Origin of the sequence: Kitasatospora sp. NPDC088783 (assembly GCF_044750705.1) — a bacterium.
GTDB lineage: Bacteria > Actinomycetota > Actinomycetes > Streptomycetales > Streptomycetaceae > Kitasatospora > Kitasatospora fiedleri.
In genome coordinates this window covers 1-57,671 of record NZ_JBIVKJ010000003.1, presented here as the reverse complement: position 1 = coordinate 57,671, position 57,671 = coordinate 1, and the positions used below count along the sequence as shown (strand labels likewise).

Genomic DNA, 57,671 nt, shown 5'->3' with positions numbered 1-57,671 from the left:
GCAGGGGATCTGGACCAGGCCGCCGACCGGGTCGCAGGTGAGGCCGAGGTTGTGCTCGATGCCGATCTCGGCGGCGTTCTCGACCTGCTCGGGGGTGCCGCCGAGGACCTCGGCGAGGCCGCCCGCGGCCATCGAGCAGGCGGAGCCGACCTCGCCCTGGCAGCCGACCTCGGCGCCGGAGATGGAGGCGTTCTCCTTGAAGAGCATGCCGATCGCGCCCGCGGCGAGCAGGAAGCGGACGATGCCGTCCTGCTCCTCTCCTTCGGAGTACGCGCCCGGGACGATGAAGTTCAGGTAGTAGTGCAGGACGGCCGGGATGATCCCGGCGGCGCCGTTGGTGGGGGCGGTGACCACCCGGCGGCCGGAGGCGTTCTCCTCGTTGACGGCCATCGCGTAGAGGGTGACCCACTCCATCGCGTTGCCCGGGTTGACGCCCTCGGCGCGCAGCGCGCGGGCGGCGGAGGCGGCCCGGCGGCGGACCTTGAGGCCGCCGGGGAGGATGCCCTCGCGGGACATGCCGGCCGCGACGCACTCCTTCATGACGGCCCAGATCTCCAGCAGCCCGGCCCGGATCTCGGCCTCGGTGCGCCACGCCTTCTCGTTCTCCAGCATCAGGCCGGAGATGGACAGGCCGGTCTCCCTGGTCAGCCGCAGCAGCTCCTCGCCGGTGCGGAAGGGGTACCGCAGGGCGGTGTCGTCGGGCTTGATCCGGGCCTCGCCGAGGGCGTCCTCGTCGACCACGAAGCCGCCGCCGACCGAGTAGTAGGTCTTCTCCAGCAGCGTCTCGCCGGAGGCGTCGTACGCCCACAGGGCCATGCCGTTGGCGTGGTACGGGAGTGCCTTGCGGCGGTGCAGGACCAGGTCGTGGTCCGGGTCGAACGGGATCTCGTGCCGGCCGAGCAGGCTGAGCCGCTTCTCGGCGCGGATCCGCTCGACGTCCAGGTCGGCGCGGTCGACGTCGACCGTGCGGGGCGAGTGGTTCTCCAGCCCGAGCAGGACGGCCTTGGGGGTGCCGTGGCCGTGCCCGGTGGCGCCGAGCGAGCCGTACAGCTCGGCGCGGACGGTGGCGACCCGCTCCAGCAGGCCCTCGGAGCCGAGCCGGCGGGCGAACATCCGGGCCGCGCGCATCGGGCCCACGGTGTGCGAGGAGGAGGGGCCGATGCCGATGGAGAAGAGGTCGAAGACGCTGATGGCCACGGGGTGACGTCCTTGTCCGGTCTCGTGGTGGTGTGCCGGTTCCCGCCCGGTGGGGCGGGGCGCGGCATGGAACGGGGCACCGCGCGCACCTCTCCAGTGTGCGTGGTGCCCCGGGAAGCCCGGGCGGGCCGCCGGTCGGGCGGCCCGCCGAGCGGGGTCCTACAGCTCCGGGTAGAGCGGGTGGGCGGCCGCGAGCGCGGTCACCCGGGCCTTGAGCGCCTCGGCCTTGGCCTCGTCGAAGCCCGGCTTGAGCGCCTCGGCGATGACGTCGGCGACCTCGCGGAAGTCCTCGGCGCCGAAGCCGCGGGTGGCCAGCGCCGGGGTGCCGATCCGCAGGCCGGAGGTGACCATCGGCGGGCGCGGGTCGTTCGGGACGGCGTTGCGGTTGACCGTGATGCCGACCTCGTGCAGGCGGTCCTCGGCGTCCTGGCCGTTGAGCTCGCTGTTGCGCAGGTCGACCAGGACCAGGTGCACGTCGGTGCCGCCGGAGAGGACGGAGACGCCGGAGGCGGTCACGTCGTCCTGGAGCAGGCGCTCGGCGAGGATCTTCGCGCCCTCCAGGGTGCGGCGCTGGCGCTCCTTGAACTCCTCGGAGGCCGCGACCTTGAACGCGACGGCCTTGGCGGCGATCACGTGCTCCAGCGGGCCGCCCTGCTGGCCGGGGAAGACCGCGGAGTTGATCTTCTTGGCCCACTCGGCCTTGGAGAGGATGACGCCGCCGCGCGGGCCGCCCAGGGTCTTGTGGGTGGTGGTGGTGACCACGTCCGCGTACGGCACCGGCGAGGGGTGCAGCCCGGCGGCGACCAGGCCGGCGAAGTGCGCCATGTCGACCATCAGCAGGGCGCCGACCTCGTCCGCCACCCGGCGGAACTCGGCGAAGTCCAGCTGGCGGGGGTAGGCGGACCAGCCGGCGATGATCAGCTTGGGCCGGTGCTCCTTGGCGAGGCGCTCGACCTCGGCCATGTCGACCTGGCCGGACTTCTCGTCCACGTGGTAGGCCACCACGTTGTACAGCTTGCCGGAGAAGTTGATCTTCATGCCGTGGGTCAGGTGGCCGCCGTGGGCCAGGTTCAGGCCCAGGATGGTGTCGCCCGGCTGGATCAGCGCGAACATCGCCGCGGCGTTCGCCTGCGCGCCGGAGTGCGGCTGCACGTTGGCGTGCTCGGCGCCGAACAGCTCCTTGATCCGGTCGATGGCGATCTGCTCGACCACGTCGACGTGCTCGCAGCCGCCGTAGTAGCGGCGGCCGGGGTAGCCCTCGGCGTACTTGTTGGTGAGCACCGAGCCCTGGGCCTCCATGACCGCCACCGGGGCGAAGTTCTCGGAGGCGATCATTTCCAGGGTGGTCTGCTGGCGGTGCAGCTCGGCGTCGACCGCGGCGGCGATCTCCGGGTCGAGCGCGTGCAGGGACTGGTTGAGAACCGTCATCAGGGGGGTCTCCCGGTCAGGCGCCGGTGAAGGCGGTGTAGCCGTCGGCGTCGAGCAGCTCGTCGGTCGCCTCGACCCGGACCTTGAACAGCCAACCGCCCTCGAAGGGCTCCGAGTTGACCAGGGCCGGCTCGTCGATGACGGCCTGGTTGACCTCGGTGACCTCGCCGGTGGCGGGGGAGTAGAGGTCGCTGACCGACTTGGTGGATTCGAGCTCGCCACAGGTCTCACCCGCGGTGACGGTGTCACCCACTGCGGGGAGCTGGACGTACACGATGTCGCCGAGGGCGTCGGCCGCGTGCGCGGTGATGCCGACCGTCGACACCCCGTCCACGGCGGCGGTCAGCCACTCGTGCTCCTTGGTGTACTGCAGGTGCGTGGGGTTGCTCATGGCGTCATTCTCCAGGATCGCGGGAGGGGCGGGCGCGGCCGTCCGCTGGGCGGACGAACCGGAAAAGGACTGGCTCGGGAGGGGAACGGGGAGAGGCCGGGGTCAGCGGGCGCGCTGGTAGAACGGCAGCGCGACCACCCGGACCGGCTCGGCCTTGCCGCGGACGTCCACCGCGACGGTGCCGCCCGGCTCGGCGTGCGCGGCGTCCACGTACGCGATGGCGATCGGCTTGCCCAGGGTCGGGGACGGCGCGCCGGAGGTGATCCGGCCGATCACGGCGCCCTCGGCGTCCACCACCGCGTACTCGGCGCGCGGGACGCGCCGGCCCTCGGAGACCAGGCCGACCAGCTTGCGCGGCGGGTTGGACCCGGCCGCGGCGGCGGCCTCCTCCAGCGCCTTGCGGCCGACGAACTGCCCGTCGTTGGTGGTCTTGTCGAAGCGCACCACCCGGCCCAGGCCGGCGTCGAACGGGGTCAGCCCGGTGGACAGCTCGTGCCCGTACAGCGGCATGCCGGCCTCCAGGCGCAGCGTGTCGCGGCAGGACAGGCCGCACGGGACCAGGCCCTCGGCGGTGCCCGCCTCGGTCAGCGCGGTCCACAGGTGCGCGGCGTCGGCCGGGGCGCAGAACACCTCGAAGCCGTCCTCGCCGGTGTAGCCGGTGCGGGCCAGCCAGACCTGGCGGCCGGCCACGGTGGCGGGCAGCAGGGCGTAGTACTTCAGGCCGGGCAGGTCGGCGTCGGTCAGCTTGGCCAGGATGCCGTTCGCCTCCGGACCCTGGACGGCGAGCAGCGCGTAGGCGTCCCGGTCGTCGCGGACGACGGCGTCGAAGCCGGCCGCGCGCTCGGTCAGCGCGTCCAGCACCACCTGGGCGTTGGAGGCGTTGGCCACCACCAGGTACTCGTGCTCGGCGGTGCGGTAGACGATCAGGTCGTCCAGGATGCCGCCGTCCTCGCGGCAGATCATGGTGTAGCGGGCGCGCAGCACGCCGAGCGCGGAGATGAAGCCGACCAGGGCGTGGTCGAGCAGCTCGCCGGCCTGCGGGCCGGAGACGGTGATCTCGCCCATGTGCGAGAGGTCGAACAGGCCCGCCTTCGTGCGGACCGCGAGGTGCTCCTCGCGCTCGCTGCCGTAGCGCAGCGGCATGTCCCAGCCCGCGAAGTCGGTCATGGTGGCGCCGAGCGAGCGGTGCAGCGCGTCGAGCGCGGTCAGGCGGAGGGACACGACAGGACTCCCGGGATCTGGAAACGGGCAGGCTGGGGCGAATCTCCCCCATCTGTCGTCGAACCTGAGAGCTTCGCCGCCTCCTGAACAGGATGGCGGCTTGCACCGTGGGTGGGCGCACGGCGCGGCCGTGTCCACTTTCCAGATCTGCCTCGCCCGGGCGGTAGGGGTGCCTGAGAGATTCCGGGGAGGACTTGCTCCTTCGGCGCCGGTCGCGGCCTGTTGCCAGGCCGTTCCGGCTCTCCCGCGCGGGTTCGAGCGGCCGGTGTGAAGTTGTGGGCGGGCCCATCATGGCATGCCGGGGGCGGGTCGCGGGAGAGGGGGCCGCACCGGGCCGGAGCGGGCCGCCGCGGACGGGGCCGCACCGGGCCGCGGCGGACGGGGCCGCACCGGGCCGCCGCACCGGGGCCGCGCGCCGCTAACCTGATCGCAACCGCGGATGTGGAGGGCGAGATGGGGTTCCCGCTGGACGGGGTGCTGGAGGGCGGGCCCTGGCCGGCCAACGAGCTGGAGCAGGTGCTGACGGCCGCGCTCGGCGACCCCGGGGCGACGCCCCGGGTGATCGAGGTGCTGGCCCGCAGCCAGATGTGGATCCCGCTGCCGTCCGGCACCTCCCCGGACGCCGAGGCGCTGGACCTGCCGACGCTGGAGCTGGCCGGGGCGCCGTACGTCCCGGTGTACTCCTCGCAGGAGCAGTACCTCCAGCACTGCCCGGGCATCCCGTTCGCGATCGCCCCGATGTGGGAGTTCGCCCGCGGGCTGCCGCTGGGCATCGGCATCGCGGTCAACCCGGAGGCGCCGGTGGGCATCCCGGTGCCGCCGGAGGGCGTCGGCGAGCTGCGGCGCGGGCCGCGCGGCGAGCAGTGGGAGGCGCAGGGGGTGACCGAGGGTGCCCGGGTGGCGCTCAAGGAGCCCGAGCCGCACCAGGAGCCGTTCGCCTTCCTGGCCGCCGCGACCGGCGAACTCGTCGCGCTGCCCGGCGTCCTGACGGCGCGTCGGGCGCTGGCCCGGGTGGAGGGCGAGCCGACCCTGCTGTACGTCGGCGTGCAGCTGGACCCGGCGGCCCCCGCCGACCCGGCCGAGGTGAACACCGCGCTGGGCCGGGCGCTCGGAACCGCCCCGCCCGGCTGGGGCGTCCACCTGGTGCTGCTCGACCTGGTCGCCGATCCGGTGGTGGACTGGATGCTGGGGCGGGTACAGCCCTTCTACGTGCGGCCGTGACGGCGGCCCCGGTCCGCCGCGCGGGGCACGGCGGCATGACGGCTGTCGGGTGCGCCCCATAGGGTTGCCCGGAACACCGGAGCACGGCGGAACGGACGAAGAGAGTAGGCGGCGACGTGACGGGAGCAGCCGGCGACCCGGGGGCGGTCGAACGCGCCCTCGCAGCAGTCGCGCCGGAGCGCTGGGAGGCGTACGAGGGGCTGCTGCGGGCCCTGGCCGGCGGGCAGGTCTGGATGCTGCTCTGGCACGGCAGCCCCGGCAGTCCGGACGCCCAGTACGGGAACATGGACGTCGGCGGCCACGGCTACGCGCCCTGCGTGACCTCCCCCGGGCAGCTCGCGGCCAGCGGCTGGACGCGCGCCCACGAGGTGGTCTCCGGGCTGGAGATCGCCGCCGCGCTGTACCGCTCGCGCTGGGGCCTGTGGCTCGACCCGCACCGCCCCGGCGGCGGCGTCGGCGTGCCCTGGGCCGACCTGCGGCGGATCGCGCTCGGCCTGGACCGGCTGCCGGCCGGGCCGCTGCGGATCTCCGAACCCCCGGTGCAGGGCTCGCCGTTCTTCACCGTGCTGGAGCGGCAGGCGGGCGAGGTGCGGCCGCTGCGCTCGCTGCGCCGGGCCTGGGTGCAGCCGGTGCTGGGCGAGGGCTACCTGGCGATCGGGCTGGACCTGTACGACACCTCGCCGCCGTCCGTGGAGGCGGCCCGGGCGCTGGTGCAGCGGGCGGCCGCGCAGGCGCCGGAGGGGCCCGGGGTGTCCACCGTGATGATGGCCGACGAGTTCGACCCGGTGGCGATGTGGATGTGGGCCAACTCCCGCCCGTTCTTCGACCGGCAGGGCGCCCCGCAGGCCGGGCCGACCGGCTTCGGTTACGCAGCGCAACCGCCGGCCGGGCCGGCCCAGGGCTGGCCGCAGGCTCCCTGGCCGGGCCATCCGGGCCGTTGAACCTACCCTGACGCCCCGTCGGAAAACCCTCGCCTCGACCTTTTGCCCGGTCGGCGGGGGTTTTTTACCGCCCCATGATCTACGCGCGCCACCCCGCGTGCCACCTGGCGTTTTCCCGCCACTGGCGGGGTGTCGTCAGTGTGCCCCTTGACGGACGCGTAACAGCTGTGTGAAGAGCGATATGCGTCGACAACGGAATTGCATGCCAACAGATCACAGTTAGGCATCCTTCGGCATGGGGGTCTTCCGCCGGGCACTTCCCATGACAGAGAGTGCTGCGCAATGCGGAGCGCGATCCGAGCCTCACGAGGGCGAACGCGTCCCGCCAGCGCATGAACCGCACGAGGCACCTCTCCGTGCGGCGGCACCGTGCACACCGAGAGCGCCCCACCGAGGAGCGCTCCAGTCCGGGAGGCCCCGTTCGAAGGGCGGCCCGAAGCAATCCGGCACCACCCGCAACGCCCTTCTCGCTCAACGCACTTCTGCACCGCCGCATCGGTGCCCGGCACCACCGAACCGCTCTGCACTTCCGCACCGCACGAGACTCCGTGGGCCGGCCACCGTCGGCGAGGGGAACGAACTGACTCATGACCACACCCACCGAGGCCCCCGGGCCGGCGGCCGACACGCGGCCTGACGGCGCGTCAACTGGCGACCCGGCCAAGAAGATCGAGGGGCGCTCGCCCGGCCGCATCGCCTGGAGCCGCCTCAAGCGCGACCGGATCGCCCTCGCCGGCGGCGCCGTCGTGGTCCTGCTGATCCTGGCGGCCGTCCTCGCCCCGGTGCTCACCGCGCTGTTCGGGCACCCGGTCGACGAACCGCACCCGGACCAGATCGATCCGGACCTGCAGCTCCCCAAGGGCGCGTTCGGCGGCATCAGCGGCGACTTCCTGCTGGGCGTCGACACCCCGTTCGGCCGCGACCTGTTCTCCCGCGTCCTGTACGGCGCGCAGATCTCGCTGCTGGTGGCGCTCGGCGCGGCCGTGCTGTCGGTCTGCATCGGCGTGGTCATGGGCGTCATGGCCGGCTACTTCGGCGGCTGGGTCGACTCCCTGATCAGCCGGATCATGGACATCCTGCTGGCCTTCCCGCAGCTGCTGTTCAGCATCGCGCTGGTGTCGGTGATGCCCACCTCGGCCTTCGGCATCCCGGACAAGTGGCTGCGCGTGGTCATCCTGGCGGTGGTGATCGGCTTCTTCGGCTGGCCCTACATCGGGCGCATCGTCCGCGGCCAGGCCATGTCCCTGCGCGAACGCGAGTTCGTGGACGCCGCCCGCAGCCTCGGCGCCGGCCGCACGCACATCCTGTTCCGGGAACTGCTGCCCAACCTGGTGGCGCCGATCCTGGTCTACGCGACCCTGATCATCCCCACCAACATCCTCAACGAGGCGGCGCTCAGCTTCCTCGGGGCCGGCGTCCGCCCGCCCACCCCGTCCTGGGGGCAGATGCTCTCGGACGCGGTCAAGGTCTACCAGGCGGATCCCATGTACATGGTGATCCCCGGCCTCGCCATCTTCATCACCGTCCTCGCCTTCAACCTGTTCGGCGACGGCCTGCGCGACGCGCTCGACCCCAAGGGCAACTGAGCCCGCAACTCTGGAGGTTCCCCAACCCATGAAGCGAAACAGGACCCTCGCGGCCGCCGCCCTGGTGGCCGCCCTGGCCCTCACCACCGCGGCCTGCGGCGGCAGCAAGGGCGGCTCGGGCGGCGACAACGCGAGCAAGGGCGGTTCGGCGGGGTTCAACGCGGCGGCCGAGAAGGTGGTGAACCCGTCCGACAAGAAGGGCGGCACCCTCAACCTGTGGACCACCACCGACGTGGACTCGCTCGACCCCGGTCGCGCGTACTACGCCTCGGTGTGGAACTACGAGCGCTTCTACACCCGCACCCTGCTGGCCTTCGACGGCAAGCCGGGCAAGGACGGCCTGAACCTCGTCCCCGACCTGGCCACCGCCAAGCCGGAGATCTCCGCCGACGGCAAGACCTACACCTTCAAGCTGAAGTCCGGCCTGAAGTTCGAGGACGGCTCGGTCATCACCTCGAAGGACGTCAAGTACGGCATCGAGCGCATCTTCGCGCAGGACGTCGTCTCCGGCGGCCCGACCTACCTGATCAACGAGCTGGACCAGGGCCAGGACTACAAGGGCCCCTACACCGACGCCGACCCGAACAAGCTCGGCCTCAAGACGGTGGAGACCCCGGACGACACCACCATCGTCTTCCACCTGGCCAAGCCGAACTCGGACTTCCCGTACCTGCTGGCCATGGGCTCCGCCGCCCCGGTCCCGCAGAAGCTGGACACCGGCTCCAAGTACGGCGACAAGCCGGTCTCCTCCGGCCCGTACAAGTTCAAGTCGGTCGAGCCGGGCAAGGGCTACGAGCTGGTCCGCAACGAGAACTGGGACGCCTCCACCGACCCGTTCCGCAAGGCGCTGCCGGACGTCGTCAAGCTGACCGTCACCACCAACGCCGACGACATGGACGCCCGCCTGCTGGCGAACACCGCCGACCTCGACTGGGCCCAGACCGGCCTGTCGCAGGCCGCCCAGGTCAAGGTGCTCCAGGACTCGGCCCTCAAGGCCAACACCGACGACCCGTACAACGGCTTCATCCGGTACGTCACGATGGCCCCGTCGGTCGCCCCGTTCGACAACATCCACTGCCGCAACGCGGTGCTGTACGCGGCCGACACCACCGCCCTGCAGACCGCCCGCGGCGGCTCGGTGGCCGGTTCGCTGTTCGGCTCGATGCTGCCCCCGAACATCCTCGGCTCCGACGACTACGACCCGTTCGGCCTGACCAAGGGCAAGCCGAACCTGGACAAGGCCAAGGAGGAGCTGGCGGCCTGCGGCCAGCCCAACGGCTTCAAGACCACCATCGCGGTGCGCGGCAATAAGCCGAAGGAGGTCAACTCCGCGGTGGCGCTGCAGACCGCCCTCAAGGCCGCCAACATCGACGTCACCGTCGACCAGTACGACGGCAAGCTGATCTCCTCGGTGATCGGCGCGCCCGACGTGGTCAAGTCCAAGGGCTACGGCCTGATCGTGATGGGCTGGGGCGCCGACTACCCGACCGGCTCCGGCTACCTGCAGCCGCTGGTCGACGGCCGCTTCATCGCCAGCAACGGCAACAACAACTACGCCGAGATCAACGACCCGGAGATCAACGGCTGGTTCGACCAGGCCGCGCAGGAGACCGACCCGGCCAAGGCCGCCGACCTGTACAAGAAGATCAACCACAAGGTGGTCGACGGCGCCTACTACCTGCCGATCGTGGCGGACAAGGCCCTGAACTGGCGCAACCCGCGCCTGACCAACGTCTACATCACCGACGCCTACGGCGAGGTCGACTTCCAGGCGCTCGGCGTCTCCGACGGCAAGTGACCTGACCCTTCCCCTCACAGTTCGAACCGCTAGCCCGAAGGGCAGGTGAAGGCCCTGCCCGGGCCGGCCGGGACTCCCCCCACCGGGGGACCCGGCCGGCCCGTGGCAGGGCCGACCGCAGTGCTCGTGTATCTCGTCAGGCGACTGATCAACGTCGCCCTCATGCTGCTGGTGGTCGCCGCGGTGACCTTCGGCATCTTCTTCATGGTGCCCAAGCTCACCGGGACCGACCCCGCGATGCTCTACGTGGGCAAGATCGCGGACAAGGTGGCCGTCGAGGGTATCCGCCACAAGATGGGCCTCGACAAGTCGATCGTCGAACAGTTCTGGCTCTTCCTCAAGGGCGTGTTCGTCGGCCGCGACTACAACGCCGGCACCGACATCACCCACTGCGCAGCCCCCTGCCTGGGCTACTCGTTCAAGACCGAACGGGAGGTCTGGCCGCTCCTGCTCAGCCGGGTCGGCGTCGACTTCTCGCTGGCCGTCGGCGCCTCCGTGATCTGGCTGGTCTTCGGCACCGCCACCGGCATCATCTCCGCGCTGCGCCGCGGCACCGCGCTGGACCGCATCACCATGACCGTCGCGCTGGCCGGCGTCTCGCTGCCGATGTACTTCACCGGCCTGGTCGCGCTGGCGGTGTTCGTCAACCAGCTCGGCTGGTTCCCGAACAACTACGTGGACTTCACGGACGACCCGGTGTCCTGGTTCCAGGGGCTGGTGCTGCCCTGGGTGACCCTGGCGTTCCTGTTCGCCGCCACCTACGCCCGGCTCAGCCGGGCCACCCTGCTGGACGTGCTCGGCGAGGACTACATCCGCACCGCGCGCGCCAAGGGCCTCCGGGAGCCGGTGGTCATCGGCAAGCACGCCATGCGCTCCACGATGACCCCGATCCTGACCATCTTCGGCATGGACCTCGGCGGCCTGCTCGGCGGTGCCGTCCTCACCGAGTACACCTTCAACCTGCGCGGGCTCGGCTACGAGGCGGTCACCTCGATCCAGTCCAGCGACCTCCCGGTGATCATGGGTGCGACCCTGTTCGCCGCGTTCTTCATCGTCATGGCCAACCTCGTGGTTGACCTGCTGTACGCCGTCGTCGATCCCCGGGTGAGGCTGACATGAGCGACACCGACAAGCCTTTCCTGTCCGTCCGCGACCTGAAGGTGCACTTCCCCACCGACGACGGACTGGTCAAGTCCGTCAACGGGCTCAGCTTCGACCTGGAGCGCGGCAGGACGCTCGGCATCGTCGGCGAGTCCGGCTCCGGGAAGTCCGTCACCTCGCTGTCGATCATGGGCCTGCACCGCACCGGCACCAAGCGCGGCGCCCCGCAGATCAGCGGCGAGATCTGGCTCGACGGCGAGGAGCTGATCGCGGCCGGCCCCGAGCGGGTGCGCAGGCTCCGCGGCCAGAAGATGGCGATGATCTTCCAGGACCCGCTGACCGCGATGCACCCCTACTTCACGGTCGGCGCCCAGATCGTCGAGGGCTACCGGGCCCACCACCCCGGCACCTCCAAGAAGCAGGCCCGCACCCGGGCGGTCGAGATGCTCGACCGGGTCGGCATCCCGCAGCCCGACAAGCGGGTCGACAACTACCCGCACGAGTTCTCCGGCGGCATGCGCCAGCGCGCCATGATCGCGATGGCGCTGGTCAACGACCCCTCGCTGCTGATCGCCGACGAGCCGACCACCGCCCTCGACGTCACCGTCCAGGCGCAGATCCTCGACCTGATCCGCGACCTGCAGAAGGAGTTCGGCTCGGCGGTCGTCATCATCACCCACGACCTGGGCGTGGTCGCCGAACTCGCCGACGACATCCTGGTCATGTACGGCGGCAAGCCCGTCGAGCGCGGCCCCGCCGCCGCCGTCTTCGAATCCCCCGAGCACCCCTACACCTGGGGCCTGCTCGGCTCGATGCCCCGCCTCGACCGGGAGCTCCAGGACCGGCTGATCCCGGTCAAGGGCACCCCGCCGAGCCTGATCAACGTGCCGTCCGGCTGCGCGTTCCACCCGCGCTGCCCGTACGCCGAGCTCACCGGCGGCCGCTCGTTCACCGAGGTGCCCGTGCTCGCCGAGGCCGCGCCCCGGCACCACGCCGCCTGCCACCTGCCGATCGCCGAACGCCACCGGATCTTCACCGAAGAGATCGCGCCCCGGCTGTGAGCACGTACCACCCATTTGGAGAGCAGCGATGACGGACAGTCAGACGGCGGTGCCGCAGCTCGCGAAGGTGCCCGCCCAGGCGCCCGGGCCCGACCGCGAACCCCTGCTGAGGGTCACCGGACTGACCCGGCACTTCCCGGTCACCAAGGGCCTGCTGAAGCGCCAGGTCGGCGCGGTGCGGGCGGTCGACGGCATCGACTTCGCGGTCAACGCGGGCGAGACGCTCGGCGTGGTCGGCGAGTCCGGCTGCGGCAAGTCCACCATGGGACGCCTGGTCACCCGGCTCGACGAACCCACCGGCGGGAAGATCGAGTTCGAGGGCGCCGACATCACCCACCTGGGCGTCGCGGCGATGCGGCCGTACCGGCGCGACATCCAGATGATCTTCCAGGACCCGTACTCCTCGCTGAACCCCCGGCACACCATCGGCACCATCGTCGGCGCGCCCTTCCACCTCCAGAAGGTCAAGACCGAACACGGCGTCAAGCGGGCCGTCCAGGACCTGCTGGAGCTCTGCGGCCTCAGCCCCGAGCACTACAACCGCTACCCGCACGAGTTCTCCGGCGGCCAGCGCCAGCGCATCGGCATCGCCCGCGCCCTGGCCCTGCGCCCGAAGATGATCGTGGCCGACGAGCCGGTCTCCGCGCTGGACGTCTCGATCCAGGCCCAGGTGGTCAACCTGCTGGACGACCTCCAGAAGGAGCTCGGCCTCACCTACCTGATCATCGCGCACGACCTCTCGGTGGTGCGGCACGTCTCCGACCGGGTCGCCGTGATGTACCTCGGCAAGGTGGTGGAGATCGCCGACCGGGACGCCCTGTACTCCCGGCCGATGCACCCCTACACCAACGCCCTGATGTCCGCGGTGCCGGTGCCCGACCCGCGCCGCAAGGAGCGCCGCGAGCGCATCCTGCTCACCGGCGACGTCCCCTCCCCGCTCAACCCGCCCTCCGGCTGCCGCTTCCGCACCCGCTGCTGGAAGGCCCAGGACGTCTGCGCGAGCGAGGAACCGCCGCTGGCCACGGTGGCGACCGGGCACCAGGTGGCCTGCCACTTCCCGGAGAACGCGGCCGAGTAGCGCCGCGCGACACCCTCCGGACCGCGGGGTCCGCCCGGGGAGAGCCGACGCTCCCCCCGGGCGGACCCCGCGGCCGTGCCCGGGCCCTGACAGTGGCGGGTGGCAGGGTGGGGGCCATGCTGGAGATCGCGGTCAGGGACCAGGACGACGTGGTACGGGTGCGGGTGTCGGAGGACGAACTCGCCGACCTGGTGGAGGACATGGCGCATTGGCCGGGCGCCTTCCTGGTCCTCCAGCGGGTGCCCGACCTGCCGGACACCTACGCCCAGACCTGCCCGGAGGACGAGACCCTGACGGTCGAGTACCGGGACGGCGCGCAGTCCCGGCACTACCGGACGCGGGTGGCCGAGCCGGAGCGGGTCGCCGAGCTGCTCATCGGCTGGGCCCGGCAGGACGCCGACTGGGCGGCGGGGGAGGAGTGGGAGCGGATCGACTTCGGGCCCGACCCGGAGCCCGCGCCGCTGGAGCTGTCCGGGCAGGACGAGGAGGCCCTGGTCGCCGAGGTGCGGCGGCTGCTGGTCGGCGGGTACGCGACGCTGGACCAGGCGGCCGAGGTGGCGGAGGAGTTCCTGGTGGACCGGGAGCACCGACCGGTGAGCAAGGCCCAGGCCAGGCAACTGGCCGACCGGATGTGGCTGGAGCGGGTCGCCGAGCAGCGCGCCTGGACGGGCGAGACCGACCCGGAGCGGCTGACCCGGGCGTTCGCGGCCCTGGAGGCGGCCGGGATCACCGCCCGGGAGGACTTCACCTGCTGCCGCAACTGCGGCAACGCCGAGATCGGCGCCGAGAACCCGCAGGCCCGGGGCTTCGTCTACTTCCACTCCCAGGGCACCGCGGCGGTGGCCGACGGCGGCGACCTGACGCTGTACTACGGCGGCTTCGACGACTCCGCGGAGACCACTGCCGCCGTCGGCCGGGAGGTCGTCGCGGCGGTCCGGGCGGTCGGCCTGCGGACCGACTGGGACGGCGACCCGGGGCGGGCGATCCGGGCGACCGGCCTGGACTGGCGGCGCCGGCTGGTCGGCTAGGCCCCGTCCGGCGTCGCGCGCCCGGCAAGACCGGCCGGACAGGGCCTGGCCCCCCGCAGGGCAGGCTGTCCTTCGTCCGGCGCAGCACCCGGCCGGAGCTGTTGCCGGGGGCGGGGGCGGTGCCTTGACTGGAGCGGAACGTCCCGGCTCCCGTGCGAGGGTAGGTCACCATGCTGTCGGCCCGCAGTCTGTTCCAGGAGATCCACGACGACGACCAGGCGTTCCGGCTGTTCTGCTCGATCGCCGCGAAGGGCGAGGACCAGGGCGGCTGGGAGAACGGCCGGATCGCCCGGCTGGTGCCCGACCCGGAGCTGGCCCCCAAGGTGGCCCGGCACGGCGCGGACGAGGACAAGCACGGGCGGATCTTCAAGGCGCTGATGCACAAGCGCGGCCTGACCGAGCGGGACGTCCCGGACGACACCGACTACACGATGATCCTGGAGCGGCAGGGCATCGGCCTGGCGCACGCCCGGCTGCGCCGGGACGAGCCGCTGACCGAGCAGGACGTCATCACGTACCTGGCGCACAGCCGGGTGACCGAGCAGCGCGCCGCCGAGCAGATGCTGATGCTGAAGCGGATCTTCGGCGACCACCCGGAGCTGGGCCGGGCGGTGCGGATGATCTCCAACGACGAGGACAACCACCTGGCGTTCTGCCACGAGGAGCTGCTGCGGCTGGCGTACCACGGGCACGGGCGGGCGATCCTGGACACCCTGCAGTCCACCGCCCGGGCGGAGATCCGCACCTACCGGGACGTCAGCCTGGCCGTGATGGCGCACCTGGGGGAGCTGCTGCGCTGGCCGCGGGCGAAGTCGGCGGCGCTGGCGGCCGGCATCCACGCGGTGTACGGGTACGAACGGGCGGGCGGCTGGCGGCGGATGACCACGCTGCGGATGCCGGCCCGGCTGAACGCGCTGGGCGGGCCCGCGCCGCACGAGCAGTTCGCCTGACCGCCCGGGGGCCGGCCGCGGGGGGACGGCGTGCAGACTGACCAGGTGACGTCCGAGATCTTCCCGCACACCGTCCAGCAGGTCCTCGACCTGGTGGGCATCTTCGTGTTCGCGCTGTCCGGCGGCCTGATGGCCGTCCGCAAGAACATGGACATCTTCGGCATCTGCGTGCTGGCCGAGGCGACCGCGCTGGGCGGCGGCGTCCTGCGGGACCTGGTGATCGGGGCGCTGCCGGTGGCCGCGTTCACCAGCTTCGGGTACTTCCCGACCCCGCTGGTGGCCGGGGTGGTGGTGTTCTTCCTGCACCCCGAGGTGGAGCGGATCAACCGGGCGGTGATGGTGCTGGACGCCGCGGGCCTGGGCCTGTTCTGCGTCACCGGCACCATCAAGGCGCACGCCTACGGGCTCGGCGCGGTCGCCTCGGTGGCCTGCGGCATGCTGACCGCCGCGGGCGGCGGCGTGATCCGCGACCTGCTGGCGATGGAGCCGCCCTCGCTGCTGCGCTGGGACCGCGAGATCTACGCCGTCCCGGCGCTGGTCGGCTCCGCCGTGGTGGCGGTGCTGATCGGGATCGGGCGGCTGACCCCGCTGAACGCCTCGCTGGCCGCGGTGGTCGCGTTCACCATGCGGATGCTGGCGCTCAGGTACGGCTGGCGCGCACCGCGTGCTTGGCACCGCAACGGTTCTCGCACCAGCGAGGAGTAGGCGAGCCGCCGTACGCCAGCGAGATCGCCTCCACCGTGCACAGCAGCTCCGGCAGCAGCTTGCTCAGCTCGGTCACCGAGGCGATCCGGACCGGCGCGGAGATCGAGCAGGCGGCGATGGCGGTGCCCTCGGTGCCGGCGATCGGGGCGGCGATGCAGTTCACCGACTCCTGGTACTCGGCCTGGTCCACCGCCCAGCCGCGGCGGCGCACCTCGGACAGCTCGGCCCGGAACTCCTCCGGGCCGCGGATCGACTGCGGGGTGCGGGCCGGGAAGTCCACCTCGGCCAGGAACGCGGTCAGCTTCTCGGCCGGCAGGTCGGCCAGCAGCACCTTGCCCGCCGCGGTGGCCACCGCGGGCGCCCGCCGGCCGATCCGGCTGGCCTCGCCGAGCCAGCTGCGGCCGTGGTCCGGGTACCTGGCCTCGACCTTGTCGAGGTACAGCACCTCGTCCTCCTCCAGCACCGACAGGTGCACGGTGTGCCCGTAGCGCTCGTTGAGCACCGCCAGGTACGGGGCGGCGACCTGCCGGATGTCGATGCCCTCCAGCGCCTGGTGGGCGAGCGCGAACAGCCGGCCGCCGAGGCGGTAGCGCTGGTCGGACTGCCGGTGCACGAAACCGTGCTCCTGCAGGGTGCGCAGCAGCCGCAGCGCGGTGGACTTGTGCACGCCGATCTTCGCGGCGGCCTGCTCCAGCGACGCCGGGCCCTCACCGAGCGACGCCAGGATGGTCAGCGCGCGGTCGACCGTCTGGGACAACGGCCTCTCCCCTCTCACAGCATCGTGGCCGGAAGGGTAACGGCGCGTTGCAGAGGGTGCAATGGCCAAATCGTGACTCTGCGGCCGCCTACACTGGTTCCCGCTATGGCTTACCTCGACCACGCCGCCACCACCCCGATGCTGCCCGAGTCGGTCGCCGCGATGACGGCGCAGTTCGGCGCCGTCGGCAACGCCTCCTCGCTGCACGCCGCCGGGCGGCGCGCCCGCCGGGTGGTCGAGGAGTCCCGGGAGTCGCTCGGCGAGTCGCTGGGCGCCCGCCCCAGCGAGATCGTGTTCACCGGGGGCGGCACCGAGTCCGACAACCTGGCGGTCAAGGGCCTCTACTGGGCCCGGCGCGACGCCGACCCGGCCCGCCGCCGGGTGCTCAGCAGCCCGGTCGAGCACCACGCGGTGCTGGACGCGGTGCACTGGCTGGCCGAGCACGAGGGCGCCGAGGTCGAGTACCTGCCGGTCGACGCGCTCGGCCGGGTGCACCCCGAGGCGCTGCGGGAGGCGATCGAGCGGGCCCCGGAGACGGTCGCGCTGGTCACCGTGATGTGGGCCAACAACGAGGTCGGCACCGTCCAGCCGATCCGCGAACTCGCCGCCGTCGCCGCCGAGTTCGAGGTGCCGATGCACTCCGACGCGGTGCAGGCGCTGGGCCAGGTGCCGGTCTCCTTCGCGGACTCCGGGCTGACCGCGCTCACCGTCACCGGCCACAAGGTCGGCGGCCCGTACGGGGTCGGCGCGCTGCTGCTGGCCCGTTCCGCCAAGCCCGTCCCGCTGCTGCACGGCGGCGGCCAGGAGCGCGACGTCCGCTCCGGCACGCTGGACGTGCCCGGCGCCGCCGGGTTCGCGGTGGCCGCCGGGCTGGCCGTCGAGCGGCAGCCCGGGTACGCGGCCGCGACCGGCGCGCTGCGCGACGAGCTGCTGGCCGTGGTCCGCTCGGCCGCGCCGGACGCGGTGCTCAACGGCGACCCGGGCGCGGACGGGCGGCTGCCCGCCAACGCGCACTTCTCCTTCCCCGGCTGCGAGGGCGACGCGCTGCTGATGCTGCTGGACGCGGCCGGCGTGGAGTGCTCCACCGGCTCGGCCTGCTCGGCCGGCGTCCCGCAGCCCAGCCACGTGCTGCTGGCGATGGGCGTCGACCCGGGCCTGGCCCGCGCCTCGCTGCGCTTCTCGCTCGGGCACACCTCCACCGCCGCGGACGTGGCGGCGCTGGCCGCCGCGCTGCCCGGCGCGGTGGAGCGGGCCCGGCGGGCCGGGCTGGTGCGCGCCGCGCGCTGAGCGGGCCGTCCGCCGGGCGGGCCGTCCGCCGGGCGGGCCGTCCGGGTGGGGTTCCGTTTGCGACGGGACCTTCTGCTTCGGGACGTACGCTGGGGGCATGAACGCACCCCTGCCCGAGCGCACCGTCCGTGACCTCACCGGGCTGCTGGCCCAGGCCGCGCACGCCATGAACACCCGCCTGTCGCTGGCCCTGGCCGAGATCGACAGCTCCCCGCGCAAGCACTGCGTACTGCTGCACGCCATGGAGGCCGAGCGCACCCAGTCGCAGCTGGCCGCGATCGCCGGGCTGGACAAGACCACCATGGTGGTCACCGCCGACGAGCTGGAGCGGGACGGCCTGGCCGAGCGCCACCCGTCCGCGACCGACCGGCGGGTGAAGGTCATCCGGGTCACCCCCGCGGGCGCGGAGCTGGTGCGGCGCGGCGAGGTGATCGTCGACCGGGTGCACGGGGAGGCGCTGGGCGAGCTGTCGGCGGGGGAGCGGCAGGTCTTCGTGGACGCGCTGGACCGGCTGCAGCAGGCGGCGGAGTTCCCGATGGTCGGCGAGGGGGGCGTGGTGCGCCGACCGCGGCGGTCCCGCCAGGGATAGGCCGGGGGCGGGTCGGGGACGGGCCGGGGGGAGGCCGGGGAGTCGCCCGCGAGTACGTTCCGTTCTGGATCGTCTATTACGAAACTATCTGCTACGGTCTCTCTTGTCGGGGGAGCGCGCCCGCGCGTCCCCGGGAGGGAGAAGACCCATGTCCGAGAACTCGTCCCGCGCCCGCTGGCTGGCCCTCGCGGTGGTGTGCGCCGGGATGCTGATGGTGATCCTGGACGGGTCGATCACCACCGTCGCGCTGCCCGCCATCCAGGCCGACCTGCACATCGGACCGGCCGGACTGGCCTGGGTGGTGGACGCCTACGTGGTCGCCTTCGGCGGACTGCTGCTGCTCGCCGGACGGCTCGGCGACCTGCTCGGCCGTCGCCGGACCTACCTCGCCGGGATCGCCGGCTTCACCGCCGCCTCCGTGCTGTGCGGCCTCGCGGCGAACCCCGGGACACTGATCGCCGCCCGCTTCCTCCAGGGCGCCGGCGGGGCGCTGGCCTCCGCCGTCGGCCTCGGCATGGTGGTCGCGCTCTTCCCCGACCCCGCCGAGCGGGCCAAGGCGTTCGGCGCGGTCGGCTTCACCGGCGCGACCGGCGCCTCGATCGGCCAGGTGCTCGGCGGCGTCCTCACCCAGGGCCTCGGCTGGCACTGGATCTTCTTCATCAACCTGCCGATCGGCGCCGCCGCCCTGCTCGCGGGCCTGCGCCTGCTGGCCGACGACCGCGGCCCCGGCCTGCGGGCGGGCGCCGACGCCCCCGGCGCCGTCCTGGTCACCGGCGGACTGATGCTCGGCGTCTACACCATCGTCGAGGGCGGCCCGGCCGGCTGGACCTCCGCCCGCACCCTGGCCACCGGCGCCGCCGCGCTCGTCCTGCTCGCCGCCTTCCTGCTCCGGCAGACCCGCACCGCGACCCCGCTGCTCCCGCTGCGGGTCCTCGCCCGGCGCACCACCGCGCTCGCCAACCTGATCCAACTCCTCATGCTGGCCGCGCTGTTCGGCTTCCAGATCCTGCTCGCCCTGTACCTCCAGCAGGTCCAGCACTACGGCGCCCTGGCCACCGGACTGGCCATGCTGCCCGCCGCCCTCACCATCGGCGCGGTCTCCCTGCTGCTCGCCGCCCGCACCATCGCCCGGCTCGGCGAACGCCGCACCCTGCTGCTCGGCCTGGCCCTGCTCACCGTCGGCATCGGCCTGCTCACCCGGCTCCCGGCCGGCCGCCTCGACTACGCCGCCGACGTCCTGCCCACCCTGCTCAGCGCGGCCGGCTTCGGCCTCGCCACCACCGCCCTCACCGCCCTCGGCATGGCCGAGGCCGGCCCCGCCGACGCCGGACTGCTCTCCGGCCTGCTCACCACCACCCAGCAGGTCGGCGCCGCGCTCGGCGTCGCCGTCCTCAGCGCACTGGCCGCCGACCGCGGCGTCGGCGGGTTCCACCTCGCCTTCGGCACCGGCGCCGGGCTCCTGCTCGCCGCCCTGCTGCTGGCCCTCGCGCTGCCCCGGCACCGCCGCCCGGCCGCCCCCGCCGGACCGGCCGCCGCCGATTCCCCCGCCCTGGTCCGGCACTGACCGTCGAGGGCGCCGGGCACCCCCGTTACGCTTGGAGGCACCATGACTGACTTCCCCGGCGCCCCGACCACCCCGTCCACCGGCCGCCTGCGCGTGCTCGCCGCGATGTCCGGCGGCGTCGACTCCGCCGTCGCCGCCGCCCGGGCCGTCGAGGCCGGCCACGAGGTGACCGGCGTCCACCTGGCGCTCGCCAGCAACCCGCAGTCCTTCCGCACCGGCGCCCGCGGCTGCTGCACCCTGGAGGACTCCCGGGACGCCCGCCGCGCCGCCGACGTGATCGGCATCCCGTTCTACGTCTGGGACCTGGCCGAGCGCTTCCGCGAGGACGTGATCGAGGACTTCGTCGCCGAGTACGCCGCCGGGCGCACCCCCAACCCGTGCCTGCGCTGCAACGAGAAGATCAAGTTCGCCGCGCTGCTCGACAAGGCGGTCGCGCTCGGCTTCGACGCCGTCTGCACCGGCCACTACGCCCGGATCGTCGACCACCCCGACGGCACCCGCGAACTGCACCGCGCCGTCGACGCCGCCAAGGACCAGTCCTACGTGCTCGGCGTGCTCGACGCCGAACAGCTCGCCCACTCGCTCTTCCCGCTCGGCGACACCACCAAGGACGTCATCCGCGAAGAGGCCGGACGGCGCGGCCTCGCCGTCGCCAAGAAGCCCGACAGCCACGACATCTGCTTCATCGCCGACGGCGACACCCAGGGCTTCCTCGCCGAGCGCCTCGGCACCGCCCCCGGCGACATCCTCGACACCGACGGCACCAAGCTCGGCGAGCACGACGGCGCCTACGGCTTCACCATCGGCCAGCGCAAGGGCCTGCGCCTGGGCCGCCCCGCCGCCGACGGCAAGCCCCGCTACGTCCTCGACATCTCCCCGGTGAACAACACCGTCACCGTCGGCCCCGCCGACGGCCTCGACGTCCACGCCCTCACCGCCATCCGCCCCCGCTGGTGCGGCACCCCGGCCACCGGCGAGGGCCGCTACACCGCCCAGCTCCGCGCCCACGGCGAGGAGGTCCCGGTCACCGCCGTCCTCACCGACGACCGACTGCACGTCCGCCTCGACACCCCCGCCCGCGGCATCGCCCCCGGCCAGGCCGTGGTCCTCTACGACGGCACCCGGGTGGTCGGCTCGGCCACCATCGCCGCCACCGAACGCGCCGTCGCGGTCTGACGACCCGGCGGACCGGGGGTTTTCCGGCCGGTTATCGGTTTGACCCGGGCGGGCCGGGCGGTGATAGGACTGGGAGCACTATGAACATCACGGTCTTCTGCTCCGCCAACTCCCTCGACGCCAAGTACACCGACCCGGCGGCCGAGTTCGCCCGGCTGCTCGGGGAGGCCGGGCACACGCTGGTGTGGGGCGGGTCGCACGCCGGGCTGATGGGGCAGCTCGCGGACGGGGTCAAGGAGGCCGGCGGGCGGCTGGTGGGGATCTCGGTGGAGTTCCTGCGGCACAAGGCGTACGAGGGGGCGGACGAGCTGGTGACCATGCCGGACCTGCCGACCCGGAAGGCCGAGCTGCTGGCCCACGGGGACGCGCTGGTGGTGCTGGTCGGCGGGATCGGCACGCTGGACGAGATCACCGAGGTGCTGGAGCTCAAGAAGCACGGCCTGCACGACAAGCCGGTGGTCGTCCTGGACACCGAGGGCTTCTACACCGGCCTGCGCCTCCAGCTGGAGCGGATGGACGCCGAGGGCTTCCTGCCCCGCCCGCTCGCCGAGCTGGTGGCCTTCGCCCGGACGCCCGCCGAGGCGCTCGCCCACCTGTCCGCCCACCAGTCCCGGTAAGGAAGACCACCATGGGTGTCCACCTGATCACCGGAGCCGGTTCCGGCATCGGCGCCGCCGTCACCGACCGGCTCGCCGCCCGCGGCGAGGAGCTGTGGCTGCTCGCCCGGGACGCCCGCCGCGCCGCCCAGCTGCGCGAGCGCCACCCGGACGCGCGGACCCTGGTCGGGGACCTGGACGACCCGGCCAAGCTGTCCTGGGCGTTCGGCCACCAGGCGCTGCCGGTGGAGCTCGACTCGCTGCTGCACGTCGCGGGCGTGGTCGAGCTCGGCACGATCGGGGAGACCCCGGTCAAGGCGTGGCAGCACCAGCTCAACGTCAACGCGGTCGCGCCCGCCGAACTCACCCGCCTGCTGCTGCCCTCGCTCCGGCAGGCCCGCGGCCACGTGGTGTTCGTCAACTCCGGCGCCGGCCTGCGCGCCGACCCGACCTGGGGCTCGTACGCGGCCAGCAAGTTCGCGGTTCGCGCGCTGGCGGACGCGCTGCGGCAGGAGGAGCACGCCAACGGCGTCCGGGTGACCACCGTCTACCCCGGGCGGACCGCCACCCCGATGCAGGTGAAGGTGCACCAGCAGGAGGGCAAGGAGTACGACCCGGACCGCTGGATCGCCCCGGACTCGGTCGCCACCGCCGTCCTCACCGCGCTCGACCTGCCGCGCGACGCGGAGATCACCGAGATCACCGTCCGCCCCGGCCGGTAGGCGACACCGGGGGCGCCGCGGTAATTCCTTGCGGTGTACGTACGAGTCTGGAACCATCCCCCCGTTCGGATCTGCCGAACTTCTGCTCTGGGGGGTAAGTCATCAACAGGCGCATAGCAGCGGCTGCGGGCGTTCTGGTGCTCGGCTCGGTGGCCGTTCCGGCCATCGGGGCGGGTGCCGCGTCAGCGGCCGCGGGCACGCTCCACGTGAACAACACGGTGTCCTGCTCCGACGGGGCGGGCGCCGGGACACCGGCGCTCCCGTTCTGCCACGTGGCGGCCGCGGCCGCGGTGGTGAACGCGGGGCAGACCGTCGAGATCGCCGACGGCGACTACAACGAGACCGATCTGACGTTCACCCGCTCGGGCACGGCCGACGCGCCGATCACCTTCCGCGGGACCGAGAACGAGAACTCGATCGGCGGCAGCCGCATCCACGCGGACTCGGACTCCGCGCACCCGAGCAACGGACTGCTCGTCGCGGGCGCGCAGCACCTGGTGTTCCAGAACCTGACGGTCACCGCGTCGTACACCAAGAAGGCGCTGCTGGTCGACCACGGCAACGACATCAAGGTCCGCGGCGTCACCTTCTTCGGCACGGGCGTCCAGGTCACCAACGGGTCCACCGACGTGGTCGTGGCCGGTTCGGACCTGGAGGGCAAGGGCCCGGTGGCCCTCGTCGACGGCGGCTCGCAGAACACCGTGATCAGCACCAACCAGGTGTACGGCAACAACGTCGACAACATGACCGGCATCCAGGTCACCGACGCGCCGGGCACCGTCGTGGTCAGCAACACCGTCCGGAGCTCCTGCTTCCCGGGCATCGTGCTCGGCGGCGCCTCCACCGGGGCGACCATCGAGAACAACGTGGTGGAGGCCCAGACCGGCTACGGCCCGCCGGCCTGCGCCAACCCCGGCCGGGCCACCGGGATCACGGTCGCCGCGACCGCGACCACCGGCACCAAGCTGGACTACGACCTGGTCAGCTCGCTGAGCGGCGGCGCGGCCTACAACTGGGGCGGCACCGCCTACAGCACCCAGCAGGCCCTCACCGCCGCCACCGGCCAGGGCGCGCACGAGATCGTCGCGGACCCGGACTGGCTCTGGCAGCGGGACCCGAGCCACAAGCCGTCGCCGGTCATCGACTCGGCGGACGAGAACGCGCCGGGCATGCTCGACCGGGACGCCTACGGCCAGCCGGCCGCGGACCACCCGACCGTGCCCAACACCGGTACCGGCAGCGGCACCCGTGACCGGGGCGCGCAGGAGTACATGGACTTCGGCAGCCTGTTCACCCCCGCCGGCCCGTCCCGGCTGCTGGACACCCGGGCGCACATCGGGGTGCCGACCACCACGCCGGTCGCGGCGTGGGGCACCGTCGACCTGCCGGTGGCCGGTCTCGCCGGGGTGCCGGCCCAGGGCGTCACCGCGGTCACGCTGAACGTCACCGTCACCGACCCGGCGGCCGAGGGGCACCTCACCGTGTACCCGCACGGCGGGGACCGCCCGACCTCCTCGAACCTCAACTGGACGGCCGGGAAGACGATCCCGAACCTGGTGACCGTCCCGGTGGTCGACGGCAAGGTGTCGTTCTACAACGCCTCGCCCGGCACCGTGCACGTGATCGCCGACCTGGCGGGCTACTACAGCGGCAAGGGCAGCGTCTTCACCTCGAAGTCCCCGACCCGACTGCTGGACACCCGGGCGCACATCGGGGTGCCGACCACCACGCCGGTCGCGGCGCGGGGCACCGTCGACCTGCCGGTGACCGGTCTCGCCGGGGTGCCGGCCCAGGGCGTCACCGCGGTCACGCTGAACGTCACCGTCACCGAGCCCGGCCAGGAGGGGCACCTCACCGTCTACCCGCACGGCGGTGCCGCCCCGAACGCGTCCAACCTCAACTGGACGGCCGGGAAGACGATCCCGAACCTGGTGACCGTCCCGGTGATCGACGGCAAGGTGTCGTTCTACAACGCCTCCGACAGCACCGTGCACGTGATCGCCGACCTGGCCGGCTACTACAGCGCGAACGGGTACGAGACGTACCGCCCGGTCGGCCCCTGGCGCCTCATGGACACCCGGGAGGACTGGGGCTTCGGCTCCGGCACCAACATGCGCCACGCCGGCCCGGTGCCCGCCCGGGGCACGCTCGACCTCGACCTGGACATGCCGGTGACGGACTCGGTGACCCTCAACGTCACCGTGACCGAGCCCGGCACGGACGGGCACCTGACGGTCTACCCGCACGGCGGCACCGCCCCGAACGTGTCCAACCTCAACTGGGTCAAGGGCGAGACCATCCCGAACCAGGTGGTGGTCAAGGTCCAGGACGGCAAGGTGTCGTTCTACAACGCCAGCGACGCTCCGGTGCACCTGGTGGTCGACACCCCCGGCTACAACTCGCGCTGACCGGGCGCGGGACGGCCGACGGCGGAACAGCAGGACGGCAAAGCAGCAGGACGCAGGGCGCGAGGGAATCCTCCCCGCGCCCTGCGCGCGTCCCGGGACCCCTTAGGCTCGGTGCCCGTGACCAGTGAGCACTCCTTCCCCGAGATGTACGGCGCCGCGACGGCGATCGGATCGATGCCCGGCCGGGACGTGCGGGAGATGGCCCGGGGGGTGACGGCCGAGCTGGAGCAGTTGCCGCACCTGCCCGAACTGCCCGCGCGCGGGCCCGGGGCGGACATGATCGGGCGCGGCGCCGGGCTGCTGACCGAGCTGTTCGTGCAGACCGAGCCCAGCGGCTGGCGGTTCACCGACCGCCCCGGGCGGGACACCAGGCGGGCGGTGTCCTGGCTCGGCGAGGACCTGGACGCGCTGGAGGAGTACACCCAGGGCTACACCGGCCCGCTCAAGGTGCAGGCGGTCGGGCCGTGGACGCTGGCCGGCTCGATCGAGCTGCGGCACGGGGAGAAGGCGCTCAGCGATCCCGGCGCCTGCCGGGACCTGGCCGGCTCGCTCGCCGAGGGCCTGCGCCGCCACCTCGCCGACGTCCGCCGCCGGGTCCCCGGCGCGACGGTGGTGCTGCAACTGGACGAGCCGCTGCTGCCCGCCGTGCTGGCCGGGTCGGTGAAGACCGCCAGCGGCTTCCAGCGGCTGCGCGCCGTCGACCGCCAACGCGCCGAGCAGGCCCTGCGCGAGCTGATCGGCGGCCTCGACGCGCCCGTCCTGGTGCACAGTTGCGCGCCCGGGGTGCCGATCCCGCTGCTGCGCCGGGCCGGGGCCGCCGGGATCAGCCTGGACTTCGGCCTGCTGACCGAACGTGACGACGACGACCTCGGCGAGGCGGTCGAGGGCGGCACGCTGCTGCTGGCCGGTGTGGTGCCGTCCGCCGACGTCGAAACGTCGGACCCGGCCGGTAGTGTCCAGGGGGTCAGGACGTTGTGGCGCAGGCTCGGGCTGGCCCCCGAGCTGCTGGGCCGCCGCGTGGTGGTGACGCCGACGTGCGGGCTGGCGGGGGCGTCCCCGGCGTACGCGCGGCGGGCACTGGCCGCGGCGGTGCGGGCGGCCCGGAGCCTGGTGGACAACCCGGAGTGACGAGCGAGGAGGACGGCGCGGTGGCGGCTGTGGAGGGCTGGGAGGAGATCCCGGCGGAGGTGCGGACGCGGCACGCCGAGCTGGCGACCGAGATCGAGGAGCACCGGGCCCGGTACTACGACCAGGACGCCCCGGTCATCAGCGACGCCGAGTTCGACGCCCTGATGCGGGAATTGGAGTCGCTGGAGGCCGCCCACCCGGCGCTGGTCACGCCCGACTCGCCGAGCCAGAAGGTCGGCGGCGGGTCGACCGAGCAGTTCGCCCCCGTGGTGCACCGGGAGCGGCTGCTCAGCCTCGACAACGCGATGGACGAGGAGGAGCTGGCCGCCTGGGCCGAGCGGGTCGCCACCGAGCTGTCCGGCATCGACTACCACTACCTGTGCGAGCTCAAGGTCGACGGCCTGGCCGTCAACCTGACGTACGAGCGCGGCGAACTGGTGCTGGCCGCCACCCGCGGCACCGGCGTGGTCGGCGACGACATCACCGCCAACGTCCGCACCATCAAGGGCATCCCGCACCGGCTGCGCGGCGAGAACGTCCCGGAGCTGGTCGAGATCCGCGGCGAGGTGTACTTCCCCACCGAGGAGTTCGACGCGCTGAACGCCTCCTTCGCGGCGGAGAACGAGCGCCGCCGGCAGGAGAACGAGGAGCGCGCCAAGGAGGGCAAGCGGCCCCGGGCGATGATCCGGCTGTTCATGAACCCGCGCAACGCCGCCGCCGGCTCGCTGCGCCAGAAGGACCCGCACGTCACCGCCTCCCGCCCGCTGCGGATGGTGGTGCACGGCATCGGCGCCCGGACCGGCTTCGACATCGACTGCCAGTCGCACGCGTACCGGCTGCTGCACGACTGGGGCCTGCCCACCGCCCGGCACAACGAGGTGGTCGGCACGCTGGACGAGGTGCGGGCGTTCATCAAGCGCTTCGGCGAGCAGCGGCACTCCGTCGAGCACGAGATCGACGGCGTGGTGGTCAAGGTCGACGAGATCGCCCTCCAGGGCCGGCTCGGCTCCACCTCCAAGTCGCCGCGCTGGGCGATCGCCTGGAAGTACCCGCCGGAGGAGGTCACCGGCAAGCTCGCCGACATCAAGATCGGCATCGGCCGCACCGGCCGGGCCACCCCGTACGCGGTGCTGGCCGCGCCGGTGAAGGTGGCCGGCTCGATGGTGCAGTACGCCACCCTGCACAACCAGCAGGTGGTCAAGGCCAAGGACGTGCTGCTCGGCGACACCGTCGTGCTGCGCAAGGCCGGCGACGTCATCCCGGAGATCCTCGGCCCGGTCTACGACCTGCGCGACGGCGGCGAGCGCGAGTTCGTGATGCCCGAGCGGTGCCCGGAGTGCGGCACCCCGCTGCGCCCGATGTCCGAGGGCGACATCGACCTGCGCTGCCCCAACGCCCAGCGCTGCCCGGCCCAGATCCGCGAGCGGATCGCCTTCCTCGGCGGCCGCCAGTGCCTGGACGTCGAGGGCCTCGGCTACGTCGCCGCCACCGCGCTGACCCAGCCGCTGGAGCCCGCCGACCCGCCGGTGCGGGACGAGGGCGACATCTTCGGCCTGACCGAGGAGCAGCTGCTGCCGATCAAGGTGCTGGTGCGCGACCCGAAGACCGGCATGCCCAAGCTGGACGACAAGACCGGCGAGGAGAAGAAGGTCTCCTTCTTCGCCACCACCACGGGCGCGCCGAAGAAGAACACCGGCCTCCTGCTGGAGAACCTGGCCGCCGCCAAGGACCGCCCGCTGTGGCGTTTCCTGAACGGCCTGTCGATCCGGCACGTCGGCCCGGTCGCCGCCCAGCAGCTGGCCCGCGAGTTCCGCGACCTGGACCGGGTCTTCGCCGCCGACGAGACCGAACTGGCCGCCGTCGAGGGCGTCGGGCCGACCATCGCCCGCGCCGTCAAGGAGTGGTACGCCGAGGACTGGCACCGCGAGCTGCTGGAGAAGTGGCGCGCCGCCGGCGTGGCCTTCACCGAGGAGGGCGGGCCGGAGCAGGGCGAACGCCCGCTGGAGGGCCTGACCGTGGTGGTCACCGGCACCCTCGCCGGGCACACCCGGGACGGCGCCAAGGAGGCGCTGACCTCGCGCGGCGCCAAGGTCACCGGCGCGGTCTCGAAGAAGACGCATTTCGTGGTGGTCGGCGACAACCCCGGCTCCAAGTACGACAAAGCGGTGCAGCTGGGCGTCCCGGTGCTGGACGACGCGGGCTTCGCGGTGCTGCTCGACCAGGGCGCGGACGCGGCCCGGGCGCACCTCGGCCTGGAGCCGCTGACCGGCCCGGAAACCGCCGGGAGCGCCCCGGCGGACGGCCCGCGGGAGGGCGTGGAAGCGGGCGCGGACGGGGCTCCGGGCGCGGACGCGGCGGCCGTCGAAGGCGATACGAACGAAGCGGACGCGGTGGGGGAAAATGTCGGGGAAGGGAGGGACGAGAAGGTTTCCTGACGCGTCGTTATCGTCCTGATGCCGCGTCAGCGGGGTGTTCGAGAAGGAAATCGGGCATTGTGTCACTGGACAACGCGCGGATATGACGTTGCGCTCAGAGGTGGCCCGAAAGTGCGCCCAGGTGGTGCGCCCCGGCTTACCCTGGGCGCTACGAACTGTCAGCAGGAGTGTGTGGCACCGGTTTTCCCGCCGGCGCCCCGGGGACACGCCCTCGTCTGACGTCCACCGGCACCTCTGAGGAGAGGGGTGCCTCACCGTGAGGCGGCCCCGCCGGGGGGCGGGCCCGACGGAGGACTGGGCTTATGGATCGTACGACCGGCGGCGCGCCCACACGCCCGCCGCAGGGGGTGGCAGGGGCGGTCCTGCTGCTCGGCGTGCTGCTGGCCGGGGCCGCGCCGCTCATCCCGCTGGCCGTCCTGGTGTACCGCTACGAACCCGAGCTGCTCCCGCTGTTCGCGGTTCCCCTGGCCGTGCTGGTCGCCGCCTGGCGGATCGCCCGCGACCGGGCGCGGGACCAGCTCACCGACCCGCTCACCGACCTGCCCAACCGGCAGGCCCTGCTGATCGCCACCCAGGAGGCACTGGCCCGGCACGAGGCCGAACCCGGCTACAGCGTCGGCCTGATCCTGCTCGACCTGGACCGCTTCCGCTCGCTCAACGACGCCCTGGGCCACACCGCGGGCGACCGGCTGCTGGTGCACATCGCCCGCCGGCTGCACCGCGCCCTGCGCACCGGCGCCGGCCACCCCCGGGACGGCGAGGACGGCACCGCGCTGCCCCCGCCGGTCCGCCGCGGCGAGCGCCCGGTGGTGGCCCGGATGGGCGGCGACGAGTTCGCCGTGCTGCTGCCGGGGGTGGGCAGCCCCGACCTGCTGGAGCGCACCGCGAAGGCGCTGATCGCCGAACTCGCCGCGCCGATCCGGCTGGACGGCCTGCTGCTGGTCCTGGAGGCCAGCGCCGGGGTGTGCGTCTACCCGACCCACGCCCAGGACGCGGAGTCGCTGCTGCGGCGCGCCGACGTCGCGATGGGCCACGCCCAGCACAGCCGCAGCGGCGTCGAGCGCTACGACGAGGCCCGCGACCTGGACACCCCGTACCGGATCGGCCTGCTCGGCGACCTGCGGCGGGCCATCGAGATGAACGAGGTGCAGCTGCACTACCAGCCGAAGGTGGCCTTCGACGGCAGCGTGGTCGGCCTGGAGGCGCTGGTGCGCTGGGAGCGGCCCGGGCAGGGGAGGGTCGCGCCGGACGAGTTCATCGCCCTCGCCGAGTCCTCCGGGCTGATGCCCCGGCTCACCGACTACGTGCTGGAGAGCGCCGTCGGGCAGATCGCCCGCTGGCGCAACCAGGGCCTGATGGTGCCCGTCGCGGTCAACGTCTCGCCGCGCGACGTCCTCAACCCCGGCTTCGCCGCCCGGGTCGCCGGACACCTCACCCGGCACCAGGTGCCCGCGGTGGCGCTCCAACTGGAGATCACCGAACGGCTGCTGCTGGACGACAGCCGGCGGGCCGCCGACACCCTGGCCGAACTGCGCCGCTACGGCGTGCGGATGTCGCTGGACGACTTCGGCACCGGGCACTCCTCGATGGTGCGGCTGCGCAGCCTGCCGGTCGGCGAACTCAAGATCGACCGCTCCTTCGTCTCCCGGATGGTCGCCGACGACCACGACGCGGCCGTGGTGCGCTGCTCGGTGGAGCTCGCCCACTCGCTGGGGCTCACCGTGGTCGCCGAGGGCGTCGAGGACGACGAGACCTGGGAGCGGCTCCAGGACATGGGCGTCGACGCCGTCCAGGGCTGGCTGGTCTCGGCGGCGCTGCCCGTCGACCAGGCCACCGCCTGGCTGCTGGTGCGGCGCAACGACGCGCCGCCGGTGGAGTCGCTGCCGCGCTGACCGCACGCTTCGAGGGCCGCCCGGCAACGTCCCGGGCGGCCCTCGAAGCGTGCGCCCGGTCGGCCGTCCCCCTTCTGCCCATAGGATGGCCCCTCAGGACCGAAAGGACCGGCCTGCCCCGCGGGGCGGGGACCGGCCCACCAGAACTCACCCTTGAGGATCGCTGCATGCCTGGCATCACGCGCGAGGAGGTCGCCCACCTCGCCCGGCTGTCGCGTCTGGAGTTGCAGGCGGAGGAGTTGGACCACTTCGCCGAGCAGCTCGACGTGATCATCGGCGCGGTCGCCCGCGTTTCCGAGGTCGCGGGGCAGGACGTCCCGCCGACCTCCCACCCGCTCCCGCTCACCAACGTGATGCGGACGGACGAGGTGCGGCCGTCGCTGACCCCGCAGCAGGCGCTCTCCGGCGCCCCGGCCAGCGAGGACCAGCGTTTCCGCGTGCCGCAGATCCTCGGGGAGGACTGACCGAGATGACCGAGCTGATCAAGTACACGGCGGCCGAGACGGCCGCCGCGATCGCCAAGGGCGAGGTCTCGGCGGTCGAGGTCGCCCAGGCCCACCTGGACCGGATCGACGCCGTCGACAAGAAGGTCAACGCCTTCCTGCACGTCGACCGCGAGGGCGCGCTGGCCGCGGCCCGCGCCGTCGACGAGAAGCGCGCGGCCGGCGCCGGGCTGGGCCCGCTGGCGGGCGTGCCGCTCGCGCTGAAGGACGTGTTCACCACCGCGGGCATCCCGACCACCTGCGGGTCGAAGATGCTCGAGGGCTGGATCCCGCCCTACGACGCCACCCTGACGAAGCGGCTCAAGGACGCCGACGTCGTCATCCTCGGCAAGACCAACATGGACGAGTTCGCGATGGGCTCCTCCACCGAGAACTCCGCCTACGGCCCGACCGGCAACCCGTGGGACCTCACCCGCATCCCCGGCGGCTCCGGCGGCGGCTCGGCCGCCGCGCTGGCCGCCTTCGAGGCGCCGCTGGCGATCGGCACCGACACCGGCGGCTCGATCCGCCAGCCCGGCGCCGTCACCGGCACCGTCGGCGTCAAGCCGACCTACGGCTCGGTGTCCCGCTACGGCCTGGTCGCCTTCTCCTCCTCGCTCGACCAGGGCGGCCCGTGCGCCCGCACCGTGCTGGACACGGCGCTGCTGCACGAGGCGATCGCCGGGCACGACCCGCTCGACTCCACCTCCATCGACGCCCCCGTCCCGGACGTGGTCGCCGCCGCGAAGCTGCGCGACGTGCGCGGCATGCGGATCGGCGTGGTCAAGGAGTTCGCCGGCGAGGGCTACCAGGCCGGCGTCATGCAGCGCTTCCAGGAGTCCGTCGAGCTGCTGCGCGACCTGGGCGCCGAGGTCGTCGAGGTCTCCTGCCCGTCGTTCACGCTGGCGCTGCCCGCGTACTACCTGATCGCCCCGTCCGAGTGCTCCTCGAACCTCGCCCGGTTCGACGCCATGCGCTACGGCCTGCGGGTCGGCGACGACGGCACCCGCTCCGCCGAGCAGGTCACCGCGCTCACCCGCGAGGCCGGCTTCGGCTCCGAGGTCAAGCGCCGCATCATCCTCGGCACCTACGCGCTGTCCTCCGGCTACTACGACGCCTACTACGGCTCCGCGCAGAAGGTCCGCACCCTGATCTCCCGGGACTTCGACGCCGCCTTCGCCGGCGTGGACGTGCTGGTCTCCCCGACCACCCCGACCACGGCATTCCCGATCGGCGAGCGGGCAGACGACCCGATGGCGATGTACCTCGCCGACCTGTGCACCATTCCCTCGAACCTGGCGGGCAACGCGGCCATGTCGCTGCCCTGCGGGCTCGCCCCGGAGGACAATCTCCCGGTCGGCCTGCAGATCATCGCCCCCGCGATGGCGGACGACCGCCTCTACCGCGTGGGCGGCGCCGTCGAGGCCGCGCTCAACGACAAGTGGGGCCACGCCCTGCTGGAGGAGGCACCGGCACTATGAGCAAGATCGAGAAGGCCAAGGGCTGGAAGCACTCGAAGCCCGGACTGTGGCTGTCCATCGGCACCAGCGCCTTCGGCGCGATCTCCATCGTCAAGGAGGCCCGCACCGCGCGCTCCGACAACGACACCCTCAAGCTGGTCAACGCCCTGGTCGGCGCCGCCGCCCTGATCACCGGCACCGCGCTCCTCGTCCGCGAGCTCAAGCGTCTCGGCGACGACGACGTCCTGCTCGGCTAGCGGCGCCGGTTCCGGAGAGGTCGGGGAGAAGAGATGATCACGCAGATCCGCATCGACGGCTTCAAGTCGTTCGTCGGCTTCGAGCTCGATGTGCATCCGGTGACGGTTCTTCTCGGCGTCAACGGGGCCGGCAAGTCCAACCTGTTCGACGCGCTGCGGCTGGTCGCCGGGACGGTCCGCCAGGGGTTCAAGGCGACCCTGGCAGCGGACCGGCGGCTGGCCGCGCGTGACCTGTTCCACCGGAACAGCGCGGGTGTACTGCGGGACGGGTTCACGATCGCGGTCCGGATGACCCTCCCGTTGACGAGTGGCCCGCGGTTCGTGGAAGTGCAGTTGGCCGCGCTTCGGAACGGAACCGGTGCTGCTGTCCTGGACCAGGACAGCAGCTGGGTCCGGGTGTCGGGTTCGGCTGATCGGCCGGAGGAAGAGATTCCCCTGACCGAGGTGCGGGACACCAGGAACAGGTTTGCGCACGGGACGATCGAGCCTACCGAGGTCGCAGAAGCGGCGTTCTGGCTCCTCGCGGAGAGCGCCGCCTGGCAGCCGTACGTCCTGGAACCCGACGCTCTGCGGGAGCTGGGGCGGCCTGAGGCGGACGGACCGCTGGAACCGCGCGGCAGCAACCTCGCCACGATGGTGCACCGGATTGAGGAGACCGCTCCCGAGCGTTTCATCCGCTTGACGGCCGACCTCGCGGCGTTGGTCCCAGGGGTGCGGGGCATCCGCACCGAAGTGCTGCGCACGCGTGGTGAGTTCGACTTCGAGGTGGAGTTCCAATACACCGGGTGGGTCTCGCCTGCTTCGCTTTCGGACGGCACGCTGCGGGCACTCGCCCTGCTGGCCGTGTACTGGGACCCGCAACGGACCAGCATGCTGGCCGTTGAGGAGATCGAGAACGGGATGCACCTGTCGCAGGTCGCCAAACTGGTGCACCGGCTCGGGCGCGGGGACGGCCAACTGCTGGCGACCACGCACTCGTCCGCGCTGCTGACCGCGCTGCGGAACGACCTGTCCGGGAGTGTGGTGTTCCTGGAACAGGCCAACCACGTGGACCCACAACGCGGCACGATTTCCCGGATCACGGCGCCCCTGCCGCTGCTGCCGCGCACCCCGGACAGCGAGCCCGGTGCTTCCAAGTCGCCGGAAGCGGTCGAGCGGCTGCTCCGTAGCATCGGGCAGGGAACGGCGTGAGTCGATGGCTGTCCCTCGGGCTGATGGTGGAAGGGGTGAGCGACGAGCCGTTCCTGCGGACGCTGGTCACCCGGCAGGTGGAAGAGCTGCTGTTGGTCAAAGCGCCCGGTCCGGTGGACGTGCAGCCGTGTGAGGTCTCGGTCGTACGAGTCACTGATCCGGGAGCATTGGAAGCGGCCAGGGCAATGGCGTCCGCGCACGAGTTGCTCTTCCTGCACAGCGACCGGAAGGAACGCGCCAAAGCGGAAGGTCTCGCGGCCGAGCTGCGGGAATGGGCAGGAAGGCCGAATGTCGCCGAGCCGGTGGTCTTGGTCCCGGTTCAGATGACCGAGTCGTGGATGCTCGCCGACCGGAAGGCGATCGCCACCGCGGTCGGCGGGGCAGACCTCACCGCCTATCCGTACAAGCATCCGGCGGACGTGGAGAGGGCGCACAACAGCCCCGACCACCATGACTACGCGAAGCGGGTCTGGCAGCGGATCGTGGGCAGCGGCCACGGCGGGGTGCTGGACGACAGCATGGAACTACTGGCACAACACATCGATCTTCGTATTCTCGGCCGGCTGCCGTCGTACCAGCGATGGCTTGCGGACACCGAACACGCATTGAAATTGAAAGGATTCCTGTGAGCACCATGAGCCTGGTGTCCTATGACGACGCACTGGCCTCGTACGACCCGGTGATGGGCCTTGAGGTCCACGTCGAGCTGGGTACCAAGACCAAGATGTTCTGCGGCTGCTCCACCGAGCTGGGCGCGGAGCCGAACTCGCAGACCTGTCCGACCTGCCTCGGCCTGCCCGGTTCGCTGCCGGTGGTCAACGCGGTCGGGGTGGAGTCGGCGGTCCGGATCGGTCTCGCGCTGAACTGCGAGATCGCCGAGTGGTGCCGGTTCGCCCGGAAGAACTACTTCTACCCGGACATGCCGAAGAACTTCCAGACCAGCCAGTACGACGAGCCGATCGCCTTCAACGGCTACCTCGACGTGCAGCTGGAGGACGGCGAGGTCTTCCGGGTGGAGATCGAGCGCGCCCACATGGAGGAGGACACCGGCAAGTCGACCCACGTCGGCGGCGCCACCGGGCGGATCCACGGCGCGGAGTACTCGCTGCTGGACTACAACCGGGCCGGCATCCCGCTGATCGAGATCGTCACCAAGCCGATCGAGGGCGCGGGCGCGCGCGCCCCCGAGGTGGCGAAGGCGTACGTCGCCGAGCTGCGCGAGCTGATCAAGGCGCTGGGCGTCTCCGAGGCCCGGATGGACAAGGGCCAGATGCGCTGCGACGTGAACCTGTCGCTGCGGCCCAACGGCACCGAGGCGTTCGGCACCCGCAGCGAGACCAAGAACGTCAACTCGCTGCGCAGCGTGGAGCGGGCCGCCCGGTTCGAGATCCAGCGGCACGCCACCGTGCTGACCGACGGCGGGACGATCGTCCAGGAGACCCGGCACTTCCACGAGGAGGACGGCTCCACCACGGCCGGCCGGATCAAGGACAACGCCGAGGACTACCGGTACTTCCCGGAGCCCGACCTGGTGCCGGTCGCCCCGGCCCGGGAGTGGGTCGAGGAGCTGCGGGCCTCCCTGCCGGAGCTGCCCCGGGTCCGCCGGGCCCGGCTGCAGGCCGAGTGGGGCCTGACCGACAAGGACATGCAGTCGGTGCTCAACGCCGGTGCGGTGGAGCCGATCTCGGAGACCGTCGCGGCCGGCGCCCCCGCCGACCAGGCCCGCAAGTGGTGGATGGGCGAGCTGGCGCGGCGCGCCAACGAGACCGGCACCGAGCTGTCCGAGCAGCCGATCACCCCGGCCCAGGTGGCCCGGGTGTGCGCGCTGGTCGCCGAGGGCAAGCTCAACGACAAGCTGGCCCGCCAGGTCATCGAGGGCGTCCTCGCCGGCGAGGGCGAGCCGGACGACGTGGTGGCCGGGCGCGGCCTGGCCGTGGTCTCGGACGACTCCGCGCTCGGCGCGGCCGTCGACCAGGCGATCGCCGACAACCCGGACGTCGCCGCCAAGATCCGCGACGGCAAGGTGCAGGCGGTGGGCGCGCTGGTCGGCGCGGTCATGAAGACCACCCGCGGCCAGGCCGACGCGGCCCGGGTCAAGGACCTCATCCTGGCGAAGCTGGCCTGAGGTGCCTACGGCGTGACGGCGGCGCCTAAGGAGCCCCTTAGGCGGTTCCGCCCGCGGTGCCCGTCCCCGACCGGGGGCGGGCACCGGTGTTCTCCGGGCCGGCGGCCCGCCCGGATCGGGCAGGCTCCCCATGCGGCGCACCCCCCTGGGAGCGGAGGCTGGACACCAGCACGCAACGAGGGGAAGACACCGTGTACGAGTACGAGTTGTTCAAGTCGAGGGAACGCGAACTGCACGGCCGGGCCGCCGCCCGGCGGCTGGCCCGCGAGGCGGCCGCCGCCGGCCGCGGCGGGGAGCGCACCGGGCTGGTGGCCCGGGTGGCCGGGGCGGTACGGGCGGGCCGCCGGGGGGCCGCCGCGCCGCAGCGGGCCAAGTCCGGTGCGGAGCAGGGCCGTTCGGGCGCCGTGGCGGGCTGCGCGGGATGACCGGCGGGCCCGGCCGGTCCGACGGCCGGGATAACCGCTCGGCCGCGTCCGAGGGCTGTGGCATGCTCACCGGCATGGAGCAGACAGTCAGCCCGGTCTTCGTCGGACGCGGCCGGGAGAGCGGCCTGCTCGGTGCCGGGCTGGACCGGGCGGGGGCGGGGGAGCCGCAGGCCGTGCTGGTCGGCGGCGAGGCGGGGGTCGGCAAGACCCGGCTGCTGGAGGAGTTCCTGGCCCGGGCCGAGGCGGACGGCGCGGTCACCGCGCTCGGCGCCTGCCTGGAGGTCGGCGCCGAGGGCCTGCCGTACGGCCCGCTCTCGGCGGCGCTGCGCCGCCTGCACCGGCGGCTCGGGCCGGAGCTGGACGCCGCCGCCGCCGGGCTGGAGGGCCACCTCGCCCGGCTGCTGCCGGACTTCGGGGAGACCGACGGGGAGGGCAACGACGAGTACGGCCGGGCCCGGCTGTTCGAGCACACCGCCCGGCTGTTCGAGCGGCTGGCCGGGGACCGGACGCTGGTGCTGGCCATCGAGGACCTGCACTGGTCGGACCGCTCCACCCGGGAGCTGCTCGCCTACCTGGTCCGCACCCTGCACCGCTCCCGGGTGCTGATCGTCGCCACCTACCGCACCGACGACCTGCACCGCCGCCACCCGCTGCGGCCGTTCCTGGCCGAACTGGAGCGGCTGCGCACCGTCCAGCGGATCGAACTGGAGCGCCTGGACCGGCCCGAGGTGGCCGCCCAGCTGGCCGGCATCCTCGGCCCCGAGACCCCCGGCCGGGACGTGGTGGACCGGATCCACCGCCGCTCCGAGGGCAACCCGTTCTTCGTCGAGGAGCTCGCCGCCGCCTACCGCGACGGCTGCCTGGCCTGCGTCACCGAATCGCTGCGCGACATCCTGCTGGTCCGGGTCGAGGCGCTGCCCGAGGAGGCCCAGCGGGTCGTCCGGATCGCCGCCGAGGGCGGCTCCCGGATCGAGCACGCGCTGCTCGCCGCCGTGGTCGCCGAGAGCGGCCCCGGCGGCCCCCGCACCGGCGAGGACGCGCTGATCGCCGCCCTGCGCACCGCCGTCGGCGCCAACATCCTGCGCCCCGACACCGACGGCGAGGGCTACCGGTTCCGGCACGCGCTGGTCCGCGAGGCGGTCTCCGACGACCTGCTGCCCGGCGAACGGCAGGCCGTCAACCGGCGGTTCGCCACCGTCCTGGAGGCCGACCCGGAACTCGTCCGGGCCGAACAGCGCACCGCCCGGCTCGCCGACTACTGGTACCACGCCCACCAGCCCGCCCGGGCGCTGCCCGCCGCCCTCGACGCCGCCCGGGCCGCCCGCCGCCGCAACGCCTTCGCCGAACAGCTCACCATGCTCGAACGGGCCGTCGAACTCTGGGACACCGTCTCCGAACAGACCCTCGCCACCACCCTGCGCCCCTACGACTGGGCCGAGACCTACCCGCCCTGCGCCTGCGACGACGGCGAGCACGAGGACTGCGAGCGGCTGCAACTCGTCGACGTCCTGGCCGAAGCGGTGGTCGCCGCCCGCCGGGCCGGCGACCGCGACCGCGGCCAGGGCCTGGCCCGCCGCGCCCTCGCCCTGGTCGACGAGGCCGGCAACCCGCTGCGCGCCGCCTGGTTCCGGCTCCAGCGCGCCAAGATGCTCGACCAGCTCAAGCGCAGCGGCGGCCTGGAGGAGATCCAGTACGCCCAGCGGCTGGTCCAGGACCTCGGCCCGTCCGCCGTGCAGGCCGAGGCGCTCGCCCTGGAGGCCGCCCACGCCCTGCTCCGCAACCCCGGCCCCGCCGCCGTCGCCACCGCCGAACGGGCCGTGGACGTCGCCCGCCAGGCCGACGCGCCCTCCGTCGAGGTGCACGCCCGGGTCACCCTGGCCGGACTGCTCGGCGACTCCGCGGACGCCGAACGGGCCGTCGCCCTGCTCGCCGCCGCCGTCGAACAGGCCCGCCCGCTCGGCAACGCCGACGTGCACACCCGCGGCCTGAACAACCTGGCCAGCCTGCTGCTCTCGGTCGGCCGCGCCGAGGAGGCCGCCACCGCCGCCCGGCAGGGCCTGGAGGCCGCCCGCCGCAGCGGGCTGATGCTCAACACCGGCCCGATCCTCACCGGCAACCTCGCCGAGGCGCTGCTCGCCGCCGGCCGCACCGAGGAGGCCGCCGCCGTCCTCGCCGACTGGGACGACAAGCCGGAGGCCGACACCCACGGCGAGTTCATGGACCGGCTGCGCGGCGAACTCGCCCTGCTCCGCGGCGACCTGGCCGAGGCCGAGACCCACTGGGCCGCCGCCCACGCCAGCGGCGGCGGCGGCGCCCAGCCCCAGCACGTCCTGCCCACCGCCACCCTCGGGGTCCGGCTCGCCGTCCGGCTCGGCCGTCCCGAACAGGCCCGCGACCGGCTCGCCGAGGCACTCGACGGCACCGTGCTGACCCGGCAGGGCGGCCACCTGTTCCCGCTGCTCACCCACGCCGCCGAGGCCGAGGCCGACCAGCACCCGCGCACCCCCGAGGGAGAGGCCGCCCTCGCCCGGATCGCCGCCGAGGCCGCCCGGCTCACCCCGCGCTGCGCCCTCGACCGCGGCTGGGCCGCCCTGCTGGCCGGCGAACTCGCCCGCGCCGCCGGCCGCCCCACCGCCGACCACCGGCAGCGGGCCGTCACCGAACTGCGCGCCGCCGCCCTGCCCGGCCCGCTCGCGCTGGCCCTGCTGCGCGCCGCCGAGGACGCCGCCGCCGGCGGCGGCCGGGAGGCCGCCGCCGACCTGCTGCACGAGGCCGCCGAACTCGCCCGCCACCGCGGCGACCTGACCACCCGCCGGGACGCCGAACTGCTGGCCGGCCGGCTCGGCCTGGCCCGCCGGGCCGTCGCCGGCACCGACCCGGGCCTCGGCCTCACCCCGCGCGAGCGGGACGTGCTGCGCCAGCTCACCCTGGGCCGGAGCAACCGGCAGATCGCCGAAGAACTGTTCATCTCGCCGAAGACCGCCAGCGTGCACGTCTCCAACATCCTGGCCAAGCTCGCCGTCGGCGGCCGCGGCGAGGCCGCCGCGCTGGCCCACCGGCTGCGGCTCTTCCCGGAGGAGGAGCCCGCCACCAGCGGCTCCTGAACCCCCGTCACGCACCCGCCCGGCCCCGTTCCGACCCCGTTCCGACCCCGCCCCGAGGCCGTCCCCAGGCCGCCCCGGGCCTGCCGCGTGCCCGCCGGGCACCGCTCCGGGCACCGCCCCCGGCACCGCCGCCGCCCCGGTCCGCCTGAGCCGAACGGGCGATCCCGCCGCCAACCGGCTCCGCGCCACCTGCGGTTCATTACTCTAAGTTGAGCGGACGTGCCAGTGCGTGACCGCAGTGGTGTAGGGTCCGAAGCGGGAACACCGGTACGGCCGCGGGCCGGAGGGGGAGATGTCGATTGAACTCCACCGAGTCGGCGCCGCCTGCCCGTCCCCCGCTCCGCCGCCTGACGGCCGGGCTGCTCGCGGTGCTCTGCGCCGGGTACGCCGCCGGCGCCGCCGTCGGCTGGGGATCGAGTGAACTCGCGCTGGTGATGGGGGACTTCGGTCTCGCCGGGGCGGCCCTCGTGGCCGCCCTGTCCTGTCTGGCGCACGGCGTCGCGGTGGGCGGCCACACCCGGCCGGCCTGGCTGCTGTTCGGGCTCTCCTCGGCGATGGTCGCGCTCGGCAACGGCGCCTGGGGCTGGTACGAGGTGGTGCTCCGCCGGCCGCTGCCGCCGGACTCGCTGGCCGACTACACCTTCCTGCTGTTCGCCCCGCTGGCCATCATCGGCCTGCTGGTGCTGGCCCAGCGCCCGCGCACCCCGGCCGGCTGGCTCTGCCTGGTGCTGGACGGCTGGCTGGTGGCCGGCTCGCTGTTCACGCTCAGCTGGAGCCTGGCGCTGGGCCGGGTCGCGGCCGGCGACGGCGACGACCCGCTGAAGCTGGCCCTCGGCCTGGGCTACCCGGTGCTGGACATCCTGCTGGTCAGCCTGGTGGTCGGGCTGCGCTTCCGGGGCCGGGACGGCAACCGGACGGCGGTGCACACCGCGATGCTCGGCCTGGCGCTGACCGTGGTCTGCGACGCGCTGTTCACCACCCCGCAGTTCCACAGCGACTACCACTCCGGCGAACTGCTGGACGCGGGCTGGTTCGCCGGCTCGCTGCTGCTGGCCTGGGCCCCCTGGCAGCACCGCCGCCGCCCGTCCCGCGAGCACCCGTCCGCCCAGGGCCTGCCGCGCCGCCGGGTGTCCTCCACCTTCAGCGCGCTCACCCCGTACGCGGCGGCGGCGGTGTGCACCGCGGGCATCCTCTACAACGCGCTCGGCGGCCGCCCGCTGGACCGGGTGATGCTGGCCGCCGCCAGCACCGTCGGCCTGGCGCTGATCGTCCGGCAGGGCGTGATGCTGCTGGACAACCTCTCGCTGGCGCAGGAACTCGCCACCAAGGAGGCGCACTTCCGCTCCCTGGTGCAGGGCTCCAGCGACGTCATCATGATCGCCGGGCCGTCCGGTGCGCTGTCCTACGTCAGCCCCGCCGCGCTGCGGGTCTACAACCGGGACCCGGAGGACCTGGTCGGCGGCAACCTGCTCAACCTGGTCCACCCCGAGGACGTCGACCGGGTGCTGGCCGAGGTCCGCCGCATCCTGGCCCGCACCAGGGGGGCCAGGTTCAGCAACGGCGAGCCCTCCGCCCGGGTCGAGTGCCGGATCCGCTCCGGCGAGGGGGAGTGGCTGCACGTGGAGTCCACCGTCAACCCGTACCGGGACGGCCTGATCCTGAACAGCCGCGACATCACCGAGCGGGTCCGGCTGCAGGCCCAGCTCCAGCACAACGCCTTCCACGACCCGCTCACCGACCTGCCCAACCGGGCCCTGTTCGCCCAGCGGGTCCGGGCCGCGCTCTCCGCGCAGGGCCCGGTCGGCACCACCGTCGCGGTGCTCTTCCTCGACCTGGACGGCTTCAAGGCGGTCAACGACAGCGCCGGGCACCAGGTCGGCGACGAACTGCTGGTGCAGGCCGCCCGCCGGCTGCAGTCCGCCGTCCGCGGCGAGGACACCGTGGCCCGGTTCGGCGGCGACGAGTTCGCGGTGCTGGTGCGCGGCCGGCTCGGCCACCCGCAGGTCCGCGACCTGGCCGAGCGGATCCGCGGCGCGCTCTCCGAGCCGTACTGGATCGGCGGGGCCGAACTCGGCGTCGCCGCCTCGATCGGCATCGCCTTCGGCCCCGACGCCCCGCTGCCGGTGCCCGAACCCGCGCCCGCCTCGGCCCGCCCGGACGCGGGGAGCGGGGACGCGGGGAACGAGGGCGCCGGTGCCAGGGAGCCCGGCGGCCGGAACGCCGCCCGCCGGGGCCGGGACGGCGCCGAGGGGCCCGCCGCGGCCGCCGCCGACGAGCTGCTGCGCAACGCCGACCTGGCGATGTACCAGGCCAAGTCCCGCGGCAAGGGCCGGGTGGTGCTCTACACCCCGGCGATGCGCGCCGAGCTCGACCGCCGCGGCGAGCTGGAGGAGCGGCTGCGGGCCGCCGTCCGGGAGGGCTCCTTCACCCTGCTCCACCAGCCGGTGGTCGAACTCGCGGGCGGCCGGCTCACCGGCGTCGAGGCGCAGGCCCGCTGGCGCTCGACCGGCGGACTGCTGCTCACCCCCGCCGAGTTCCTGCGCACCGCCGAATCCGGCGACGCCGCCACCCGGTTCACCCGCTGGCTGCTCACCGAGGCGGTCGCCGCCGCCGCCCGCCGCCGCACCGACGGCCCGGCCGCCCCGCCCGTCCCGGTCACCGTCCGGCTCGCCGCCGAGCGGATCTGCGCCCCCGGCCTGTACGAGACGCTGGCCGCCGCGCTGCGCGACACCGGGCTGCCGCCCGAGCTGCTGGTGCTGGAGGTGGCCCGGACCGGGCCGGACGCGACGGCCGACGAACTCGGCCGCCGGCTGGCCGCGCTGCGCCGCCTCGGGGTGTCCACCGCGCTGGCCGGGTTCGGCGCCGGCGGCGGCTCGCTGGGCGCGCTGGCCCGGCTCCCGTTCGACGCGCTCAAGCTCGACCGCAGCCTGGTGCAGGACATCGCCGAGTCCACCCTGACCCGCGCGCTGGCCGGCCACGCGCTGCGGCTGGCCCGCGACCTCGGCCTGGCCACCGGCGCCGACGGGGTGGACCACCCCCGGCAGGTGGCCGTCCTGCAGGAGCTGGGCTGCCGCCGCGGCCAGGGCCTGGCCTTCGACCGGCCGCTGGACGAACTGCGTCTGCGCCGCGCCCTGCTGCGCCGCGGCTACCCGGTGCCGCGGCAGCCCCAGGGCGGGACGGGCCGCCGTCCGCTGCTCACCCCCGACCCGCGGACGGGTGGTCTGGCCGAGGCCGCCACCGTCCGCCCGGGCTCCCCGCACACCGGCCTCGACCTGCCACAACGGCATCCGGTGGGCGGTCCGAGCGGCGGCCCGCATGGTGAGACGGCGGTCCCACCGGCTTGACACCCGCCACCGCGTGGGAGGAAGGTCGGTGCCATGACCACCCGAATTCTCGTACTTGGCGGGCGCGTCGGCTGAACCAGCCTGACGCGCCTCCCCCTCGCATGCCCTTGGCACGAGGGGTTTTTTGTTGCACGAATGCTGGTTGGCCCTCGCCCCGCACCTGGCCTCAACCACCTGAAATCCGGACGATTGAGGCAGCGCCGGAGACCGGCCGGGACCGTTCGCCGCCCGGACCGTCGCCCCCCGAGCAGAACCCGAGAAGAGACAGGCAGATGACTGAGCACGCCGCAACCCCCCGCCGCGGGGACCACCCGGCCGCGCACGCTCCGGGTCCCCAGACCACCGAGACCATGACCGGCGCGCAGTCGCTCATCCGCTCGCTCGAAGCCGTGGGCGCCGACACCGTGTTCGGCATCCCGGGTGGGGCGATCCTCCCCGCGTACGACCCGCTGATGGACTCCACCAAGGTCCGCCACATCCTGGTCCGCCACGAGCAGGGCGCCGGCCACGCCGCGACCGGCTACGCGCAGGCCACCGGCCGGGTCGGCGTCTGCATGGCCACCTCCGGCCCCGGCGCGACCAACCTGGTCACCCCGATCGCCGACGCGTACATGGACTCGGTGCCGATCGTCGCGATCACCGGCCAGGTCGCCTCCAAGGCGATCGGCACGGACGCCTTCCAGGAGGCGGACATCTGCGGCATCACCATGCCGATCACCAAGCACAACTACCTGGTGACCGACCCGGCCGAGATCCCCCGGGTCATCGCCGAGGCGTTCCACATCGCCGCCACCGGCCGCCCCGGCCCGGTCCTGGTCGACATCGCCAAGGACGCCCTCCAGTCGCAGACCGTCTTCCGCTGGCCGGTCGAGACCGCGCTGCCCGGCTACCGCCCCGTCACCAAGCCGCACGCCAAGCAGATCCGCGAGGCCGCCAAGCTACTGGTCAACGCCAAGCGCCCGGTGCTGTACGTCGGCGGCGGCGTGCTCAAGGCCAACGCGGGCGCCGAGCTGCGCATCCTGGCCGAGCTGACCGGCGCGCCGGTGATCACCACCCTGATGGCGATCGGCGTCTTCCCGGACAGCCACCCGCAGCACCTGGGCATGCCCGGCATGCACGGCTCGGTCCCCGCCGTCACCGCGCTGCAGAAGAGCGACCTGCTGTTCGCCCTGGGCGCCCGCTTCGACGACCGGGTCACCGGCAGGCTCGACTCCTTCGCCCCGCACGCCAAGGTCGTGCACGCGGACATCGACCCCGCCGAGATCGGCAAGAACCGCGCGGCGGACGTCCCGATCGTCGGCGACGCCCGCGAGGTGCTGGCCGACCTGATCGTCGCCGTCCAGGCCGAGTTCGACGCCGGCCGCCGGGGCGACTACACCGAGTGGTGGGTCCGGCTGAACGAGTGGAAGAAGACCTACCCGCTGGGCTACGAGCCGGCCCCCGAGGGCGAGCTCTCCCCGCAGCAGGTGATCGAGCGGATCGGCCAGCTGGTCGGCCCGGACGCGATCTACGCCGCGGGCGTCGGCCAGCACCAGATGTGGGCCAGCCAGTTCATCCGGTTCGAGAAGCCCGCCACCTGGCTGAACTCCGGCGGCGCCGGGACGATGGGCTACGCCGTCCCGGCCGCGATGGGCGCCAAGGCCGGCCGGCCCGACGTCCCGGTCTGGGCGATCGACGGCGACGGCTGCTTCCAGATGACCAACCAGGAACTGACCACCTGCACCCTGAACAACCTCCCGATCAAGGTCGCGGTGATCAACAACGGCTCGCTGGGCATGGTCCGCCAGTGGCAGACGCTGTTCTACAACCAGCGCTACTCCAACACCGTGCTGCACGCGGGCCCGGACCACGACGGCATCGAGCCGCCCGCCCAGGGCACCCGCGTCCCGGACTTCGTGCTGCTCTCCGAGGCGATGGGCGCGGTCGGCCTGCGCTGCGAGCGCCCGGAGGACCTGGACGCCGTGATCAAGCAGGCGATGGAGATCAACGACCGCCCGGTGGTCATCGACTTCATCGTCCACCAGGACGCGATGGTCTGGCCGATGGTCGCGGCCGGCACCAGCAACGACGAGATCCAGTTCGCCCGGGGCGTGCGCCCCGACTTCGGCGACGACCTGGACTGACGGACTAGAAAGCGATGACCACCATGTCCAAGCACACCCTGTCCGTCCTGGTCGAGAACAAGCCCGGCGTGCTCGCCCGGATCGCCGCGCTGTTCTCCCGCCGCGGGTTCAACATCGACTCGCTCGCGGTCGGCCCGACCGAGCACCCCGACATCTCCCGGATGACCATCGTGGTCAACGTGGAGGAGCTGCCGCTGGAGCAGGTCACCAAGCAGCTCAACAAGCTGGTCAACGTGATCAAGATCGTCGAGCTGGACCAGTCCCAGGCGGTCCAGCGCGAGCTGGTCCTGGTCAAGGTCCGGGCCGACGCGGAGACCCGCTCCCAGGTCACCGAGATCGTCCAGCTGTTCCGCGCCAAGACCGTCGACGTGTCGCCCGACGCGGTGACCATCGAGGCCACCGGCTCCTCGGACAAGCTGGAGGCCATGCTGCGGATGCTGGAGCCGTACGGAGTCAAGGAGTTGGTGCAGTCCGGCCTGGTCGCGATCGGCCGGGGCGCCCGCTCCATCACGGACCGCTCGCTGCGCGCCCTCGACCGCTCCGCCTGACCCGCCCGCCACCACCGTCTTACCAACTGAGCACTGCCGTCGAAGTCCGCCGGGTGGGCCTACGGTAGGAACCCCCGGCACCACCACCACGCAAGGAGATGTGCCCCCGTGGCCGAGCTGTTCTACGAAGACGACGCCGACCTGTCCATCATCCAGGGCCGCAAGGTCGCGGTCATCGGCTACGGCAGCCAGGGCCACGCCCACGCGCTGTCGCTGCGCGACTCGGGCGTGGACGTCCGGGTCGGTCTGCTGGAGGGCTCCAAGTCCCGCGCCGCCGCCCAGGAGGCGGGCCTGCGCGTGGTGACCCCGTCCGAGGCCGCGGCCGAGGCCGACGTCATCATGATCCTGGTGCCGGACCCGATCCAGGCCGACGTCTACAAGGACGCGATCGAGCCGAACCTGAAGGCGGGCGACGCGCTGTTCTTCGGCCACGGCCTGAACATCCGCTTCGGCTTCATCCAGCCGCCGGCCGACGTCGACGTCTGCATGGTCGCCCCGAAGGGCCCGGGCCACCTGGTCCGCCGCCAGTACCAGGAGGGCCGCGGCGTCCCCTGCATCGTGGCCGTCGAGCAGGACGCCACCGGCAAGGCCTTCGACCTGGCGCTGTCGTACGCCAAGGGCATCGGCGGCACCAAGGCCGGCGTCATCAAGACCACCTTCACCGAGGAGACCGAGACCGACCTGTTCGGTGAGCAGGCCGTCCTCTGCGGTGGCACCGCCGCCCTGGTCAAGGCCGGTTTCGAGACCCTGGTCGAGGCGGGCTACCAGCCCGAGATCGCCTACTTCGAGTGCCTGCACGAGCTGAAGCTCATCGTCGACCTGATGTACGAGGGCGGCCTGGAGAAGATGCGCTGGTCGGTCTCCGAGACCGCCGAGTGGGGCGACTACGTGACCGGCCCCCGCATCATCACCGCCGACACCAAGGCCGAGATGAAGAAGGTCCTCGCCGAGATCCAGGACGGCACCTTCGCCAACACCTGGATCGCCGAGTACAAGGCGGGCCTGCCGAAGTACAACGAGTACAAGAACGCGGACAGCGAGCACCTGCTGGAGACCACCGGCAAGAAGCTCCGCAAGCTGATGAGCTGGGTGGACCAGGAGGCCTGATCCCGCCTCCTCCCGGTTGTACAACAAGGCTGTTCCCGTCCGGGTGATTTCGCCGGACGGGAGCAGTCCCCGTACCACCCCGCCGATAGACTCCGAACCACGCGTCAGGCCCACAGCGTCGTGCGTCTAGCTACGCGACATGCCACCTTCCCCCCGCCCTGTGCGCGCCACCTCCGTGCGGCGGGGTGAACCGGACAGTTAAGGACACACTGTCGTGAGCAAATCTGTCGTACTGATCGCCGAAGAGCTGTCGCCCGCCACCGTCGACGCGCTGGGCCCCGACTTCGAGATCCGGCACTGCAACGGCGCCGACCGCACCGAGCTGCTGACCGCGATCGCCGACGTCGACGCCGTCCTGATCCGCTCCGCCACCAAGGTGGACGCCGAGGCGCTGGCCGCCGCCAAGAAGCTGAAGGTCGTCGCCCGGGCCGGCGTCGGCCTGGACAACGTGGACGTGGCCGCCTCCACCAAGGCCGGCGTGATGGTCGTCAACGCGCCGACCTCGAACATCGTCACCGCCGCCGAGCTGGCCTGCGGCCTGCTGATCTCGGTCGCCCGCAACATCGCGCCCGCCAACGCCGCGCTCAAGGGCGGCGAGTGGAAGCGCAACAAGTACACCGGCGTCGAGCTGAGCGAGAAGGTGCTCGGCGTGGTCGGCCTCGGCCGGATCGGCGTGCTGGTCGCGCAGCGGATGTCCGCGTTCGGCATGAAGATCGTCGCGTACGACCCCTACATCCAGGCCGCCCGCGCGGCCCAGATGGGCGTCAAGCTGCTCTCCCTGGAGGAGCTGCTGGAGGTCGCGGACTTCATCACCGTCCACCTCCCGAAGACCCCGGAGACCATCGGCCTGATCGGCGACGAGGCGCTGCACAAGGTCAAGCCGAGCGTGCGGATCGTCAACGCGGCCCGCGGCGGCATCGTCGACGAGGACGCGCTGCTGCGCGCGCTCCAGGAGGGCCGGGTCGCCGGCGCCGGCCTGGACGTGTACGCCAAGGAGCCGTGCACCGACTCGCCGCTGTTCGCCTTCGACAACGTGGTCGCCACCCCGCACCTGGGCGCCTCCACCGACGAGGCGCAGGAGAAGGCCGGCATCGCGGTCGCCAGGTCGGTGCGCCTGGCGCTGGCCGGCGAGCTGGTGCCGGACGCGGTCAACGTCCAGGGCGGCGTGATCGCCGAGGACGTCCGCCCGGGCCTGCCGCTGGCCGAGAAGCTCGGCCGGATCTTCACCGCGCTGGCCGGCGAGGTCGCCGTCCGGCTGGACGTCGAGGTCCGCGGCGAGATCACCCAGCACGACGTCAAGGTGCTCGAACTCTCGGCGCTCAAGGGCGTGTTCGAGGACGTGGTGGCCGAGACGGTGTCCTACGTCAACGCCCCGCTGTTCGCCCAGGAGCGCGGCGTCGAGGTCCGGCTGACCACCTCCAGCGAGTCGCCCGAGCACCGCAACGTGATCACCGTGCGCGGCACCCTGGCCGACGGCGGCGAGGTGTCGATCTCCGGCACCCTGTCCGGCCCGAAGCAGGCCCAGAAGATCGTCGGCGTGGACGGCTTCGACGTCGACGTGGCGCTCACCGACCACATGGCGTTCTTCCACTACCAGGACCGCCCCGGCGTGGTCGGCACCCTGGGCCGCATCCTCGGCGACGCGGGCATCAACATCGCCGGCATGCAGGTCGCCCGGGACGGCGACAGCGCGCTGGCCTCGATCACCGTGGACAGCGAGGTCTCCCCGGAGGTCCTGTCCGAGATCGCGACCGCGATCGGCGCGAAGTTCGCCCGCTCGGTGAACCTGGGCTGACGCCCCGGCAGCTCCGAACGGCCCTTCCGACCTTGAGACGGAAGGGCCGTTCGCATACCCGGGAGTGAACCCCGTCTCAGATACTAGGAAATCCAAGTAAATCTGCTGACCTCGCGGCCCCGCCGTCGTACCGTGGAGTAGTCCTACGGTGAGCCACCCCCGCAACGACGGGGCGAGCGGCCCGTACGGCCCGTACGCGGTGCGGCAGGCGATCCCTGCTCGGCGTACCCCCCTCACCCCGCCAGCGCGCCGTCGCGCCCCCGCACCAAGGAGCCCGGTATGCCGTTCGTCGCAGACCGCACCACCGCCCCCGCCGCCGCCGAGACCGCCACCGCCGCCCGCCCCGCGGCCCGGCGCCGCCGCCGCGCCGTCCCGGCCGACCCGCGCACCGCGGCCGCCCTGCAGCGCGCCCTCGACCGCCGCGACAACGGCGCCCAGGTGACCGACTGACCACCAACCCCACTGCTGCGCCGGACGGGTGACGGACCGTCACCCGTGCGGTGAACCTCCCCGCCCGGCCCGGCGGCGGCTCCTACCTTGGGGCCGTGCGCACCCCTCTCGGCCTCCTCGCCGCCCTCGCCCTGCTCGCCCCGGCCGCCGTCGTCCCCGCCTCGGCCGCTCAGGCCGCCGGCCCGGACGGACCCCGCACCACCGTGTTCGTGGAGCTCGACACCGAGCCCGCCGCCACCGCCTGGCAGCGGGCCCGGGACGACGCCCGCCGCGAGCTGCGCACCCCCGACCAGACCCGGCGCGCCGCCGCCACCGCCGGACAGGCCCAACGGGTCGCCGCGGAACGCTCGTTGGACACGCTCACCGCGGCCCTGCGGCGCGCCGTCCCGGACGCCCGCCCGCTCTACCGCACCCGCACCCTGGTCAGCGGCCTCGCCCTGCGGCTGCCCGCCGCCGAGCTGCCGCGGCTGGCCGCCCTGCCCGGGGTCCGCGCGGTGCGCCCCGTCACGCCCAAGCGGCGCGCCAACGGGTACTCGGTGCCGCTCACCGGCGCCCCGCAGGTCTGGGACGGCCCCGAGGGCCGCACCGGCGAGGGCGTCCGGATCGGCGTCGTCGACTCCGGCATCGACTACACCCACGCCGACTTCGGCGGCCCCGGCACCGCCGAGGCGTACCGCGCGGTGGACGGCGCCGCGCCCGCGCCCGCCGGGCTGTTCCCCAACGCCAAGGTGGTCGGCGGCAAGGACCTGGTCGGCGACGACTACGACCCCGACCCGGCCGCCGCCCACTACCAGCCCGACCCGCACCCCGACGACAACCCGCTCGACTGCGCCGCCAACGGCCACGGCACCCACGTGGCCGGCACCGCCGCCGGGTACGGCGTCACCGCCGACGGCGGGACCTACCGCGGCCCCTACCGGCCCGGCCTGGACCCGGCCGGCTTCCGGGTCGCCCCCGGCGCGGCCCCCGGCGCCCGGCTCTACGCGATCAAGGTGTTCGGCTGCGAGGGCTCCACCGACCAGCTCGCCGCCGCCCTCGACCTGGCCGCCGACCCGGACGGCGACGGCGACCCGTCCGACCGCCTCGACGTGGTCAACCTCTCGCTCGGCAGCCCCTACGGCCGCCCCGGCGACGCCGACGCGCTGGCCGCCGACCGGCTCGCCGCGCTCGGCACCGTCGTGGTCGCCGCCGCCGGCAACGAGGGCGACGTGTACGGCGTCGGCGGCAGCCCCGGCACCGCCGCCCGGGTGCTCACCGCCGCCGCCTCGGTCGACCCGCACGGCGACGCCGACGGCGTCACCGTGCTCGCCCCCGCCGCCCTGGCCGGGAACGTCCCCGCGCACTGGAGCAGCAAGTACACCCACTGGGACGACACCGAGGTCAGCGGCCGACTCGCCGTCCCCGCCGACCAGTCGGACGGCTGCGCGCCCTTCTCGCCCGCCGACGCCGACCGGCTGCGCGGCAAGGTCGCCGTCCTGCGCTGGACCACCAAGGACCCGGACCGGGCCTGCGGCTCCGCCCCGCGCGCCGACCACGCCGCCGACGCCGGAGCCGTCGGCGCGCTCTACGCCGCCGACGGCGACAACCTCGGCGAGATCGCCGGCGACGACCGCATCCCCGCCGCGATCCTGGCCCGCGCCGACGGGCAGCGGCTGCTCGACGCCGCCGCGCACGGCCCGGTCACCGTCCGCCTCGCCACCCCCGGCAACCCGCTGCACGGCGCCGTCCCGCAGGACCAGCCGCAGCGCACCGACACCCTGGCCCCGTTCACCTCGCGCGGCATCGGCGTCGACGGCGTGGTCAAGCCCGACCTGGCCGCCCCCGGCGAGACCGTCTGGTCCGCCAAGGCCGGCACCGGCACCGGCGGCATGCGCGAGGACGGCACCTCGATGGCCACCCCGCACCTGGCCGGCCTGGCCGCGCTGGTCCGCGCCGCGCACCCCGACTACGACGCCGCCGAGGTCAAGGCGGCCCTGATGGACACCGCCACCGACACCTACCTGCACGACGGCCGCACCGGCCCGGTGTACGGCCCCGAGCGCACCGGCAGCGGCCGGGTCCGGGTCGACGCCGCGGTCCGCACCCCCGTGCTCGCGTACGGCGCGCAGACCGACGGCGCGGTCGGCGTCTCCTTCGGCACGGTCGAGGCCACCGGCGCCGCCACCGCCACCCGCGCGGTGACCGTCCGCAACCTCGGCGACCGCCCGCTCGCGTACGCCACCGGCTACGCGCCCGCCACCGCGCTGCCCGGCGCGTCCTTCGGGATCTCGCCCGCCCGGGTCGACCTGCCGCCGCACGGCAGCGCCACCGTCACCGTCACCCTCCGGCTCGGCCCCGACCTCGGCCGGGCCCCCGACCCCACCCTCGACCTGCTCCAGGCCGGACACGCCCGCAGCTACCGCGGCGAACTCTCCGGCCGGCTCACCCTCACCCCCGCCGACGACACCCTCCCGCCGCTGCGCGTCCCGCTGTTCGCCGCCCCGCGCGCCGCCTCCGGCACCACCGTGCTCGGCACCGCCGCCACCTTCGCCGTCTCCGGCGCCCCGCGCCCCGGCCTGCTCAGCGTCCTGCAGCCCGGCGGCGAAGGACCGCGCTGGCCGGACTGCCCCGCCGCCGGCACCGACACCTGCGTCGACGACCCCGCCGAGCGCTCCGCGAACCTGCGCCGCGCCGCCGCCGCCGTCGACGGCCACGGCACCCTCTACCTCGCCGCCGTCCTGTGGGCCCCCGCCGCCACCCCCGCCGGCGCCCTCGGCGTGCGCGCCTCGCTGGACGCCGACGGCGACGGCACCCCCGACGCCACCGTGGTCGCCGACCGCCTCCCCGGCAGCGACGTCCTGGTCGCCCGCACCCTGGACGCCCGCACCGGCGCCGAACTCGACGTCCAGCCGCTCAACGGCCGCTGGGGCGACACCGACACCGCCCTGCTCGACTCCGACACCCTCCTGCTCCCCGTCCGCCTCACCGCCCTCCCCCCGCTCACCCACCCCCGCTACACCCTCTGGACCGCCCCCTCCGAAGACCCCGCCGACGCCCTCACCACCCTCGGCCCCTACCCCCTCGACCCCGCCCTCCCCACCCCCGTCCTCACCCCCGTCCACCCCGGCCAGGTCCTGCACACCCCCCTGCCCGCCGCCCTGGTCCTCCACCACCTCAACCCGACCGGCCGCCGCGTCCAGCTCCTCGCCCCAGAGGGTGACCCCGGGCGGGAAGGGGCCCGGTAGCCTGGTCGCACAGGCCGGAATCCCCACCATGGGAGCACTGATGAGCGTCGACCCGGACCCGTACCCGGACTGGCTCCGCCCGCCCGTGGGCGGCTACACGGCCGACGACCTGGACCGGCTGCCGGACCTCCCGCCGCACACGGAGTTGATCGACGGGGGCCTGGTTTTCGTGAGTCCGCAGGCGAAGTTCCACATCCGAGTCATCCTCGCCCTGTACGGCGCGCTGGCGGCGGCGGTGCCCGACGGCTGGGAGGTCTGGCCTGAGATGACGGTCGAGCTGGATGGCCGGAACCGGCCGGAACCCGACCTCGTGGTGGTGGACAGCGGCTCGGACACCGGGCAGGAGCAGACCTACTTCCTGGCCGAGGACGTTCTCCTCGCTGTGGAGGTCGTCTCGCCCGAATCGCGGACGCGCGATCGCGAGATCAAGCCCCGCAAGTACGCCGCCGCCGGCATCCGGTACTTCTGGCGGGTGGAGAACGTCGACGGCCGTCCGGTCGTCTACGCCTACGAGCTGGACCCGGCGAGCAATCACTACACGCCCACCGGCATCTTCCACGACCGCCTCAAGGTCGAGCACCCGTTCCCGGTCGAGGTCGAGCTGGTCTGACCGTCCGTCCGGATGGTGGACGGTGCGTGCTCAGGCCGTGGGACGGGTTGTAGTGTCCGATTTATGTCTCGCACCATTCGTCTCGCAGTGATCCCGGGTGACGGCATCGGCCAGGAGGTCGTGGCCGAGGGCCTCAAGGTGCTCCGCACCGCCCTGCCCTCCGACGTCAAGCTGGAGACCACCGAGTACGACCTCGGCGCACGGCTCTACCACCGGACGGGGGAGACCCTTCCCGACGCGGTGCTGGAGGAGATCAAGGGGCAGGACGCGATCCTGCTCGGCGCCATCGGCGACCCCAGCGTGCCGTCCGGCGTGCTGGAGCGCGGGCTGCTGCTGAAGCTGCGCTTCGCCTTCAACCAGTACATCAACCTGCGTCCGGGCAAGCTGTTCCCGAACGTGAAGTCGCCGCTGGCCGGCGACCCGGAGATCGACTTCGTGGTGGTCCGCGAGGGCACCGAGGGCCCGTACGTCGGCAACGGCGGCACGCTGCGCACCGGCACCCCGCAGGAGGTCGCCACCGAGGTCTCGCTGAACACCGCGTACGGCATCGAGCGGGTGGTCCGGGACGCCTACCGCCGGGCCCAGGGCCGGCCGCGCAAGAAGCTCACGCTGGTCCACAAGAACAACGTGCTGGTGCACGCCGGCCACCTGTGGACCCGGATCTTCCAGCAGGTCGGCCAGGAGTTCCCCGAGGTCACCACCGACTACCTGCACGTGGACGCGGCGACGATCTTCTTCGTCACCCAGCCCGAGCGCTTCGACGTGATCGTCACCGACAACCTGTTCGGCGACATCATCACCGACCTCGCCGCGGCCGTCACCGGCGGCATCGGCCTGGCCGCGTCCGGCAACATCAACCCGGACGGCGAGTTCCCGTCGATGTTCGAGCCGGTGCACGGCTCCGCCCCGGACATCGCCGGCCAGGGCAAGGCCGACCCGACCGCCACGGTCCTCTCGGTCGCCATGCTGCTGGAGCACCTCGGCTTCGCCGCCGAGGCCGCCCGGGTCGAGGACGCGGTCGCCGCGGACCTCGCCGCCCGCTCCGGCGCCCGCTCCACCTCCGAGGTCGGCGACGCGCTCGCCGCCCGAGTATCCGGCTGACCGGCCGGAAGACAGTCTCCGGCCGGTGGGCCGGTTCATAGCGCGAGCACAGCCGCCCGGCTGTTCGGCACGGCCCTCTGGATGCGAGTATCGACAGTGGGCCGTGCCGTCATGCGTTCCCCCGCCCTGACGGTTGGAGGCCCAGCCCAACCCCACGGTGAAGGACAGACAGCCATGAGCACGCCCACCCCGGCGCCCATCACGTTCGACCTCAAGCCCTCCGCACGCCCCCTGTCCGACGAGGAGCGCGAGGCCCGACTGGCCAGCCCCGGTTTCGGCCGCGTCTTCACCGACCACATGGTGACCGTCCGCTGGACCGAGGGGCTGGGCTGGCACGACGCCCAGCTGACGCCGTACGCGCCGCTGGAGATCGACCCGGCCAACATGACGCTGCACTACGGCCAGTCGATCTTCGAGGGGCTCAAGGCGTACCGGCAGGCCGACGGCTCGATCGCCACCTTCCGCCCGGAGGCCAACGCCGCCCGCTTCCAGGCCTCCGCCCGCCGGCTGGCGATGCCCGAGCTGCCGATCGAGACCTTCGTCGAGGCCGTCGAGCTGCTCGTCCAGCAGGACCGCGACTGGGTGCCGAACCAGCCCGAGCAGAGCCTCTACCTGCGGCCGTTCATGTTCGCCACCGAGGTCGGCCTGGGCGTGCGGCCCGCCAACTCCTACCTCTTCATGATCATCGCCTCGCCGGCCGGCGCGTACTTCTCCGGCGGGGTCAAGCCGGTCTCGGTCTGGCTCTCCGAGGACTACGTCCGCGCCGCGCCCGGCGGCACCGGCGCCGCCAAGTGCGCCGGCAACTACGCGGCCTCGCTGGTCGCCCAGGCCGAGGCCGCCGCCAAGGGCTGCGACCAGGTGGTCTGGCTCGACGCCACCGAGCACAAGTGGGTCGAGGAGATGGGCGGCATGAACCTCTACTTCGTGCTCGGCGAGGGCGAGGACGCCACCGTCGTCACCCCCGAGCTCTCCGGCTCCCTGCTCCCCGGCATCACCCGCGACTCGCTGCTCGCCCTGGCCGCCGACCTCGGCCACCGCACCGAGGAGCGGCGGATCTCCACCGACGAGTGGAAGCGCGGCAACGCCGACGGCACCATCACCGAGGTCTTCGCCTGCGGCACCGCCGCCGTCATCACCCCCGTCGGCCACGTCAAGTCCGCCACCGCCGACTGGACCGTCGCCACCGGCGAGCCCGGCCCCGTCACCCTCAAGCTCCGCGAGGCCCTGCTCGCCATCCAGGGCGGCCAGGCCCCCGACACCCACGGCTGGATGCACACCATCGCCTGACCCCGGACCTCGGGTCCGGGCATTTCATGGCGGAATGCCCGGGCCCGGTAGCCTCGGAACGCCCCACTCGTTGAACAGCCCGGATCGGAGGGAGTGACGATGAGCGCCGCGACGTACGACACCGCCGACGTCCACCGCAGCCCGGAGGACGACCTCCTCAAGGCATTCCTCGCCCTGGACACCCCGGAGGGGTTCAAGGCCGAGCTCTTCGAGGGAGGGATCGTCGTGACGCCACCGCCGGACGGTGACCACGAGGGCGCCATCGGCCGGATCGTCCGCCAGGTGTTCCGGCTGTGCGACGCGGACATCACGTTCGCCGGGAACAAGGGACTGATCGTTCCCGGCGGCAGGTTCATCCCCGACGGGACGTTCGCCCACGAGGGGGCGTTCGACGGCCGGCCCGCGTGGATGAAGCCGGACGGGATCGTCATGGTTCTGGAGGTCACCTCCAGCAACCCCGCGAAGGACCGCTGGGACAAGCGGAAGGGCTACGCCGCGGCGGGGATTCCGCTGTACCTGCTGGTGGACCGCAAGGCCGGCAAGGTGGTGCTGCACAGCCACCCGGAGAGCGGGGAGTACGCCGCCACCACCACCGTGCCGTTCGGGGACCCGTTGCCGCTGCCGAAGCCGTTCGGGTTCGACCTGGCGACGGACCGGTTGGCCTGACCCGTTCCGGATGGCGAGACGGGCCTTCCGTCCCGCCGGTCGTGTGCAAGACTGCGAGGGTGTCCTCGCTTTCGCTGATGATTAGCAGCAGGCGCGCCGGTCCGCAGTGACCGCTCCACGGCTACACCCAGATCGCGGAGCGACCACGAGCGTCCAGACCCGCGCGCAGACCTCTCGCACCCGCGAGGGGTCTTTTGTTTTGCCTCCCGGACCGGCCCGGGCCCTCACGAGGGGGCCGGAGACACCGGGGACGCGCGCGGGATGCTGGACAGTGGAGCCGGATTCCGATCCCGGCAGCAGTAACTCCACCGAACGGAGAACCCAGGGCCATGACCGAGGCCAACAGCCGCCCCAGCGACGGCTTCCACGTCTTCGACACCACGCTCCGCGACGGCGCCCAGCGCGAGGGCATCAACCTCACGGTGGCGGACAAGCTGGCCATCGCGCGCCACCTGGACGAGTTCGGTGTCGGTTTCATCGAGGGCGGCTGGCCCGGCGCCAACCCCCGGGACACCGAGTTCTTCGCCCGCGCCCAGGCCGAGCTGGAGTTCCGCAACGCCCGGTTGGTGGCGTTCGGCGCGACCCGCCGGGCCGGCGGGAAGGCCGCCGAGGACCCGCAGCTGGCCGCGCTGGTGGCCTCCGGCGCGCCGGTGGTGACGCTGGTGGCGAAGTCGCACGACCGGCACGTGGAGCTGGCGCTGCGCACCACGCTGGAGGAGAACCTGGAGATGGTCCGGGACAGCGTGGAGTTCCTGCGCGCCCGGGGCCGCCGGGTGTTCATCGACTGCGAGCACTTCTTCGACGGCTACCGGGCGAACCCGCAGTACGCGCTGGCGGTCGTCCGGACCGCGCACGAGGCGGGCGCGGACGTGGTGGTGCTGTGCGACACCAACGGCGGCATGCTGCCCTCCGGCGTGCGCGAGATCGTCACCACCGTGCTGGCCGAGACCGGGGCCCGCCTCGGCATCCACGCCCAGGACGACACCGGCTGCGCGGTCGCCAACACGCTGGCCGCCGTCGACGCCGGGGCCACCCACGTGCAGTGCACCGCCAACGGCTACGGCGAGCGGGTCGGCAACGCCAACCTGTTCCCGGTCGCGGCGGCGCTGGAGCTCAAGTACGACCGCCGGGTGCTGCCGGCCGGGGCGCTGGCCGAGATGACCCGGATCTCGCACGCCATCGCCGAGGTGGTGAACCTGACCCCGTCCACCCACCAGCCGTACGTCGGCTTCTCGGCGTTCGCGCACAAGGCGGGCCTGCACGCCTCCGCGATCAAGGTCGACCCGGACCTGTACCAGCACATCGACCCCGCGCTGGTCGGCAACACCATGCGGATGCTGGTGTCCGACATGGCCGGTCGGGCGTCGATCGAGCTGAAGGGCAAGGAGCTGGGCTACGACCTGACCGGCGACCGCGACCTGGCGGGCCGGGTGGTGGCCCGGGTGAAGGCGCAGGAGAACCTCGGCTACACCTACGAGGCGGCGGACGCCTCCTTCGAGCTGCTGCTGCGCGACGAGGTGAACGGCGGCGAGCGGCAGCGGTTCTTCGCGCTGGAGTCCTGGCGGTCCATCAGCGAGCAGGGACCGAACGGCTTCGCGGGCAACGAGGCCACCGTGAAGCTGTGGGCCAAGGGCGAGCGGAAGGTGGCCACCGGCGAGGGCAACGGCCCGGTGGACGCGCTGGACAAGGCGCTGCGCGCGGCGCTGGAGCCGATCTACCCGCCGCTGGCGAAGCTGGAGCTGGTGGACTACAAGGTCCGCATCCTGGAGGGCCAGCACGGCACCGGGTCCAAGACCCGGGTGCTGATCGAGTCCACCGACGGCACCGGGACCTGGTCGACGGTCGGCGTCGCGGACAACGTGATCGCCGCGTCCTGGGTGGCGCTGGAGGACGCGTACACCTACGGGCTGCTGAGGGCCGATCAGCAGCCGTAGCACCGGTCGGTGCGCGGAAGTGCCCAGGGGGCGTGCGGAAGGCTCCGCACGCCCCCTGCTGGCGTGTCCACTACCACCCTTGACGGGCCTTCATCGGAGTCGGGCGAGGAGGGCGTGTTCGACGAGTGTGATGAGGGCGCTCTTGGCGCTGTCGCGGCGTCGGGCGTCGAGGGTGATG

45 protein-coding genes, 1 pseudogene and 1 riboswitch (1 of these 47 running past the window's edge) are annotated in these 57,671 nt (G+C 73.2%); of the genes and pseudogenes, 40 read left to right on the top strand and 6 right to left on the bottom strand.

Going from position 1 to position 57,671, the window contains the following annotated elements:
- The 4 genes from ACIP60_RS08845 to gcvT form a co-directional block, all read right to left on the bottom strand.
- A protein-coding gene (locus ACIP60_RS08845; protein WP_100836286.1) for an L-serine ammonia-lyase crosses the window boundary here: on the bottom strand, positions 1–1,197 show its 5' portion. Its footprint begins 189 nt before the window's first position; 1,197 of the gene's 1,386 nt are visible here — the first part of the coding sequence; its start codon is at positions 1,195–1,197; its stop codon lies off the left edge, out of view.
- 159 nt (positions 1,198–1,356) lie between these two features.
- Positions 1,357–2,625, bottom strand: a complete 1,269-nt coding sequence (gene glyA, locus ACIP60_RS08840) for a serine hydroxymethyltransferase (RefSeq protein ID WP_400681691.1) — start codon at positions 2,623–2,625, stop codon at positions 1,357–1,359.
- Positions 2,626–2,641: 16 nt separating this feature from the next.
- On the bottom strand, positions 2,642–3,016 hold the full coding sequence (gene gcvH / locus ACIP60_RS08835) for a glycine cleavage system protein GcvH (protein WP_100836284.1): 375 nt from the start codon (positions 3,014–3,016) through the stop codon (positions 2,642–2,644).
- 102 nt (positions 3,017–3,118) lie between these two features.
- Positions 3,119–4,237, bottom strand: a complete 1,119-nt coding sequence (gene gcvT / locus ACIP60_RS08830) for a glycine cleavage system aminomethyltransferase GcvT (protein WP_400681689.1) — start codon at positions 4,235–4,237, stop codon at positions 3,119–3,121.
- A 151-nt stretch (positions 4,238–4,388) separates the two neighbouring features.
- Positions 4,389–4,494, bottom strand: a riboswitch (glycine riboswitch).
- 196 nt (positions 4,495–4,690) lie between these two features.
- Here gcvT and ACIP60_RS08825 point away from each other — a divergent pair.
- The 10 genes from ACIP60_RS08825 (at position 4,691) to ACIP60_RS08780 (ending at position 15,706) form a co-directional block, all read left to right on the top strand.
- Positions 4,691–5,458, top strand: a complete 768-nt coding sequence (locus ACIP60_RS08825; protein ID WP_400681686.1) for an enhanced serine sensitivity protein SseB — start codon at positions 4,691–4,693, stop codon at positions 5,456–5,458.
- A gap of 116 nt (positions 5,459–5,574) precedes the next feature.
- Positions 5,575–6,399 (top strand): enhanced serine sensitivity protein SseB C-terminal domain-containing protein, encoded by an 825-nt coding sequence (locus tag ACIP60_RS08820; RefSeq protein WP_400681685.1) that lies wholly within the window; start codon positions 5,575–5,577, stop codon positions 6,397–6,399.
- A 587-nt stretch (positions 6,400–6,986) separates the two neighbouring features.
- Positions 6,987–7,985: an ABC transporter permease gene (locus tag ACIP60_RS08815; protein WP_400681683.1), complete on the top strand. Its 999-nt coding sequence runs from the start codon at positions 6,987–6,989 to the stop codon at positions 7,983–7,985.
- A 28-nt stretch (positions 7,986–8,013) separates the two neighbouring features.
- Positions 8,014–9,783: an ABC transporter substrate-binding protein gene (locus tag ACIP60_RS08810; protein WP_400681682.1), complete on the top strand. Its 1,770-nt coding sequence runs from the start codon at positions 8,014–8,016 to the stop codon at positions 9,781–9,783.
- Between the two features lie 120 nt (positions 9,784–9,903).
- A complete protein-coding gene (locus tag ACIP60_RS08805; RefSeq protein ID WP_400681680.1) occupies positions 9,904–10,902 on the top strand; it encodes an ABC transporter permease in 999 nt (332 codons plus the stop codon).
- A complete protein-coding gene (locus ACIP60_RS08800; RefSeq protein ID WP_400681678.1) occupies positions 10,899–11,945 on the top strand; it encodes an ABC transporter ATP-binding protein in 1,047 nt (348 codons plus the stop codon). Before ACIP60_RS08805 ends, ACIP60_RS08800 begins: the two co-directional genes overlap by 4 nt.
- Positions 11,946–11,973: 28 nt before the next feature.
- Positions 11,974–13,023, top strand: coding sequence for an ABC transporter ATP-binding protein (locus ACIP60_RS08795; protein WP_400681675.1), 1,050 nt, complete (start codon positions 11,974–11,976; stop codon positions 13,021–13,023).
- Between the two features lie 116 nt (positions 13,024–13,139).
- On the top strand, positions 13,140–14,051 hold the full coding sequence (locus tag ACIP60_RS08790; protein WP_400681672.1) for a DUF6891 domain-containing protein: 912 nt from the start codon (positions 13,140–13,142) through the stop codon (positions 14,049–14,051).
- 170 nt (positions 14,052–14,221) lie between these two features.
- Positions 14,222–15,001, top strand: coding sequence for a ferritin-like domain-containing protein (locus tag ACIP60_RS08785; protein ID WP_400681670.1), 780 nt, complete (start codon positions 14,222–14,224; stop codon positions 14,999–15,001).
- A 45-nt stretch (positions 15,002–15,046) separates the two neighbouring features.
- Positions 15,047–15,706, top strand: coding sequence for a trimeric intracellular cation channel family protein (locus tag ACIP60_RS08780; RefSeq protein WP_100836273.1), 660 nt, complete (start codon positions 15,047–15,049; stop codon positions 15,704–15,706).
- Here ACIP60_RS08780 and ACIP60_RS08775 read toward each other — a convergent pair.
- Complete coding sequence (locus tag ACIP60_RS08775; protein ID WP_400681668.1) at positions 15,642–16,463, bottom strand: IclR family transcriptional regulator; 822 nt, start codon at positions 16,461–16,463, stop codon at positions 15,642–15,644. The two genes, ACIP60_RS08780 and ACIP60_RS08775, sit on opposite strands and share 65 nt — an antisense overlap.
- Positions 16,464–16,568: 105 nt before the next feature.
- On the opposite strand from ACIP60_RS08775, the gene ACIP60_RS08770 reads away from it, so the two are divergent.
- The 30 genes from ACIP60_RS08770 (at position 16,569) to cimA (ending at position 57,493) form a co-directional block, all read left to right on the top strand.
- The gene (locus tag ACIP60_RS08770) at positions 16,569–17,750 is read left to right on the top strand and encodes a cysteine desulfurase family protein (protein WP_400681667.1); all 1,182 of its coding nucleotides are present in this window, start codon (positions 16,569–16,571) and stop codon (positions 17,748–17,750) included.
- 97 nt (positions 17,751–17,847) lie between these two features.
- A complete protein-coding gene (locus ACIP60_RS08765; protein ID WP_100836270.1) occupies positions 17,848–18,339 on the top strand; it encodes a MarR family winged helix-turn-helix transcriptional regulator in 492 nt (163 codons plus the stop codon).
- 148 nt (positions 18,340–18,487) lie between these two features.
- Positions 18,488–19,903, top strand: a complete 1,416-nt coding sequence (locus ACIP60_RS08760; RefSeq protein ID WP_400681666.1) for an MFS transporter — start codon at positions 18,488–18,490, stop codon at positions 19,901–19,903.
- Between the two features lie 42 nt (positions 19,904–19,945).
- Entirely contained in the window at positions 19,946–21,079 is a 1,134-nt protein-coding gene (gene mnmA / locus ACIP60_RS08755) for a tRNA 2-thiouridine(34) synthase MnmA (RefSeq protein ID WP_400681664.1), read from the top strand.
- An 80-nt stretch (positions 21,080–21,159) separates the two neighbouring features.
- A complete protein-coding gene (locus ACIP60_RS08750) occupies positions 21,160–21,696 on the top strand; it encodes a TIGR00730 family Rossman fold protein (RefSeq protein WP_400681662.1) in 537 nt (178 codons plus the stop codon).
- 11 nt (positions 21,697–21,707) lie between these two features.
- Positions 21,708–22,397, top strand: a complete 690-nt coding sequence (locus tag ACIP60_RS08745; RefSeq protein WP_400681659.1) for an SDR family oxidoreductase — start codon at positions 21,708–21,710, stop codon at positions 22,395–22,397.
- A 206-nt stretch (positions 22,398–22,603) separates the two neighbouring features.
- Positions 22,604–24,805: a right-handed parallel beta-helix repeat-containing protein gene (locus ACIP60_RS08740; RefSeq protein ID WP_400681657.1), complete on the top strand. Its 2,202-nt coding sequence runs from the start codon at positions 22,604–22,606 to the stop codon at positions 24,803–24,805.
- Positions 24,806–24,949: 144 nt separating this feature from the next.
- Positions 24,950–25,933 carry a methionine synthase gene (locus ACIP60_RS08735; RefSeq protein ID WP_400682627.1) on the top strand — a complete coding sequence of 328 codons (984 nt, stop codon included), beginning with the start codon at positions 24,950–24,952 and terminating at the stop codon, positions 25,931–25,933.
- The gene (gene ligA, locus ACIP60_RS08730; RefSeq protein ID WP_400681655.1) at positions 25,930–28,368 is read left to right on the top strand and encodes an NAD-dependent DNA ligase LigA; all 2,439 of its coding nucleotides are present in this window, start codon (positions 25,930–25,932) and stop codon (positions 28,366–28,368) included. The genes ACIP60_RS08735 and ligA overlap by 4 nt, the downstream gene beginning before the upstream one ends.
- A 302-nt stretch (positions 28,369–28,670) precedes the next feature.
- The gene (locus tag ACIP60_RS08725; RefSeq protein WP_111556131.1) at positions 28,671–30,260 is read left to right on the top strand and encodes a bifunctional diguanylate cyclase/phosphodiesterase; all 1,590 of its coding nucleotides are present in this window, start codon (positions 28,671–28,673) and stop codon (positions 30,258–30,260) included.
- Positions 30,261–30,427: 167 nt separating this feature from the next.
- Entirely contained in the window at positions 30,428–30,724 is a 297-nt protein-coding gene (gatC, locus tag ACIP60_RS08720) for an Asp-tRNA(Asn)/Glu-tRNA(Gln) amidotransferase subunit GatC (protein ID WP_400681653.1), read from the top strand.
- 5 nt (positions 30,725–30,729) lie between these two features.
- Positions 30,730–32,223 carry an Asp-tRNA(Asn)/Glu-tRNA(Gln) amidotransferase subunit GatA gene (gatA, locus tag ACIP60_RS08715; protein WP_400681651.1) on the top strand — a complete coding sequence of 498 codons (1,494 nt, stop codon included), beginning with the start codon at positions 30,730–30,732 and terminating at the stop codon, positions 32,221–32,223.
- A complete protein-coding gene (locus ACIP60_RS08710; RefSeq protein WP_100836260.1) occupies positions 32,220–32,459 on the top strand; it encodes a hypothetical protein in 240 nt (79 codons plus the stop codon). The genes gatA and ACIP60_RS08710 overlap by 4 nt, the downstream gene beginning before the upstream one ends.
- A 33-nt stretch (positions 32,460–32,492) precedes the next feature.
- Positions 32,493–33,650, top strand: coding sequence for an AAA family ATPase (locus ACIP60_RS08705; protein WP_400681648.1), 1,158 nt, complete (start codon positions 32,493–32,495; stop codon positions 33,648–33,650).
- A 35-nt stretch (positions 33,651–33,685) separates the two neighbouring features.
- Positions 33,686–34,279 (top strand): hypothetical protein, encoded by a 594-nt coding sequence (locus ACIP60_RS08700; RefSeq protein ID WP_400681645.1) that lies wholly within the window; start codon positions 33,686–33,688, stop codon positions 34,277–34,279.
- A 5-nt stretch (positions 34,280–34,284) separates the two neighbouring features.
- Positions 34,285–35,775 (top strand): Asp-tRNA(Asn)/Glu-tRNA(Gln) amidotransferase subunit GatB, encoded by a 1,491-nt coding sequence (gatB, locus tag ACIP60_RS08695; RefSeq protein WP_400682625.1) that lies wholly within the window; start codon positions 34,285–34,287, stop codon positions 35,773–35,775.
- Between the two features lie 191 nt (positions 35,776–35,966).
- Positions 35,967–36,200 carry a hypothetical protein gene (locus ACIP60_RS08690; RefSeq protein ID WP_400681642.1) on the top strand — a complete coding sequence of 78 codons (234 nt, stop codon included), beginning with the start codon at positions 35,967–35,969 and terminating at the stop codon, positions 36,198–36,200.
- A 74-nt stretch (positions 36,201–36,274) separates the two neighbouring features.
- Entirely contained in the window at positions 36,275–39,304 is a 3,030-nt protein-coding gene (locus ACIP60_RS08685) for an AAA family ATPase (protein WP_400681639.1), read from the top strand.
- A 299-nt stretch (positions 39,305–39,603) separates the two neighbouring features.
- Positions 39,604–42,648, top strand: coding sequence for a putative bifunctional diguanylate cyclase/phosphodiesterase (locus ACIP60_RS08680; protein ID WP_400681637.1), 3,045 nt, complete (start codon positions 39,604–39,606; stop codon positions 42,646–42,648).
- Between the two features lie 272 nt (positions 42,649–42,920).
- Positions 42,921–44,771 (top strand): acetolactate synthase large subunit, encoded by a 1,851-nt coding sequence (locus ACIP60_RS08675; RefSeq protein WP_400681634.1) that lies wholly within the window; start codon positions 42,921–42,923, stop codon positions 44,769–44,771.
- Between the two features lie 23 nt (positions 44,772–44,794).
- Positions 44,795–45,319 (top strand): acetolactate synthase small subunit, encoded by a 525-nt coding sequence (gene ilvN, locus ACIP60_RS08670; protein WP_100838483.1) that lies wholly within the window; start codon positions 44,795–44,797, stop codon positions 45,317–45,319.
- Between the two features lie 108 nt (positions 45,320–45,427).
- Positions 45,428–46,426: a ketol-acid reductoisomerase gene (gene ilvC / locus ACIP60_RS08665; protein WP_033214860.1), complete on the top strand. Its 999-nt coding sequence runs from the start codon at positions 45,428–45,430 to the stop codon at positions 46,424–46,426.
- A 214-nt stretch (positions 46,427–46,640) separates the two neighbouring features.
- Positions 46,641–48,221, top strand: a complete 1,581-nt coding sequence (serA, locus tag ACIP60_RS08660; protein WP_111556141.1) for a phosphoglycerate dehydrogenase — start codon at positions 46,641–46,643, stop codon at positions 48,219–48,221.
- A gap of 279 nt (positions 48,222–48,500) precedes the next feature.
- On the top strand, positions 48,501–48,671 hold the full coding sequence (locus tag ACIP60_RS08655) for a hypothetical protein (protein ID WP_400681632.1): 171 nt from the start codon (positions 48,501–48,503) through the stop codon (positions 48,669–48,671).
- Positions 48,672–48,766: 95 nt separating this feature from the next.
- A complete protein-coding gene (locus ACIP60_RS08650) occupies positions 48,767–51,895 on the top strand; it encodes a S8 family serine peptidase (RefSeq protein WP_400681626.1) in 3,129 nt (1,042 codons plus the stop codon).
- 40 nt (positions 51,896–51,935) lie between these two features.
- Positions 51,936–52,505: a Uma2 family endonuclease gene (locus tag ACIP60_RS08645; protein ID WP_400681623.1), complete on the top strand. Its 570-nt coding sequence runs from the start codon at positions 51,936–51,938 to the stop codon at positions 52,503–52,505.
- A 63-nt stretch (positions 52,506–52,568) separates the two neighbouring features.
- Positions 52,569–53,606: a 3-isopropylmalate dehydrogenase gene (locus tag ACIP60_RS08640; RefSeq protein WP_111556143.1), complete on the top strand. Its 1,038-nt coding sequence runs from the start codon at positions 52,569–52,571 to the stop codon at positions 53,604–53,606.
- A gap of 174 nt (positions 53,607–53,780) precedes the next feature.
- Positions 53,781–54,893: a branched-chain amino acid aminotransferase gene (locus ACIP60_RS08635; RefSeq protein ID WP_400681620.1), complete on the top strand. Its 1,113-nt coding sequence runs from the start codon at positions 53,781–53,783 to the stop codon at positions 54,891–54,893.
- Positions 54,894–54,992: 99 nt separating this feature from the next.
- Positions 54,993–55,559: a Uma2 family endonuclease gene (locus ACIP60_RS08630; protein ID WP_400681618.1), complete on the top strand. Its 567-nt coding sequence runs from the start codon at positions 54,993–54,995 to the stop codon at positions 55,557–55,559.
- Positions 55,560–55,888: 329 nt separating this feature from the next.
- The gene (gene cimA / locus ACIP60_RS08625; RefSeq protein WP_400681615.1) at positions 55,889–57,493 is read left to right on the top strand and encodes a citramalate synthase; all 1,605 of its coding nucleotides are present in this window, start codon (positions 55,889–55,891) and stop codon (positions 57,491–57,493) included.
- Between the two features lie 90 nt (positions 57,494–57,583).
- On the opposite strand, the pseudogene ACIP60_RS08620 reads toward cimA, so the two are convergent.
- A pseudogene (locus tag ACIP60_RS08620) lies at positions 57,584–57,671 on the bottom strand (ATP-binding protein); the annotation flags it as partial.

What these genes read in the sequence shown, in the direction of transcription:
- glyA (WP_400681691.1), bottom strand. Translation starts at nt 2,625, where the DNA reads ATGACGGTTCTCAACCAGTCCCTGCACGCGCTCGACCCGGAGATCGCC.
- gcvH (WP_100836284.1), bottom strand. Translation starts at nt 3,016, where the DNA reads ATGAGCAACCCCACGCACCTGCAGTACACCAAGGAGCACGAGTGGCTG.
- ACIP60_RS08825 (WP_400681686.1), top strand. Translation starts at nt 4,691, where the DNA reads ATGGGGTTCCCGCTGGACGGGGTGCTGGAGGGCGGGCCCTGGCCGGCC.
- ACIP60_RS08815 (WP_400681683.1), top strand. Translation starts at nt 6,987, where the DNA reads ATGACCACACCCACCGAGGCCCCCGGGCCGGCGGCCGACACGCGGCCT.
- ACIP60_RS08810 (WP_400681682.1), top strand. Translation starts at nt 8,014, where the DNA reads ATGAAGCGAAACAGGACCCTCGCGGCCGCCGCCCTGGTGGCCGCCCTG.
- ACIP60_RS08800 (WP_400681678.1), top strand. Translation starts at nt 10,899, where the DNA reads ATGAGCGACACCGACAAGCCTTTCCTGTCCGTCCGCGACCTGAAGGTG.
- ACIP60_RS08795 (WP_400681675.1), top strand. Translation starts at nt 11,974, where the DNA reads ATGACGGACAGTCAGACGGCGGTGCCGCAGCTCGCGAAGGTGCCCGCC.
- ACIP60_RS08790 (WP_400681672.1), top strand. Translation starts at nt 13,140, where the DNA reads ATGCTGGAGATCGCGGTCAGGGACCAGGACGACGTGGTACGGGTGCGG.
- ACIP60_RS08785 (WP_400681670.1), top strand. Translation starts at nt 14,222, where the DNA reads ATGCTGTCGGCCCGCAGTCTGTTCCAGGAGATCCACGACGACGACCAG.
- ACIP60_RS08770 (WP_400681667.1), top strand. Translation starts at nt 16,569, where the DNA reads ATGGCTTACCTCGACCACGCCGCCACCACCCCGATGCTGCCCGAGTCG.
- ACIP60_RS08765 (WP_100836270.1), top strand. Translation starts at nt 17,848, where the DNA reads ATGAACGCACCCCTGCCCGAGCGCACCGTCCGTGACCTCACCGGGCTG.
- ACIP60_RS08760 (WP_400681666.1), top strand. Translation starts at nt 18,488, where the DNA reads ATGTCCGAGAACTCGTCCCGCGCCCGCTGGCTGGCCCTCGCGGTGGTG.
- mnmA (WP_400681664.1), top strand. Translation starts at nt 19,946, where the DNA reads ATGACTGACTTCCCCGGCGCCCCGACCACCCCGTCCACCGGCCGCCTG.
- ACIP60_RS08750 (WP_400681662.1), top strand. Translation starts at nt 21,160, where the DNA reads ATGAACATCACGGTCTTCTGCTCCGCCAACTCCCTCGACGCCAAGTAC.
- ACIP60_RS08745 (WP_400681659.1), top strand. Translation starts at nt 21,708, where the DNA reads ATGGGTGTCCACCTGATCACCGGAGCCGGTTCCGGCATCGGCGCCGCC.
- ACIP60_RS08735 (WP_400682627.1), top strand. Translation starts at nt 24,950, where the DNA reads ATGTACGGCGCCGCGACGGCGATCGGATCGATGCCCGGCCGGGACGTG.
- ACIP60_RS08725 (WP_111556131.1), top strand. Translation starts at nt 28,671, where the DNA reads ATGGATCGTACGACCGGCGGCGCGCCCACACGCCCGCCGCAGGGGGTG.
- gatC (WP_400681653.1), top strand. Translation starts at nt 30,428, where the DNA reads ATGCCTGGCATCACGCGCGAGGAGGTCGCCCACCTCGCCCGGCTGTCG.
- gatA (WP_400681651.1), top strand. Translation starts at nt 30,730, where the DNA reads ATGACCGAGCTGATCAAGTACACGGCGGCCGAGACGGCCGCCGCGATC.
- ACIP60_RS08710 (WP_100836260.1), top strand. Translation starts at nt 32,220, where the DNA reads ATGAGCAAGATCGAGAAGGCCAAGGGCTGGAAGCACTCGAAGCCCGGA.
- ACIP60_RS08705 (WP_400681648.1), top strand. Translation starts at nt 32,493, where the DNA reads ATGATCACGCAGATCCGCATCGACGGCTTCAAGTCGTTCGTCGGCTTC.
- gatB (WP_400682625.1), top strand. Translation starts at nt 34,285, where the DNA reads ATGAGCCTGGTGTCCTATGACGACGCACTGGCCTCGTACGACCCGGTG.
- ACIP60_RS08685 (WP_400681639.1), top strand. Translation starts at nt 36,275, where the DNA reads ATGGAGCAGACAGTCAGCCCGGTCTTCGTCGGACGCGGCCGGGAGAGC.
- ACIP60_RS08675 (WP_400681634.1), top strand. Translation starts at nt 42,921, where the DNA reads ATGACTGAGCACGCCGCAACCCCCCGCCGCGGGGACCACCCGGCCGCG.
- ilvN (WP_100838483.1), top strand. Translation starts at nt 44,795, where the DNA reads ATGTCCAAGCACACCCTGTCCGTCCTGGTCGAGAACAAGCCCGGCGTG.
- ACIP60_RS08655 (WP_400681632.1), top strand. Translation starts at nt 48,501, where the DNA reads ATGCCGTTCGTCGCAGACCGCACCACCGCCCCCGCCGCCGCCGAGACC.
- ACIP60_RS08645 (WP_400681623.1), top strand. Translation starts at nt 51,936, where the DNA reads ATGAGCGTCGACCCGGACCCGTACCCGGACTGGCTCCGCCCGCCCGTG.
- ACIP60_RS08640 (WP_111556143.1), top strand. Translation starts at nt 52,569, where the DNA reads ATGTCTCGCACCATTCGTCTCGCAGTGATCCCGGGTGACGGCATCGGC.
- ACIP60_RS08635 (WP_400681620.1), top strand. Translation starts at nt 53,781, where the DNA reads ATGAGCACGCCCACCCCGGCGCCCATCACGTTCGACCTCAAGCCCTCC.
- ACIP60_RS08630 (WP_400681618.1), top strand. Translation starts at nt 54,993, where the DNA reads ATGAGCGCCGCGACGTACGACACCGCCGACGTCCACCGCAGCCCGGAG.
- cimA (WP_400681615.1), top strand. Translation starts at nt 55,889, where the DNA reads ATGACCGAGGCCAACAGCCGCCCCAGCGACGGCTTCCACGTCTTCGAC.